Source organism: Actinomadura macra NBRC 14102 (assembly GCF_001552215.1).
Classification (GTDB): Bacteria; Actinomycetota; Actinomycetes; order Streptosporangiales; family Streptosporangiaceae; genus Spirillospora; species Spirillospora macra.
The window spans coordinates 1-56,080 of record NZ_BCQT01000025.1; the positions used below are offsets into that span (position 1 = coordinate 1).

Genomic DNA, 56,080 nt, shown 5'->3' on the forward strand with positions numbered 1-56,080 from the left:
CCACCGCCGTCGCGGTGGCCGCCGTCGTCGTGGCGGCGGCCCTGGCCGGGCGTTCCGGCGGGGCGCCGGAGCCCCGGCCCGCCGCACCGGCCGGGTACTTCGATCCGCAGCGGCGCGCCTTCACCGTGGGATCGGCGGGCGGGTTCGCACCGGAGTCCTACCGGCCCGGACGTGACGTCCAGCGCATCATGCTGCGGGTGGAACACCCCGGCGGGGCGCTGCGCGCGGATGGGGTCGTGGAGATGTATCCGGCCGGAGCGCTACCGCCTGGAAGCGGCGGGCGTACCCCGGCGGGACGGCCCGCGCCGGACGTCCACGGGCACCGCGCGTACGTGCTCGCCACGCCGGTGCTGCGGGCCGGGGCGGTGGAGCTGGCCTGGGAGTGGAGGCCCGGGGCATGGGGCTTTGTGTCCCTGAGGGGGCCAGGCGCCAACGAGACGCGGGCGCAGCGGGTCGCCCAGAGCGTGCTGCCGATGGGCGGTCAGGCGGGACCGTAGGAGTCCTCAGGACCCGGAGGTGCGACGGGGATACCGGACGCGGCCGCCGGCAGTCCGCCGAGGATGAGGTCGGCCAGGCCGTCCACCACGGCCGCCCTCGGGACCTCGCCGTCGTGGTCGAGCCACCAGTCGCCGGCGGTCTGCACCATGCCGACGATCGCGTGGCCCCACACATAGGCGCGGGTCCGGTCGGTCAGCTCACCCTCGGCGATCATCACCTCCGCCAGTTCTCGGCTCACCCCGCGGATCATCGTGCTCATCGCGCTGCGTGTGGCGGCGTCCTCCGCGCTGGCCCGATGCATGAGGAAGCGATAGAGGTGAGGGTTCGCCGAGATCGTCGCCAGGTAGGTGTCGATCGTGGAGCGGGTGCGCGAGCGGATCGGGACGTCCTGGGAGAACTCGGCCCTAATACCCTCGATCAGCTTGCGCGTGTGCCGTTCGGCCAACGCCTGGTACAGCCCGCTCTTGTCGCCGAAATGCCGGTACAGGATCGGCTTGCTGATCCCCGCCTCCGCGGCGATGGCGGCCATCGACGTACCTGGCCCCTCCCGCTGGATGACCCGGTCGGCGGCCTCCAGCAGGGCGCGGCGCCGGGCGGGATCGCGCCGCGATCCCGCCCCCGCCTCCGCGTCGGTCATCATGATCCAGAACCTATCTTGGGGGTGTTACCCGGTGACAAGACCGCAGCGGTGGCCTATCGGCCGTGTCCCCGCCCCGGCTAACGGACGGGCAATCCCATGACGGTGCGGCCGATGACCAGCCGCTGGGTCTCGCTCACAACAACCTCACCTTCTGCGCTCGTGGCGCACTTGAAAGGCAAGCTCAGCGCGGCTACCAGACGATGGGTCCGCTTTGGGGGAGCTTGGATCCGGCGACGACTACGTAGGGAACGGTGAGAGGGGTGTTGTACGGGCTGGCCATAGGCTTAGCCAAGCCGTTCTGACTGGGGCCGGCCTGCATGAAGTCCGGCTTGATGAAGCCGTTCTGCACGGGGTCGGCGACTTCCTTGGTCGCCGGGGAATGCCTGGCGGCCAGCATGAGCGCGGCGGCCAGCAGCACCCCCAGCAGCAGGAATAGAGGGAGAGACTGACGGACGAGAGATTTCCGCATGAGTACCCAACTTCGCATCGGATCGACTTCCTCGACAACCGGCATTCGTCGCCCAACGCCGAGCGGATGGGATGTTTCCTACAAGAGGTGGCATCCGATTGCTTCTGCAGCCCGACCCACCACGTCCGGCCACACACTGGGCACCGAGCCGACACGCGCCGCGCCCGAACCTCCTGGCCGGTTCCTGCCGGCGTCCGGCCCGCCTGGCCTGTTACGGACAACCGCCAGGCAAGGTCCTGGATGAACCCGACGAGCCGGGCGAGGCCGCGACACGGACGCCAACGCCACTGCGGGCAGCTCGTTGCCTCCTACTGGGCCAGCCCCGCCCCGGACGCCGCTCGGCATCGGTGGTGCCCGAACTCAAACGACTCGGCGCGGCTCACCTTCGCCCCGGATCTGTCGTGAACGCGGGTCCGCACGGGCCTCTCCCCGGTCGTCAGGCTCCGGGGCACGCCGTCGCGCCGTGCGACGGTCGCGGATCAGCGCGCGTCGTCGCCTTGCTCACAGCCGGCGGCGCAGCCGTTGTAGATGTTCCACACGAGTGCCATGAACGCCAGATAAGCCGCGATGGCGCCGAGCATGCACAACACCATGAGGGGCGGTATCCAGCCGAGCCAGACGCAGCCGGCCAAGCCGACGATGAACATGGCTGTGGCTGCTGCCATGAACGTGATGAGCAGGGCCAGGCAGATCGCCTGACAGGTCTGGGGCGATTCCTCTCCCGCGCCGGCAGATCCGGCGGACAATAGACGCTCCACCGCACTGATCAGCACGGGATCACGCTTGACAGCGTCGGTCAGCGTGTCGATCTGCGTTCGCTCGTTCATGGAACGCAGCTCAGGGAACGCGGTGACGAACTGTTGGGCCGCATCCCGCACGCGCAGCGTCAACGCCCGGGCCTCGGCCTGCGTGATTCCGGCCAGCGCGCCGAGATCTCCGAACTGCGCCTCGCGGTTCGCCTCGCTGTTCCTGCGAGCATCCGCGCGCAGCGCGTTGGCCTTGTCCACGTACCCACGGCGCCGCTCATCGTCCAGGTCCTTGACGACGGCCGCCTGGCCGGAGAACAGCTCCATCGCGGCCGCCACCACCTGCTGAAACGCCGGATTCTGCGCCATCCGATGTGCGATGTCCTCAGTCACGGCTCCTCCATCGATCGACCGAAGATCACGCCCTCCAGAAAGGCGGGGTCGTGACCTGTGACCTGCATTGTGGTTCGGATGCGAAGTCACGGAAATCCCCAACCCGAGCCGAGCCCATCAGCAGCACTGATCGCCACCCAGAAGCGGGGTTGATGCTGGACTGGAACGGAAATCGCCGTTAGCCACGGCCGTGTGAGCGTCGGCGTTAACGATCCGCCGCTTTCGTAGGATCACGACCGGGGCGTTGGCGAGGGCGCGTCGCTGTCCGGTGAGAGTCGTTGAGCAGCTGATTGTTCGTGCAGGTCCGCCACTACCGGACGGGCAACCCCGTGACGGTACGGCCGATGACCAGCCGCTGGATCTCGCTGGTCCCCTCGAAGATCGTGAAGATCTTGGAGTCACGGTGCATCCGCTCCACCGGATACTCGCGGGTATAGCCGTTACCGCCGAGGATCTGGATGGCCTCCTCGGTGACGTACACCGCCATCTCGCTGGCCATCAGCTTGGCCATCGAGCCCTCAGCATTGTCGAAGTCCTTGCCGGTGCGCGCCATCCACGCGGCCCGCCACACCATCAGCCGCGCGGCGTCCAGCCGGCACTTCATGTCGGCCAGCTTGAACGCGATGGCCTGGAAGTCGCCGATCTTCCTGCCGAACTGCTCGCGCTCCCGCGCGTATCCCAGGGCGTAGTCGTAGGCGGCGCGGCCGATGCCGAGGGCCATCGCGCCGACGGACGGCCGCGTCGTCTCGAACGTCTTCATCGCGGCCTGGCCCTTGGAGCTCTTGCCCTCGCGCGCCCGCGCGATGCGCTCGTCGAACCTCTCCTTGCCGCCGACGACCAGGCGGGACGGCACCCGCACGTCCTCCAGGATCACTTCGGCGGTGTGCGAGGCGCGGATGCCGTGCTTCTTGAACTTCTGGCCCTGCGTCAGCCCGGGGGTGTTCGGCGGCACGATGAAGCTGGCCTGGCCCCGGCTACCGAGGTCGGGGTGGACGGAGGCCACGACGACGTGCACGTCGGCGATGCCGCCGTTGGTCGCCCAGGTCTTGGTGCCGTTCAGCACCCACTCGTCCTTGGCCTCGTCGAAGACCGCGCGGGCCCGGATCGAGCCCACATCGCTGCCCGCGTCGGGCTCGGAGGCGCAGAACGCGCCGAGCTTGACGTCGTCGGCGGATCCGAACATCTGCGGCACCCACTCGCTGATCTGCTCGGGCGTGCCGACCGCGGCCACGGACGCGGCGGCGAGGCCGGTGCCCACGATCGACAGGGCGATGCCGGCGTCGCCCCAGAACAGTTCTTCGAAGGCGACCGGGATGCCGAGGCCGGTCGGCTCCAGCCACTGGGTGGCGAAGAAGTCGAGGGAGTAGAGGCCGACCTTGGACGCCTCCTGGATCAGCGGCCAGGGGGTCTCCTCCCGCTCGTCCCACTCCTGCGCCGCGGGACGGATGACGTCCCGGGCGAACTCGTGGACCCACTCCCGGACCTCGTGCACGTCCTCGCTGGGCTCCAGCGAGAACGGCGCCGGCTCCGCGCTCGTCATGACCAATTGACCCTCTTTCCAATACGACTGTTACCAACGGTAGCAGCGCGGGGTGCCGCCGCGCGTGACACCGTGGCCGGAGTCACAGCGGGCGCGGTGCTGGAGTCACTGCGGGCGAGGGGCGGCTGGTCAGCCGCGGCCGGACGTGAACGACCGCGCGGCGGCGTACCCGGGCACCTCGATCATCGGCGGGCGCTCGCCCACCGCGACGTCGCTGGTGCGCGCGTCGTGCCCGTCCGGGGCGCGGCGGAACTGGGTGAGGGCCGTGGCCGGCGCGCCGAGCGGGACCATCCGTCCGTGCCGCTCCAGCCGAGACCAGGCGGTGAGCATGATCTGGCCGGACATCTCCCCGAGCGCCTCGGTGGACTGGTGCGAGTGGACGCGGCGGCCGAGGTCGACCTGGGCGATGGCGTCGAGTCCGGAGTCCTGGAAGACGTCCAGCAGCAGGCCGAGCTCCACGCCGTAGCCGGTCACGAACGGCAGGCGCTCCAGCAGCGCGCGGCGCCCCGCGTACTCCCCTCCGAGCGGCTGCATCACGCCGGCGAGCAGCGGCCAGTGCAGGTTGATCAGCGGGCGCGCGACCAGCTCGGTCACCCGGCCACCGCCGCCCTCCACGCGCCGCCCGCCCTCGACCAGCGGACGGTCGTAGCATCCCTTCACGTAGCCGATGGAGGGATCGGCGAGCAGCGGCCCGAGCAACCCCGTGACATAGGACGAGGTGAACCCGCGCAGGTCCGCGTCCACGAACACCACGAGGTCACCGCACGTCGCGGCCAGCGACTTCCACAGCGCCTCGCCCTTGCCCGACATCCGCCCGTGCTCGGGCAGGACGGCGTCCTGGGCGACCACCTCCGCCCCGGCGGCCGCGGCCACGTCGGCGGTCCGGTCGGTGGAGCGGGAGTCGACCACGACGATCTCGTCCACCAGCGGGATCCGCTCGACGAGGTCGGTGCGGATGGACGCCACGATGGCGCCCACCGTCGCCTCCTCGTCGCGTGCGGGGAGCACGACGCTGATCCTCGCGGCCCCCTTCGCGGCCAGCAGGGCGCGCGGCGGCCAGTCGCCCGCCGCGCTCGTACGGCGACGCAACCACGAAGCGACCTCAGGCAGCACGCGCTCTCCTTCCCCTGCGGACCGTCCCCGACCGAGCGTCCTCTTACCAGGAAACGCCAGATCCCCCCAGATCATTCACCCTTGGCGCGATAAGGATCAGCCATCCCAGAGAGTTAACAGCGCCACAACATGCCGGTCATTCGGCGGCGTGCTTGTCCAGGAACTCGTAGACGTCGGCGTCGTCCACGCCGGGGAACGCCCCGGGTGGCAGGACGGACAGGACGTGCGAATGGGCGCGGGCGGACGGCCAGGCCATCCCCTCCCAGCGGTCGGACAGCGCCTTGGGCGGGCGCTGGCAGCAGTCGCCGTCCGGGCAGGCCGACTTGACCCGCCGAGTCGTCTCCCGGCCGCGGAACCAGCGCGAGTCCTCGAACCGGACCCCGAGCGTGATCGCGAAGTCGCGCTCGTGGCTCGGGTCGACGTGCGAGAGGCACCAGTACGTGCCGTTCGGGGTGTCGGTGTACTGGTAGTAGACGGAAAAGCGGTCCTCGGCGGTGAAGACGTGCCGCCCGGCCCACGCGCGGCACATCCGCTGGCCCTCGATCGCGCCGTCCTCGTCCTGCGGGAAGGCGAGCCCGTCGTTGGCGTACGCCTTGTAGATCGTGCCGTTCTCGTCGTTCTTGGTGAAGTGCAGCTGAAGGTCGAGGTGGTGGGTCGCGACGTTGGTGAACCGGTGCGCGGCCATCTCGTAGGAGACCGAGAAGACGTCGGCGAGGTCCTCCACCGACAGGTCCCGCGCGGTCTTGGCCTCCTGCAGGAACGGGACGACGCTGCGCTCGGGCATCAGGATCGCGGCGCCGAAGTAGTTCGCCTCGACGCGCTGGCGCAGGAAGTCGGCGAAGTCGCGGGGCTGGTCGTGGTCCAGCGCGATGTGGCCGAGGGTCTGCAGCAGGATCGTCCGGGGCGTGTGCATCCCGAGCTGCTCGCGCTCCAGGTAGATCCGCCGGTTGCGCAGGTCGGTGACGGACCGGACGGAGCGCGGCAGGTCCTGTACGTACTGCAGGCTGAAACCGAAGTGGCCGACCAGCGTCATCAGGAGCCCCTGCGACACCGCGCCGCGCCGGTAGCCGACCGCGTCGAGCGTCTGCGCCGCGATGCGCTCGATCCCGGCGAAGTGGTTGCCGCGTTCGTGCATCTGACGCCGCAGCTCGGCGTTGGCCTTGCGCGCCTCCTCCGGGCTCGCGGTGGGCTTGGTGCGGCTGCGCTTCAGCTCCCCGTACAGGGCGAGGATGTGCTCGATCACCTCGTTCGGCATCCGCTTGCCGACCTTGAGGTGCGACAGCCCGAGCGTGCGGTACAGCGGGTCGCGCTGCGCCTCCTCCAGCGCGATCTCCAGCTGCGCTCGGCGGCTCGGCGGCTGGCGGCGCAGCAGTTCCTCCACCGGGCACTCCAGCGCGGCGGCGAGGGCCTGCAGCAGCGACAGCTTGGGCTCGCGCCGGCCGTTCTCCAGAAGGGAGAGCTGCGACGGGGCACGGCCGACGCGCTCACCGAGGTCCGACAGCGTCATGCCGCGACCGCGCCGCAGATGGCGAAGCCGCTGCCCGAAGGTGACGAGATCTACATCACTCGTCAAGTTGAGGGGTTCTTCTGGCCGCAAGGTCGTCACCGCTTCATGATAGCGGAAATTTCGCAGTTCTTCTGCTACCGGTGCGTTCATCAGCGGCACGCGATCTGGGCATAGTCGACGCAAGCACCCAGGGGACGACACGGAAGGGCAGAAGATGAGCGACAGTCGCCTCAAGGGCGCAGCCGATGAGCTGCAGCGTCAGTGGGACACCGATCCTCGGTGGAAGGGCATCGAGCGGACCTTCACGGCCGAGGACGCCGTGCGGATCCGGGGCTCGGTCCAGGAGGAGCACACCCTCGCGCGCCTCGGCGCGGAGCGCCTGTGGACGCTGCTGCACGAGGAGGACTACGTCCACTCGCTCGGCGCGCTGACCGGACTTCAGGCCGTCCAGCAGGTGAAGGCCGGGCTCAAGGCCATCTACCTGTCCGGCTGGCAGGTCGCGGCGGACGCCAACCTGGCGGGCCAGACCTACCCCGACCAGAGCATCTACCCGGCGAACTCGGTCCCGGCGGTCGTGCGGCGCATCAACAACGCGCTGCTGCGCGCCGACCAGGTCCAGTGGGCCGAGGGCGAGGGCGGCACGCACTTCCTCGCGCCGATCGTGGCCGACGCCGAGGCGGGCTTCGGCGGCGTGCTGAACGCCTTCGAGCTGATGAAGGGCATGATCGCCGCCGGCGCCGCGGGCGTGCACTGGGAGGACCAGCTCGCCTCGGAGAAGAAGTGCGGCCACCTCGGCGGCAAGGTGCTGATCCCGACCTCGCAGCACATCAAGACGCTGAACACCGCCCGCCTCGCCGCGGACGTCTCCAACGTGCCGTCACTGATCATCGCGCGGACCGACGCCGAGGCCGCGACACTGATCACGACGGACGTGGACGAGCGCGACCGCGAGTTCCTCACCGGCGAGCGCACCGCCGAGGGCTTCTACCGCGTCCGCAACGGCATCGAGCCCTGCATCGCCCGCGCCAAGGCGTACGCGCCCTACTCCGACCTCATCTGGATGGAGACCGGCACCCCGGACCTGGAGCAGGCCCGCAGGTTCGCGGAAGCCGTCAAGGCCGTCTACCCGGATCAGATGCTCGCCTACAACTGCTCGCCGTCGTTCAACTGGAAGGCGCACCTGGACGACGCGACCATCGCCAAGTTCCAGCGCGAGCTGGGTCACATGGGCTTCAAGTTCCAGTTCATCACCCTGGCCGGCTTCCACGCGCTCAACTACGGCATGTTCGACCTGGCCCACGGCTATGCCCGCGAGGGCATGACCGCCTACGTCGAGTTGCAGGAGCGCGAGTTCGCGGCGGCCCAGAAGGGCTTCACCGCGGTCAAGCACCAGCGCGAGGCCGGCACCGGCTACTTCGACCTGGTGAGCACCGCGATCTCCCCTGAATCCTCCACGACGGCGCTGAAGGGCTCCACCGAGGAGGGCCAGTTCCACTGATCCAAGGGCAGGTCCCCTGATCAAGCAGCGCTGATCCACCGAGCCGGCCCCTCCCCCAAGACCGAAGGCCCCCGCGTCCCTACACCCGCGGGGGCCTTCTGGCTCGTTCCCACCTGCGGCCACTTTCGGCTGCCCCCTCGACTTCTGTTAACAACCCGGGCAAATTAGGCACGCTAGTGATCACTCAAGGGAGAGGATCCTCCGATGGCGCTGCGCCACCCCCGGTTCATGAGACCCCGGGCGACCCCCGGGCGAATGTTGCCGCTCGCCGTCGCCGCCGTGAGCGTCGTCACGCTCGCGCCGGCCACCGCCGCCTCCGCCGACGTCCGGTTCACTCCGGGCGCCCCCGGCGTCGGCGACGCGTATTTCCCCCTGGAGGGCAACGGCGGGTACGACGCCCGTCACTACTCGCTGAACCTGCAGTACGACCCCGACTACGACCAGCTCGACGGCACCGTGACCCTCACCGCCACGGCCACGCAGAACCTGTCGAGCTTCGACCTGGACCTGTCCGGCATGGACGTCGAGCGGGTCAAGGTCGACGGGAAGAACGCCACCTACAAGCGGCGCGGCCAGGAGCTGGTCATCACGCCGGGCAAGGGACTGCGCAAGGGCAAGTCCTTCACGGCGGTCATCACCTACGGCGGCGTGCCGCAGACGATCGTGGGCTCCCCGATCGTGTTCGGCTCCCCGTACGGGTTCCTGCACACGCCCGACGGCGCGTTCGTCGGCGGCGAGCCCAACGGCGCCTCCACCTGGTTCCCGGTCAACGACCATCCGAGCGACAAGGCCACCTACGACTACACGATCGCGGTGCCGAAGGGGCTGCGAGCGGTCGCGAACGGCCTGCTGACCGACACGCAGAACACCCTCACCTCCTTCAGCCGCCGCCGCGCGGCGACCAACGCCAGCGTCTTCAAGTGGCGCGAGGACAGCCCGATGGCGAGCTACCTCACGACCATCGACATCGGCAAGTGGGAGATCAGGGAGGGCCGGACGCCCGGCGGGCTGCGCAACTACACCGCCGTCGACCCCGAGCTGGTCGCCACCCAGCCGGACGCGGTGAACTTCTTCTTCAGCAACACCAGCGAGGCGACGGACCTGTGGGCCAAGACCTTCGGCCCCTACCCGTTCAACACCACGGGCGCCATCGCCGATGACGCCCGGTTCAACGGCGAGCCGCTCGGCTTCTCTCTGGAGACCCAGGGCAAGCCGGTGTACTCGGCCGTCCGCAACACCGGGACCATCGCGCACGAGCTGGCGCACCAGTGGTTCGGTGACAGCGTCTCTCCGCAGCGCTGGAAGGACATCTGGCTGAACGAGAGCTTCGCCACCTGGGCCGCGTGGTACTGGGCCGAGAAGCACGGCGGTGCCACCGTCCACGACGCGGCCATCGCCACCTACAACTCGCGTCCCTTCCCCGACCCGGCGGGACGCCCGTTCTGGTCGGTCGTGACCGCCGACCCGCAGCGCGACACCATGTTCAACGCGCGGGTCTACAGCGGCGGCGGCATAGCCCTGCAGCTCCTCCGGGAGAAGATCGGTGACGAGAAGTTCTTCACCCTCCTGCGGACGTGGGTCGCCCAGCACCGCCACGGCAACGCCACCACCGAGCAGTTCACCGCCCTGGCCGAGAAGGTGTCCGGGCAGGACCTGACCCCGTTCTTCAAGGAGTGGATCTACTCGCCGACCAAGCCCGCCCTTCCCCAGGGCTAACCGTTTCCGTTAGCACAGACCGCCGTGCAGGCACGGCGGTCTGTGCGAAATTACATGGTCCCGGCGTGCCGCTCGATCTAGGGTCTCGGCAAGTGGGGGTTCTACCGTGGGTCTGGTATTACGGGTTCCGCCGGCACACCGCATACCCGGTCGGCTCGCTCGCCGAGGCGCTGACCAACACAGCTTTCGGCTTCATGCGCGCGTATGTGCTGATCGCCCTCTGGCATGAGCGACCCTCCCTCGGGGGGTATGACGTGACCGATGCGGTCACGTACTGCTTCGTGACGCAGGCCCTGATCGGACCGATCCAGATCTTCGGCGGGATGGACCTCGCGCAGCGGATCCGCACCGGCGACGTCGCCATCGACCTGCACCGCCCGGTCGGTCTGCAGGGCTGGTGGCTGGCGGACGACCTCGGCCGCACGACGGGGTCGCTGGTGCTGCGCGGTGGTCCGCCGCTGCTGGCGGGGGCGCTGGCGTTCCCGTTCCACTGGCCGGGTCCGGCCGGGCTCGCGGCGTTCGCGGTGGCCATGCTGCTCGCCGCGCTGGTGAGCTTCGGGATGCGCTATCTGGTGGCGCTCGGCATGTTCTGGCTGCACGACGACCGCGGGCTCAACGCCATCACGCTGGTGATGTCGCTGTTCTTCTCCGGGATGATCCTGCCGCTGGTCGTCTTCCCCGGGCGGCTGGGGGAGGTCGCGCGGGCGCTGCCGTGGGCCGCGCAACTCCAGGTGCCCGCCGACGTGTTCCTCGGCCAGTACAGCGGGACTGACCTGCTCGGAGCCCTGACGTTCCAGGCCGCGTGGGCGGTGGCGCTGCTCGCCGCGGGACACCTGCTGACCCGGGCGGCGCGGCGGAAGCTGGTGATCCACGGTGGCTGAGCCGGTGGGTGCGGCCGCGGCGAGCGCCCTGCGCTCCTACGGGCTGCTGGCCTGGACGTGGACCCGCGCCGCCGCGCAGTACCCGGTGTCGATGATCCTGCTCGGTCTCGCGACGGCCGTCGTCAGCGGGCTGGACGCGGCCGCGATCGCGCTGCTGTTCACGCGCGCCCCGCGCATCGCCGGGTTCGACGCGTACGAGGTCCTGTTCCTGTACGGCACGTCCGCGCTGTCGTTCGCGATCTCCGACATCCTGTTCAGCACCACCGAACGGCTCGGCCAGCACGTACGGGAGGGGACGATCGACGCCATGCTGGTCCGGCCGGTGAGCCCGCTGATCCAGGTCGCCACCGAGGAGTTCTCGCCGCGCCGCTTCGGCAGGCTCGTCCCGGCGGTGGCCATCCTGGTGCTCGCGCTGGCGCGGCTGGAGGTGCCGTGGACGCCGGGCCGGGCGGCGCTCGTCCCGCTGATGGTGCTGTCCGGGACGGCGATCTTCGCGGGGCTGTGGGTGCTCGGGGGCGCGGTGCAGTTCGTGCTCGTCGAGAGCCACGGCGCCACCAAGTCGCTCACCTACGGAGGCGGGTTCCTCACCCAGTATCCGATGACCATGTTCGCCCGCGACTTCGTCCGGGGCGTGACGTTCGTCGTGCCGCTGGCGTTCGTCAACTGGCAGCCCGCGCTGTACGTCCTGGACCGCCCCGACCCGCTCGGGCTGCCCGAGGCGGTGCGTTTCGCGTCCCCGGCGGTCGCCGTCGCCGTGTGCGCGGTGGCGGCGGTCGCCTGGCGGGCGGGGCTGCGGCACTACCGATCGACAGGAAGCTGAGGGCCGTGCCGATGATCGAGGTCGAGGACGCCGTCAAGTCGTTCACCGTCCGGACGCGGACCAGGGGCCTGCGGCGGCGGGCGCGGACGACGCTCCGCGCGGTCGACGGGGTGTCGTTCGCGGTCGAGCCCGGCGAGTTCGTCGGCTACCTCGGCCCGAACGGCGCGGGCAAGTCCACGACGATCAAGATGCTGACCGGCATTCTCACGGCGTCGTCGGGAACGCTGCGGGTGTGCGGGCTGGACCCGTCGCGGCGGCGCACCTCGCTCGCGCGCCGGCTCGGTGTCGTGTTCGGCCAGCGCACGACCCTCTGGTGGGACCTGCCGCTGCGCGACAGCCTCTCTCTCGTCCGGCGGCTCTACCGGGTGGAGGGGTCCGCGCATCGGGCGCGGCTCGCCGAGCTCACAGCGCTGCTGGAGTTGGAGCCGTTCCTGGACACGCCGGTACGGCAGCTCAGCCTGGGGCAGCGGATGCGCGGGGACCTGGCCGCCGCGCTGTTGCACGACCCGGAACTGCTCGTCCTGGACGAGCCGACGATCGGGTTGGACGTGGTGAGCAAGGCGACCGTGCGCGATTTCCTGGAACGTATCAACTCCGAGCGGGGAACCACGATCCTGCTGACCACGCACGATCTCGGCGACATCGAGCGGCTCTGCCGTCGCGTCATGATCATTGATCATGGCCGGCTGGCCTATGACGGCGGGCTGGACGAGCTGCGCCGGACCGTGGACGCCGACCGGGTGCTGGTCGTCGAGCTGGCCCGGCCCGGCCCGCCGATCAGTCTGGACACCGCCGGAGCCGGCCGGATCGAGGCCGAGCGGGTCGAGGGACCGCGGCAGTGGCTGCGGCTGCCGCGCCCGGCGAACGCCGCGGAGGTCGTCGCGGCGCTGGCGCGGCGGCACGAGGTCCGCGACATCGCGCTGCGGGAGGCCGGGATCGAGGAGGTGCTCGCCGGGCTCTACCGGGGCGACCACGCGTACTCGTGCTCGGGTCGTCCGGTGGCGCCGTAGCGCAGCGTCACCTCCACCCGTCCCGCCTGCGCCAGCCCCGCGAGGTAGCGCTGCGCCGTGGCGCGGGAGATCCCGACCTGGTCGGCGATCTCGGCGGCCGAGCGCGGCGCCCCGGCCTCGCGCAGCGCGTCGGCGATCAGCCGCGTCGTCACCGGGGACCGTCCCTTGGGCGCGGGCGGCTCGGTGTGCAGCGGCGCGTACAGCGCGCGGAGCGCATCGTCCAGGTCGGCCTGGGAGAGGTCTCCGCCGGCGTCCAGGGCCCCGCGGCAGCGGGCGTAGGCGGCGAGGCGCTCCCCCAGCGCGGCGGCGGTGAACGGTTTGATCAGGTAGTGCAGCGCGCCGTGCCGCAGCGCCTTCCGGACGACGGTGGCGTCCGCCGCGGCCGTCGCCATGATGACGTCGGCGTCCAATTCGGGCAGCAGGCTCAGGCCGGAGGCGTCCGGGAGGTAGACGTCCAGCAGGACGAGGTCGGGACCGAGCTCCGCGGCCATGGACCGGGCCTGCTCGGCGCTGTGCGCGAGCCCGGCGACGCGGAAGCCGGGTAGTGCGTCCACGAATCCGGCGTGGACCTGCGCCACCCGGAAGTCGTCGTCCACCACGAGCACGCCGATCATTGCACCGCCTCCGCTCCGAGCACCCCGGGCAGCCTGGCGATCGCCACCGCCCCCCATCCGTCCTGCGCGTCCCGCCCGTCGGGGTCCGCGAAGCTCACCTCGCCGTGCCGGGCGCGGGCGGTGCGCCGGGCGAGCCCGAGACCGAGCCCGCGCGGCCGTCCGGCCACCGCCTCGCGGGTGGAGACGCCGTCGTCGAAGACGGCTTCGAGAAGTCCGGGAGGCAGCCCGTCGCCCGAGTCGCTGACGGTCACGTGCAGGTCCCGGCCGTCGCCGAGCAGCTCGACCTCGACGCGCGCGGGGCGACGCTCGCCGAGCCGCGCGGCCTCGACGGCGTTGTCGACGAGGTTGCCGACGACGGTGGTCACATCCAGCGCGTCGGCGACGCGGCCTGGCACGTAGCTGCCCGCTCCGATCTCCAGCCGGACGCCCTTCTCGGCCGCGACGGCGGCCTTGGCCGACAGGAATGCCTGCAGGTAGGGGTCGGGCAGCGGATCGGGCAGGTTCTCGGGCGCGGGGGCGAGCCCGCCCGAGTCGGCCATCAGGGTCCCGATGTAGTCGGCGGCCTCCTCGCAGTGCCCGAGGTGCAGCAGCCCGGACAGGGTGTGCAGCCGGTTGGCGTACTCGTGCCGCTGCGCCCGCAGCGCGTCGAACAGCGTCCGGACGGAGTCCAGTTCCCGGGCGAGGGTCTCCAGATCGGTGCGGTCGCGCAGCGTGATGACCGCACCGAGGTCACGGCCGTCGCGCCGCACCTCCCGCCGGTTGACCACAAGGACCCGCTCCCCCGCCGTGACGAACAGGTTGGCCGCCTCGTGCCGCCCGGTCAGCACCTCCCGGAGCGTTCCGCCGGCGGCGAGGCCCGCGGCGGGCGCGCCGTGCTCGGGGGTGGTGCCGAGCAGCCGGGACGCCTCCACGTTGCAGACGGCGACCCTGCCGTCCGGGTCGATCGCGACCACCCCCTCGCCGACGCCGTGCAGCACCGCCTCCCGCTCGTGCACCAGTTCGACCAGCTCGTACGGCTCAAGGCCAAGCGTCTGGCGTTTGAGCCGGCGGCCGATGGCGGCGGAGGCGAGCACGCCGAGCAGCACGGCCGCCGCGACGAACAGCGACATGTCGCGCAGCACGTGGCCGAGCTCACGGTCGATCGCGCGGGCGTCGAACCCGACGCTGACCTCGCCGAGAATCCTCCCGCCCGGCCCGTACAGCGGCACCTTGCCGCGCGCCGACAGGCCGAGCGTCCCGCGCTCGACCCGGACGACCTCGTGCCCGGCGAGCGCCTGCGACGGGTCGGTGCTCACCCGGCGGCCCACCTGCCCGGGCGTCGGGTGGGAGAAGCGGATGCCGCGGTTGTCGGTGACCACGACGAACAAAGCCCCGGTGCGGACGCGGACGCGCTCGGCCCGTGCCTGCACCAGGTGCCCGGGGTCGCCGGCGGCGACGGCGGCGGCGATCTCGGGGTCGACGGACACGCTGCGCGCCACCGTGAGCGCGCGCTGGCCGTACTGGTCGCGCAGTTCCCCGTCCAGCATCCAGCCGGTGAGCCCGTAGCCGACGCAGGCGACGATGACGACCACGGCGACTTGGAGGATCAGGACCTGCCTTGCGAAGGAGATGCGCGGGCGGACCGACATGGGGTGTCACCGTAATCGATGAACGCCCGGCCGCCCAGCCCTGTGTGAGCAGAACGAGCACAAGTGGCGGGAACGCGCTCAACGTGGGGATTCGCGGCTTGCGAGCACATCGCGGGCAAGGGTTCCGGTGCCCCGGCCGCGTTCGTACGGTCACGGCATGCCCAAGCGAGCAACCACCCTGGGCTCCGTCATCGAGCTGGACGGGGCCACCAAGCGTTTCAGGTCGGCGGGCGGGGGCGTGCACACCGCCGTCAGGGACCTGCACATGTCCGTGGGGGCCGGCGAGTTCGTGGCCGTGGTCGGCCCCACCGGCTGCGGGAAGTCGACCACGCTCTCGCTCGTGTCCGGCCTGGAGCCGGCGTCGGAGGGCCGTACCCTCGTCCACGGGCGACCGGTGGACGGCATCCCCGAGGGCGTCGGCTACATGTTCCAGAACGACGCCGTCCTGCCGTGGCGGACCGTCCTCGGCAATGTCGCGGCCGGCCCTCGCTATCGGGGCGCGTCCAGGCGCGAGGCCCGTGAACGCGCCCGCGACTGGGTGGAGCGGGTCGGCCTTGCCGGCTTCGAGGGCTACTACCCGCACCAGCTGTCCGGCGGCATGCGCAAACGCGCCGCCCTTGCGCAGACACTGGTGAACGAGCCGTCCATCCTGCTGATGGACGAGCCGTTCTCGGCCCTGGACGTCCAGACGCGCGGCCTCATGCAGGACGAGTTGCTGCGGCTGTGGTCGGGATCGGGGGCGGCGGTCGTGTTCGTCACCCACGACCTGGAGGAGGCCCTCGTCCTCGCGGACCGGGTCGTGGTCATGACGGCGGGCCCCGCCACCGTCAAGGGGATCTTCGAGGTCCCACTGGAGCGGCCCCGCGACGCCGAGGAGGTCCGCCTGACGGCGGAGTTCCTGGACATCTACCGGGAGGTCTGGGAGTCGCTGCGCGAAGAGGTCCAGATCACGCGGGAGAGGGGCAGCGGCCATGCGGCCTGACACCGAGGCGACCGAGGCGGGCGCGATGGTCCGGGAGATCGTGCCCTCCCCCGTGCCCTCCCCGGCGGCACCGGGGGACGGCGAGCGGGCGGCGGTCGCGCGGATGCGCGCCGCCGGGCTGCGCCGGGTACTCGGCATCAACGGCGTGCGGGTCCTGCTCGTCGCGGCGTGGCTTGGCTCGTGGGAGCTCGCGGCCCGACATTGGATCGATCCGTTCTACTACTCGATGCCGTCCAAGATCTGGGAGCGGCTCGTCGACTGGTTCACCGACGGCACCTCGCAGGGCTCGATCTGGGAGCAGATCTCCTACACGCTGCAGGAGGCGGCGGCGGGCTTCGCGCTCGGTGCGGCCGGCGGCGTCGTGCTCGGCATCCTGCTCGGCCGCAGCCGTTTCCTGTCGGACGTGTGCGCGCCGTTCATCAAGGCGGTCAACGCGATCCCCCGCATCATCCTGGCGTCGCTGTTCGTGATCTGGTTCGGCCTCGGCATGCAGTCCAAGATCGCGACCGCGTTCGTGCTGGTGTTCTTCGCGGTGTTCTTCAACGCCTTCCAGGGCGCCCGCGAGGTGGACCGGAACCTGGTCAACAACGCCCGGATCCTCGGCGCGGGACGGCTCCAGGTGCTCTGGACGATCGTGGTGCCGAGTGCCACCTCGTGGATCCTCGCGTCCCTGCACTCGGCGTTCGGCTTCGCCATCATCGGCGCGATCGTCGGCGAGTACAGCGGCGCCGACAAGGGTCTCGGGCTGCTCATCAACCACTCCCAGGGCACCTTCGACTCGGCCGGCATCTACGCCGGCATGATCATCATCACCGTGCTGGCCCTGCTCGCCGAGTGGCTGCTGACCCTGCTGGAGGGCCGGCTGCTGCGCTGGCGTCCCCCGGCGTCCGGCCACGACGTCCAGATCTGACCGTCCCGGAGGAGAACCATGCGCACCACCTCGCGCACCAGCGCCCGCACCGGCCGGCGCGCCGGCCGCACACGCGCCACCACCGCGGCGGGCCTCGCCGTCGCCGCCGCGTTGTCCCTGGCGTCCTGCCGCGACTCCCGTGGCGGGGGCGCGGGCGACGCGTCCGGCGGCACCGTCAAGATCATGGTCGGGGGCATCGACAAGGTCATCTACCTGCCCGCCAAGCTCACCGAGCGGCTCGGCTACTTCAAGGAGCAGGGGCTCGACGTCCAACTCCTCACCGAGCCCGCCGGGGCACAGGCCGAGAACGTCCTGATCTCGGGGGACGTGCAGGGCGTCGTCGGGTTCTACGACCACACGATCGACCTGCAGACCAAGGGCAAGTGCGTGCAGAGCGTCGTGCAGATGGCCGACGTGCCCGGTGAGGCCGAGATGGTGTCGGCGTCCAAGGCGGGCCCGCTGTCCTCCCCGGCGGCGTTCAAGGGCAGGAAGCTCGGCGTGACCAGCCCCGGCTCGTCCACCGACTTCCTCACCCGGGCACTGGCCGTGCGCAACGGCGTGAAGACGTCCGACTACACCACGGTCAAGGCGGGCGCGGGAGCCACGTTCATCGCCACCCTGACCAACGGCGGTATCGACGCGGGCATGACCACCGACCCGACCATCGCCAAGCTCGTCAGCACCGGGAAGGCCAAGGTCATGGTCGAGATGCGCACCGAGGCGGGCACGCGCAAGGCGCTCGGCGGGCTGTACCCCTCGAGTTCGCTCTACATGGACTGCTCGTACGTGGGGTCGCACACCGAGACGGTGCAGAAGCTCGCGAACGCGTTCGTCAAGACGCTGGGCTGGATCGACCAGCACACGCCGGCCGAGATCGCCGCGAAGATGCCGGCCGACTACGCGGGCGGCGATCCCAAGCTCTACGAGAAGGCCGTCGGCGACTCGATCAGCATGTTCAACGGCGACGGTGTCATGCCGCCGGAGGGCGCGAAGAACGTCCTGGAGGTGCTGGCGCAGTTCTCGCCGAACGTCCAGGGCAAGAAGGACACCGTCGACCTGTCCAAGACCTACACCACCCGGTTCGTCACGCAGGCCAAGCAGTAGCGGACGGGGTGGTGGGCGGACCGGTCCTGGCGGGCCGGTCCGTCACCGCTCGACGGCGGAGTAGTACTCCGCTTCGGCCGGGTCGTCGTCGTGGTCCGGACCCCAGCGGCGCGGCGCCCAGGCGGGCATCAGCAGGGCGAAGCCCATCATCCCGTAGACGCCGGAACCGAGCAGCATGCGCAGGCCGGAGTCCATGTCCCCCGCGGGCGGTACCTTGGCTGGCAGGTCCAGGACGCGGCCAGGGTCGACGAGGAAGTAGGCCGACGCCGCGAGCAGCGCGAGCGCGGGGACGAGCGAGACCATCGGCGACGCCCACCGCGCGACGATGACCACGCCCATGACCAGTCCCACGGCGGCGAGCAGGGCGAAGGCCCCGTAGATGCGGGTGCGGTCGGTGATCTCCTGCCCGGTCCCGTCGAAGGACTGGCCCGCCTGCACGTAACCCCAGGCGGCGCCGTAGACGAGCGCGGGGGTCAGCAGGACACCGAGGACGAAGCCGAACGCGTGGCGCACCGCGCATCACATCCCATCGGACGCGCCCGCCCCCGGGCGCACCTGGTTCCCGTACCGGGCCGTCAGTATCGGCTCCATCAGAACATGTTGATCCGAAAAATCGCAGTAAATCGTGAACATGCGGTATCGGGGAGTGATCTTTGGGTACGGGCCCCGGGAGAGCATCGTCACTTTGCCGAGGTCCGTAAACTCCCCCGCCGCGCCGGACGTCGAACCTTTCAAGATCAATAAATATTCGGCGGCGCGCCTGTGTGAACATCCTCGGCCCTTTCGGCAGACATGAGAGGGAGAGGGCCGGGATCGCACACGCGCACACGGGGGACCAGTGATCGAGTTGATGGAACGGGCCATCGGCACATCCGACGGCGGCCGGACGAGAGCGCCGCGAACGGCGACACGGGTCGTGGACGGGATCACCGACGGCCTCGTGGTGCTGTTCGCTGTGTGGACCGTCATCTACCATCTCGGGCTCCTCCTGGAGCCGCCCACCTCGGCCCTGCTGGCGTTCTGGCCGGTTTCGGCCATCGCGGTCGCGCTGCTCTACGCGCGCCGGAGCCGCTGGTGGGCCGCCGGCCTCGGCTGGCACGAACCTCTCAGGCGGAGCAAAGGGGAACCGCCGCGCGCGCTGGCCATGGTCGCCATCGCGGCGGGCCTGGTGGCGGGGACGTGCGCGGGACTGCACCCGGTCGGCGCGCCCTGGTGGTGTGTCTGGGCGGCGGGACTCGTCAGTGTCGCCGCCTCCGGCGCCTGGCTGCTGCTCCGCCTCGGACGGGCGTCGGACCCGGACGACGCCGGTGACCGGGACGGGGCCGGCGCAGACACCGGGGAAGGGCCCGACATCCGGTGGGGGACACCGCTCGCGCTCCTCACCGGCGTCGGCTTCGCGGTGGCCTCGCTGTTCCTCGTCAACACCGACGGGGACGACGCCTACTTCGTCTCCCGGTCGGTGGCCACGGCCGCGTCCGGCCGTATCCCGCTCAAGGACGTCATCTTCAGTGCCGGGACGACGGGCCCGATCGCCGGTGAGCCGCCCGTCTCGTCAATCGAGGTGCTGGTCGGGGCTTTGGCGCGGGTACTGCACGTCCCCGCGGCCTCGTTCCTGTGGTACGCGGTGCTGCCCGTGGTCACGTTCCTCGCGGTCTGGTCACTGTGGCGGCTGGTGCGGGCGTGGGCGCCGCGCAGGGCGGCGGCCTGCTTCGCCGTGGCGGCCATCTACCTGCTGTGGGCGGGCGAGGGACGGGCGTCGTTCGGTTCGTTCCACCTGCTGCGGATGTGGCAGGGCAAGGCCGTGTTGGTGTCGGCGCTGATCCCGCTCCTGTACGTCTACCTCACGCGGTGGGCCGAGCGGCGCAGGCGCGGGGACCTCGCGCTGCTGGCCGCCGCCGGTATCGCCGCGGTCGGCCTGACGTCGTCGGCGGCGTTCGTCTTCCCGCTGGCGGCCTGCGCCGCCGTCGTGCCGCTGCTGGCGGCCGGACGGTGGCGCACCGGCCTGGCGGCGTGCGCGACGATGGCCTACCCCATCGCCGCCGGGATGACGGTCATGCTGCTGCACTCCGACACCAGCGTGCGCGGCGCCGTCCACAACGGACCGGTCACGTATCAGTGGGTCCTGCTCCAGTCGACGCTGGGGGTGCTCGCGGGGTGCGCGCTGTGGCTCTCGCCCTGGACGGCCCGCCGCGGCGTCCCGGCGCTGATCGGCGTGGGCATCGCCGTGCTGGTGACGATCACCGTTCTGCCGGGCGTGCTGAGGGTGGCGGCGGACCTCTCGGGCGCCGGGCAGGTGCTCTGGCGGACGATGTGGATCGTCCCCGCGCCCGCCCTGATCGGGCTGTTCGCCGCCGTACCGGTCCCGGACGCCTGGCGGACGGCTCCCGCACGCCTCGCCGCCGCCGCGGTGCCCGCCGCCGCGCTCGCCGCCGCCCTGATCATCGGCGGCATGCCGGTGTGGTCGGCGTCGAGCGGCTCGTTCGTCGCCGATCGCCCTTCCTGGAAGTTGCCCGCCGACCAGGTCGGAACGGCGCGCGAGGTGGTGCGGGCCGCGAGGCCGGGCGGCGTGGTGCTGATGCCGACGTCCTTCATGCGAGCGGTTCCCATGCTGACGGCGGACGTGCACGCGGTGAACCCCAACCCGCACTACCTGGCGATGCTTCCGGCGCCGTCGCGGTTCATCGAGGACCGGCTGCTGCTGAGCACCGCCGTGCGCTCGCCCTACAGCCCCAAACCCGAACCGCGCCGTCTTCGCGAGGCACTGCGGCGTGTCGGTGTCGAGGTGGCCTGCACGTGGCCCCGCGACAGGCGCACCCAGAACCTGCTGGCCCGCGCGGGATACCGCGACCATCGCCGCATCGGGAAGCTTGTTTGCTCGTTCCCGTCCAGAAACTAACCGTTTCGACCGCGTCTGTCCGGGCATCGGCGTTCCATTCGATCCGACGCACGTTGGAGGACAGACATGTCGACCGCCATCCTGGTCGTCATCGCCGTCGTCGTCATCGCCGCCCTCGTGGCCGCCGCGCTCCTCGCCCGGACCGCCGCGCGGACCCGGCGGCTCAGACGGCGCTTCGGCCCCGAGTACGACCGGGCCCTGGAGACCCACGGCGGCCGAGCCGCCGCCGAGCGGGAACTGGAGTCCCGCGAGGAGCGCCACCAAGGCCTCGAACTGCACGACCTCGACCCCCGGCAGCGCGAGCAGTACCGCGAGCAGTGGATCCGCGTCCAGGAGCGGTTCGTCGACGCCCCCGAGGCAGCCGTCGAACAGGCGGACGGGCTCGTCACCGTCGTGATGGGCGAGCGCGGCTACCCCACACGGGGTTTCGAGGAGAAGGTCGCCCACCTGTCGGTGGAGCACGGCCGGACCCTGGACCACTACCGGCGCGGGCACGACATCAGTGACCGCGCGAAGGGCAAGCAGGCGTCCACCGAAGATCTGCGACAGGCGATGGTGCACTACCGCGCCCTGTTCGAGGACCTCTTGTCCGTCCCCCCGCACGACCGGGCCGCCGAAGAGCCAGCCGCCGAGTCCGCGGCGGGCGAGCAGACCCCGAGGAGCTGACCCGATGGCAAGCGAGAGACCCGATACCGCGGCGCCCGCCGCCGGACCCTCCACCGGACCCGCCGCCAGGCAGGCCGCCGGCCGACGAAGCGGCGGCGTCCCGGCGCCGACCGCGGACGAGCGCGCCAAGGCCGCGGGGACGGCCGAGCCGGGCGCCGCCGGTGACACCCATGTCGCCGGTCCCCCACCGCCGGCCGGGGACGCGCCCGAGCCCGTCCCGGACACCGCCCCCGACCCGCTACCGACGGCGGGTGCCCGCCGCGGCGGAGCGCCGGCCCGCGGCAAGCCACCGGCCTCCGACGACCCCCCGTCTTCCGCGAGGCCACCCACGCACGGCGAGGCTCACACGCCGGGCGAGCGGCCTGGGCAGTTGCTGGATGCCGCCGAGGCCGACCGGTTCCGGGAGCGCTGGCACGTGGTCCAGGCCGGGTTCGTCGACGACCCGGCCGCGTCGGTCCGCGCGGCGGACGAACTCGCCGCCGAGGCCGCCGAGGCCATCGGGCACGCGCTCACGGCACGGCGACGGGCGCTGTCGGCACGGCGGAAGGACGACGGCGGGAGGGACCGGTCCGACGACACCGAACGGCTGCGGCTGGCGCTCCGCGACTACCGGACCCTCCTCGACCGCATCGTCAGCTGTTGAGGAACGTGTAGACGGCTTCGCGCCCCTGCGTGCCACGCTCGCGGTTCTGGATGGAATGGGCGGCGCCCTTCACCACCACGAGCGTGCCGCGCGGGGCGCGGCGGAGCTCCTCATAGGCCCATTCGAGGGGCGTGGACAGGTCACGGTCCCCGTTCAGCAGCAGGATGGGCACCGGCGGTAGTTGCGGTCTCCGGGGCTCGGCGGTGTGCCGGGACGCTGGCCAGGGGAGGCAGCTTTGGACGAAGCCGCCGCCCACCGCGGAGTCGGCCGTGAAAGGCCAGGTGGCACGGGTGGGCAGACGCTCGCGGGTTCGTTCCAGGATCGCCTTTCGGCCGGCGAGCGGCGCCTCGGAGGTGCCCCAGGGGAAGTGCCCGTCACCGCACAGGGTGGCGACGTGCAGGCCCTGGCTGTAGTCGGCGGGCCTGCCCCCTCCCGAGTCCAGCATCCCCAGAAGGCGGTCGAGCCGCGCCGGCTCCCCGTGCCGTGCCTCATGGAACGCTGAGACGACGTCTCCGGTCCCGGCGGGCAGGCCGCTGCCGGGGTTCGGATTCCGGTAGGTGGGGTCGACGAACTCGTAGGTGACGAGCATGTCCCAGATGCGCACGTGGTCCGCGCGACGCCGTGCCAGCCAGGCCAGGTCCTTCGCCGGGTCGAAGCCACAGGCGGGGGCCGCCCGGCACGCGTCCCGCAGGACACGCGCGGTCGCGCGCAGGCCGGTGAGGTAGAGCATGTCGTCCCGCTGCGGGTCCACGTGCGGGAGCACCGAGTCGAGGACGAGCCGGTTCACGTTGTGCGGGTAGAAGGCGGCGTATGTCGCGGCGGTCATGGTGCCATAGGAGACACCGTCCAGGGTCATCTTGCGGACGCCGAGCGCGCGGCGCAGCAGATCGAGGTCACCGACGGTCTGGTCCGTCGTGTAGTAGTGGCGGCGGTCTCCGAGGATCCCGGCGCATTCCCGCACCGCCGCACGGGTCGGCGCCTCGATGTCGGTGCCGCCGACCTCGGCCTGGAGTCTCGGGCAGTCGAGCGCGCCGGCCTCACCGGTGCCCCGCTGGTCGATCGTGACGAAGCGATAGTTCCTGGTCAGTTCGGGCATCCGCCGCTGGGAGATGCCGCTGATGAACGGGACGCCGGGTTGTCCCGGGCCTCCGGTCAGGAACAGCAGCACACCTCTCGGCGCCGTGACGTTACCGCCCGTCGCCACCTGGAGCCTCAACGTGCCCTTGGACGGGTCCCTGTGATCGAGGGGCACGGTCAGGGTCGAACAGGTGAAGCCGGGCTGTCCGGCGCAGGGATGCGGGTCCTCCAGTCCTGGTCCGGGAGTGGCCGGGGGCGCGTGGGGTGCCGCGGCCGCCGTCGCCCCGCCGGACGCGGCGAGAGCGAGGGTGAGGGCGAGCACCGCAGGGAGACGCGATCGCATACGGAGATCATCTCTCTGACGGGGCCGGGCACGGGCGTCCCTCGCCGGAAGCGGTCAGCGACCGGGCCGCTCGTCATGGCATGCGGCGAGGTGAATACTGAACCGTCGTTCGGTACGGCTCTGAGCGGAGGATCCACGGTGTCCGACAAGTACGCGATGACCATCGACGGCGCGGCGGTGCGGGCGCCGGACACGTTCGGTGTGGTCGACCCGGCGACGGGCGAGGTGGCCGAGCGGGCGCCCGAGGCGTCCCGGGCGCAGCTCGACGCGGCGATGGCCGCCGGCCAGGCGGCCTATCCGGCGTGGCGGAGCGACGAGGCGGCGCGGCGCAAGGCGCTGCTCGCGGCGGCCGACGTCATGTTCGCGCGGGCGGAGGAGATCGGCCACATCATCACGCTGGAGCAGGGCAAGCCGCTGTCCGACGCCACCATGGAGGTCGTCGGCGCCGGTGTGTGGCTGAAGTACTACGCCGAACTGGAGGTGCCCGTCGAGGTCATCCAGGACGACGACAGCGCGCGAGTCGAGATCGTCCGCCGGCCGATGGGCGTCGTCGCGGCGATCACGCCGTGGAACTACCCGCTGCTGCTCGGGGTCTGGAAGCTCGCGCCGGCGCTGTTGGCGGGCAACACGATGGTGCTCAAGCCGTCCCCGTTCACCCCGCTGTCCAGCCTGAAGTTGGGCGAGGTGCTGCGCGACGTCCTCCCGCCGGGCGTGCTGAACGTGGTCAGCGGCGGAGACCGGCTCGGTGCCTGGATGACCGCGCACGAGGTCCCGCGCAAGATCAGCTTTACCGGTAGCGTCGCCACCGGCAAGCGGGTCGCCGCGGCCGCCGCGGACGACCTCAAACGGGTCACGCTGGAACTCGGGGGCAACGACCCGGCGATCCTGCTCGACGACGTGGACCCGGAAGCCGTCGCGGCCCGGGTGTTCGGCGGGGCGTTCCAGAACAACGGGCAGGTCTGCTCGGCGATCAAGCGGGTGTACGTCCCGGCGGCCCTCTACGGCGACGTCGTCGACGCCCTCGCCGAGCAGGCGCTGGCCGCCAGGGTCGGCAACGGCAGGGACGAGGGCGTGCAGTACGGGCCGGTCAACAACAGGCCGCAGTACGAGCGGGTCGGCGAGTTGGTCGCCGACGCACTGGCCGGCGGCGCCCGGGCGGCGGCGGGCGGCGCGCCGATCCGGGGCCCCGGCTACTTCTTCGAGCCGACGATCATCGCCGACGTCGCCGACGGCGCCCGCATCGTGGACGAGGAGCAGTTCGGCCCCGCACTGCCCGTCATCAAGTACACCGACCTGGACGAGGCCATCGACCGCGCCAACGGCACCCACTTCGGCCTGTCCGGTTCGGTGTGGGGTACCGACGCCGACCGCGCGGCCGACGTCGCCGCGCGGCTGGAGTGCGGGACGGCCTGGGTCAACACCCATCTCGCGCTCGGCCCGAACCAGCCCTTCGGCGGGTTCAAATGGAGCGGTGTCGGCGTCGAGAACGGCCCTTGGGGCCTGTACGGATTCACCGAAATGCAGGTCGTCCACCGGTCCAAGCAGTGAGCGCGTCGTAAGGCGGCGGAGCACGATACGGGCCCGGGTGGCAAGTGCCCGGGCCCGTACCCATGTGTGGGGCGTTTCAGCACGCGCGCAAGGCCAGGACTTCGAGTCCGGAAAGTGATATGCCCACTACTGGCGGTTCGCCAGCGAAATGGGACACTTTCGTGGCGGGAGCGTTCAATGACCGCTTTGCCGACCGGGGAGGGGCCGGATGCACACGTGGAACGTCATGCGGCAGGACGAGATCGGCAACGAGTTCCACGTCACGGCGCACGACTCGCGGATCTCGGCTCTGGCGCACGTCCTGGTGCTGGAGAGCGGCGTCCCGCACAAGCAGGCGTACTGAGTGCAGGGACCGGCGGGGCCGTCCGTCCGGACCAACCGCGACCTGTACCTCCACTTCCTGCACCTCGGCCAGGAGGCCAGGGCGGCGTCCTGGTCGCTGTCGGCGTTCCTGCGGGCGCTGTGGAGGGTCAGCGCGCCGCTGAGCGGCCGGGCGGAGCTGGAACCCGACGACGTCGCCGCGATGTTCAGCGCCGCCGCCACCACACCGCCCGCCGAGTTCGACCCGGCGTGGCGGGCCAAGGACCTCTCGCTGCCCGGCGACGAGCCGGAGGGGTACGCCGACTGGGAGCGGGTCGTCCTGTCGCAGCTCGCCGACCTGGAGGACTTCCTCACCGCTCCCCCGGGCCCGCAGGCGCGTTTCGGCGCCGACGCGCCCCGCCCGCACGGCACGGGCCCCCGCGCCACCCCGCCCCGCTGGTACAACTTCGATCCGGCGACGTACCTGGAGTGCGCCGTCGCGGGCAGCCTCGGCGGCTGGGACGCCGCCGACGGCGCCCGGGTCCCGCTGCCGACCGCGCCCGGTGAGGCGCCCGCCCGCTCCTACGTCCGCACCATCACCACGATGACCTGGGGTGACCTCGCACGCATCGCGGTTTGCGGGCAGATGTACGAATAGCCGCCCTGTCGGCCCCGGATGGTAGTACTGGGAGCATGGACGACAGGCCGGTCGAGATCGCCGACCAGGGCGACTGGTGGCTGGCGAAGAGCCGGCCGCACCCCGCGCTGCGCCCGTTCCTGCGCTCCTACGACGGCTACTGGGAGGAGGGGGTCGGTCCCGCCCGGATGCGCACCCTCCCGACCCGCTCCACCGTGGTGATCATCAATCTGGGCCCGCCGCTGCACCTGGCAGTCCCCGACCCGGGCGTTCTCGACCGCGACTACGGGTCGTTCGCGGCGGGCATGCACGACGGGCACGGCAGCTACACCCATCCCGGAGGGCAGCGCGGTGTCCAGCTCGACCTCACCCCGCTCGGCGCCTACACGCTGCTCGGCGTCCCGATGGCCCGCCTCACCAACGCCGCGGTCGAGCTGCCCGACCTTCTCGGCCCGGACGCCGTCCGACTCGTCGGGCGGCTCGCCGAGACGCCCCGCTGGGCCGACCGGTTCGACCTGCTCGACGCGTTCCTGCTGCGTCGGCTGGACACCGGGCCCGTTCCCGATCCGGAGGTCTCGCGCGCCTGGAACCTGCTCACCGGAACGTGCGGCCTGGTCTCGGTCGCCCGGCTCGCCGACGACGTCGGCTGGAGCCGCAAGCACCTGACCCACCGATTCCGCGAACAGGCCGGGCTGACGCCCAAGGTGATGGGCCGGGTGCTGCGGTTCGAGCGCGCCGTGGGGCTGCTGCGCGACGGCGGCGATCTCGCGGAAACCGCCTTCACCTGCGGTTACTACGATCAGGCACATCTCAACCGGGAGTTTCGCGCGCTGTCCGGCTGCACCCCCACCGAGCTGCTGTCCGGGCAGTTGGAGCAGCAGCGCCTCACCACGCTCGCCGAAGCGTGACCACCCCTAACTCCCGTTCGGCGAGTGGGGCGCCGAGGGCATGACCTACCGGATGTGAGCCTCATAAGCCGGGCACCGGGAGGGCGGCAGGGCGCACCCGGCGGTCAGCCGTGGCTGACTCCCCCGCCGAGGTTCATCACGATGACGCCCAGCACGATGATCACGGCCCCGGCGATCGCGACCGGCCGCACCGGCTCGTCGAACAGCAGCACGCCGCCGACGAACGCGCCGATCGTGCCGAGCGCGGACCAGATCGCGTAGACGGGCCCGACGTTCAGCGAGGTCAGCGCCTTGGCCATGAACACGAACGAGATCAGGTAACCCGCCACCACCAGCGCCGACGGCCCCACCCTGGTGAACCCGTCCGAGGCGCGCATCGCGAGCGTCGCGGTGACCTCGAAGGCGATGGCGAAGGCGAGCAGGACGAAGGGCATCGGTCTCTCCTATCGCCGTCCGGCCGCTGGGCACGACCGGGGTAGTGCGGGGGCGCCGCGGGGACGCCGCCGCGGGCGGGGGCGGGACGGTCATCACCCGCCGACCGCCGCGTGATCGGCGGCGATCGCCTCGAAGACCTTCATGTCGGCCTCCCAGGGCGTGCCGGGGCGGGGCCAGTGCAGCACGACCTCGGTGATGCCGAGGTCGGTGTAGCGGCCCGCGAGGTCGGCGAAGGACTCCGCCGACTCCAGCCAGGGTTCGCCCGTGAACCCGGTCAGCAGGACGCGGTCGGCGACCGCGCGGCCCTCGGCCTCGCACGCCGCGTCGAGCGCGGCCAGCCGGGATCGCACGACGTCCATGGGCGCTCGGTCCGGCGCGTGGCCGCTGGTGACCCAGCCGGTGCCGTGCCGTGCCGCGACCCGCATGCCACGCGGGCCGTTGCCCGCGATCACGAAGGGGACGCGGGGGCGCTGGAGGCAGCCTGGCTCCCCGACCACCTCGCGGGCGGAGTAGAACGTTCCCTCGTAGGTGGTCTCCGGCGTGCTGAGCAGCCGGCCGAGCAGGTCCGTCCACTCCGCGAAGCGGTCCGCGCGCTCGGCGGGCGTCCACTCCTGTCCGCCGAGGACGCCCGCGTCGGACGCCCGGCGCGTCCCGCCCGATCCGATCCCGACGGTGAGGCGCCCGCCGCTCACGTGGTCGATCGTCTTGATCGCGTGGGCGGTCGGCACCGGGTGCCGGAAGTTCGGGGAGGTCACCAGCGTCCCGATCCGCACCCGCGAGGTGACCGCCGCCGCGGCGGCCAGCGTCGCGTAGGCGTCGTACCAGGGTGTCGTCCCGCGCCAGGCGATGTGGTCGTACACCCACGCGTGGTGGAAACCGAACTCCTCCGCGCGCCGCCACAGCTCTCCGGCCTCCGGCCAGGACTGCGTGGGCCACAGCACCGTGCTGATCCGGGGTGCGGTCACCGGCTCCTCCGTCCTCGTCCCCGACGTCCCGCTGCGGGGCGTCATTTGCATCCCATCATCCCGCTGGACCACTTGGGTCACGTCCTTGTCGCCGCCAGCCAGTGCTGGAGTGCCCACCACCAGTTCGCCGCGCGTGTCACGGCCGCCCCACCCGCGGGGTCCAGGAGGCGGCGGCCGGTCAGCTCCTGAAGGCGCCGCACCCGGTACTTGACGGTGTTCACGTGGACGTGCAGCGCCGCGGCCGTCGGCTCGATCCGGCCGCCGTGGTCGAGGTAGGCCAGCGCGGTGCCGGCGAGTTCGCGGTGGAACGGGTCATCGGGGTCGAGGCCCTCCAGCAACCCGTCGGCCAGCAGACGTCCGAGCACGGGTTCGGCGCCGGTGGCGGTCAGCAGAGCGAGGTCGGCGAGGTGCCGCATCCCGTCCAGCCCGGCGGCCGCCCCCGCCCGCAACGCCCGGCGACCGAGCTCGTACACCGGCGCGACGTCATGGGGCCGTGCGGGCGGCGCGGCCACCAGCAACGGCCCGCCCGGCGCCGGGACGGGCAGCCGGTTGACCAGCGCGGCGAGCCTCCCGTCGACCAGCCCGCACAGGCCGGGGCCGGCGGCGATGAGGTCCGCCTCCAGCCGCGCCGCCACCGTGGGGTCGCTGACGTCCGACACCACGCAGTGGTAGGCGCCGGACGGCTCCAACGGCGCCAGTACCGGGACGGCCTCCCCGTGCAGGAGCTGCCGGAGCATCTGCACGTGACCCTCACGGGTCGTCCGGGCCATCTCCAGCTCGGCGACCCGGTGCGCATGGACCATCCGGTGGACGAGCGCGGTGGTGATCTCGTCGACGCGGGTGACGCCGTCCAACAGCACGTTCTCCGGCACGCCCCTCCGCCGGCCCTCCGCGACGAGCGTCCGGACGAGGTGGGCGCGGCCCGCCTGGAAGCCGTCCAGGAACGCCGCGACCGGCACACCCTGCCGGGCCCGGTCGGAACCGAGGCGCCCGGCGGCGGCGAGGACCTCCTCGCCTGGCCCGCCGGCCTCCAGCGCGGCCAGCACGCCCCGGACGAGCGCGCGGGTGTGCCGCCGGGTCTCCTCCTCCGGCAGCGCCGCCACCAGTTCCGACCGCCTCCGCGCGGCGCGGACGGTCGTCTCCAGCAGCACCGGGTCGCCGCTGTGCTCGATCAGCAACCGCAGGAACCGGTCACCCTCGCTGGGCTCCATTCCTCTATTCTGCGGCCATATTGTCCATTCCGGACAATCGGGTGGGGCGCCTTTGGGCCGCGGCCCCCTTGTCCCCGCCGCGCCGCCCGGTGTTCGGTGGTGGGGTACGCGCGCAAGGAGTCCGTACGTGGAGGCCGGCGATGCCCGATGACGAGCAGTTCCTCAACAAACTCCCCACCGATCTGATCTTCCGGCTGCCCCCGTCGTTCGACGCTGTCGAGGACGAGCGACGACACCGCAAGGAGCGGCTGACGGCGGCGTTGCGGATCTTCGGCAAATTCGGCTTCGAGGAGGGCGTCGCGGGGCACATCACCGCACGCGACCCCGAGCGCACCGACCACTTCTGGGTCAACCCCTTCGGGATGTCCTTCAAGCACGTCCGGATCAGCGACCTCATCCTGGTGAACCACCAGGGCCAGGTCGTCGAGGGCCGCTACCCCGTCAACGAGGCCGCGTTCGCGATCCACTCCCAGGTCCACCAGGCCAGGCCCGGCGTCGTCGCCGCCGCGCACAGCCACTCCACCTACGGCCGGGCGATCTCCGCGCTCGGCCAGAGGCTGGAGCCGATCACCCAGGACGTCTGCGCGTTCTACCAGGACCACGGGCTCTTCGACGACTACACCGGCGTCGTCACCGACCTGGAGGAGGGCAAGCGCATCGCCGCCGCCCTCGGTGACCACAAGGCCGTCATCCTGCGCAACCACGGCCTGCTCACCGTCGGCGACACCGTCGACGCAGCCGCCTGGTGGTTCATCACGATGGAACGCTCTTGCCAGGTGCAACTGCTCGCCAAGTCCGCAGGGCAGGTCGTCCCGATCGAGCACGACAACGCCGTCCTCACCCACGAGCAGATCGGCAACGACCTGGTCGGCTGGATCAACTACCAACCCCTCTACGATCAGATCGTCCGCGAGCAGCCCGACCTGTTCGGGTGACGTCACGAATTCGCCGACTGAAAGGAGTGCGGCTTGGACGCGCTCTACCCGCGCCTACTGGTGGACGACTTCGAGACCTGCGCCCGCTTCTACACGGTCGTGCTTGAGGAACTGCTCGGCATCCGCCCGGTCAGACTGCTGCCCGAGGCCCAGTAGGCCAACGGCCCCGGGTTGCGCACCGCTCACCTGCGGGACCCCGACGGCAACCTGCTGGAGCTGCAATCGTCCTGACCCAGCCGCCGGGTCCGGCTACTCCTCCGTGCCCGAGGACTCGGTGAGCGGGAGGAGCACCTGGAAGCGGGTATCGCCCGGCAGGGACTCCACCCGAATGTCGCCGCCGTGCCGGTCGGCGACGATGCGCCAGGAGATGTCAAGACCGAGGCCCGTCCCCTGCCCGACCGGCTTGGTGGTGAAGAACGGCGTGAAGATCCGGGTGAGGTTCTCCTCGGGGATGCCCACACCGGTGTCGCCGATCTCCACCAGCGCCTGGTCGTTCTCCCGAGCCGTCCGGACCGTGAGGGTGCCCGAACCCTGCATCGCGTACAGGGCGTTCACGATGAGGTTCGTCCATACCTGGTTGAGCTCCGCCGCGTAGACGGGCACCGGCGGCAGTCCCGCGTCATAGTCGGTCTTCACCGTCACATCGGGGCCGATCTTGCGCCTGAGCATGGTGAGCGTGCTGTCGAGCAACTCGCGCAGGTCGGCCCGCAGGTAGGCGGCACGGTCGAGCTGGGAGTACTGCCGCGCCGAGTCCAGCAGCGCGGTGATCCGGCCCATCGCCTCGGCGATCTCCTCCTGCAGCTGCGCGACCTCCAGCACCTCCGCGAGCCACCGCACGGCGGCGGGCAGGTGCTCGCCCGCAGCGGACGCGACCTGCCCGGCCTGCTCGACGCCGACACCGGCCGCCACCAGGCCGGGCGCCAGGTCCCAGGCGTCCGGCACGCCGTGCTCCTCCAGCCATCCGCCGAGCTCGTCCTCGGCGTCACTGACCTCCAGCGGGCTCCTCCGCGAGGCCGGCGCGGGCAGCTTCGGCCGCAGCGACACAAGGGCGCTCAGATGCGTGCAGTCCACGCCCCGCGCCGCGAGATCCGCCAGGCTCTTCTGCGCACCGAGCAGCCGGTCGCCGAGCTCGGCGCTCGCCCGCGCGGCGGCCGCCGCCGGGTTGTTCAGCTCGTGGGTGAGCCCGGCGGTGATCGTGCCCAGCGCGGACAGTCGCTCGCGCTGGTCCACGGTCCGCCGCATGTTGCTCATCCCGAAGAAGGTCCCCGCCAGCAGGTGCGTGGCCATCGGGAACCACTTGCGGACCGCCTTGGCGAACTTGCGCGCGGGCAGCACGAAGATCCGTGCGGGCTGCGTCGCGCGCAGCGTGTGCTGGTACCTCTGCTCGATCTGGTCGTCCAGATACGCCTGGACGGCACCACCGTAGGTCCCGGGACGCGCGGTGCGGCTGATCTCGACGATGTGCCCCCGGACGTTCTGGGTCATCACCATCTCGCCGTCAAGAAGCACGTAGAAGAACTCGGCGGGATCGCCCTGCGCGCAGATCACGCCGTCGGCGGGATACTCCTCGACCGTCCCGTGAAGCGAGAGCCAGCGCAGCTTCTCCTCGTCAAGATCCTCGAAGAGGAACAGCCCTCGCAGTTCCTCCGGCGACACCGTGCTCATGCCCGCCTCCTGCCTGGCGGCCGCCTCCGGCGACCCCGGTCCACTCCACTCATGCCCGCCCCCATATCGCCCCGCTCATGCTTGTTCCAGATACCGATGAACAAGCGCGACGGCCATCGCGCCATCACCGACGGCGGAGGCCACGCGTTTCATCGACTCCGAGCGGACATCGCCGGCCGCGAACACGCCGGGGACGCTGGTCTCCAGGTGATAGGGCTGGCGGCCGAGCGACCAGCGGGCGGGCCGCCGTCCGCCCGCGACGAGGTCGGGGCCCGTCACCAGGTAGCCGCGCGCGTCCCGTTCGACGTAGCCCTCCAGCCAGTCCGTGCCGGGCTCGGCGCCGATGAACACGAACAGCCAGTGCGCGTCGATCGTCCGCAGCCCGCCCGGCCACTGGACGGTGAGCCGCTCCAGCCGGTCGCCGCCCTCCGCGCCACAGACGGTCTTGCCCGTGTGCACCTCGATGTTGGACGTCGCAGCGATCTCCTCGATCAGATAGTGCGACATCGATCTCTCCAGGCCGTCGGCCCGGACGATGATGTGAACCTTCTTGGCGTACTTGGCCAGGTGCACCGCCGCCTGCCCGGCGGAGTTGGCACCGCCGACGATGGCGACCTCCTCGTCCACACAGGACGGGGCCTCGGTGAGCGCGGCACCGTAGTAGACGCCTCGTCCGACGAAATCGTCGACGCCGGGCGCCGACAGCCGCCGATACGACACGCCGGTCGCGAGGATGACGGCGTGCGCGGCGATCTCCGCGCCGTCCGAGAGGCGCGCGACCCGGGCGGTGCCGCGGGACTCCAGCGCGGTGACCTCGCCGGCCTGCAGGAGCTCGGCCCCGAACCGGTCGGCCTGGCGGCGGGCCCGGTCGGCGAGCTGGGCGCCGGACACGCCGTCGGGGAAACCGAGGTAGTTCTCGATGCGGGAGCTCTGCCCGGCCTGCCCGCCGAGCGCGCGGCGCTCGACGACGACCGTCTTCAGCCCCTCGGACGCGCCGTACACCGCGGCGCCGAGACCGGACGGGCCGCCGCCGACCACGATCAGGTCGTAGAAGCCGGTGGACGGCGTGGTCGGCAGCCCGATCGCGGCGGCCAGCTCCGCATCGGACGGGGCCGACAGCGCCGTGCCCTCGGCGGTGACCACGAGCGGCAGTTCCGGCGCGCCGGCCGCCGCGACCAGCTCCGCACCCTCGGGATCACCGTCCAGCAGCCACGTGTAGGGCACCTGGTGGCGGGCGAGGAAGTCGCGCACCTCATAGGAGCGGGCGGACCAGCGGTGCCCCACCACCCGCAGCTCACCGGGTCCCTGCCGGTCGGCGCGCTCCCAGGCGTCCAGCTGCGCGTCGATCACCGGATAGAACTTCTCCTCCGGCGGGTTCCAGGGCTTGAGCAGGTAGTGGTCGAGGTCCACCACGTTGATCGCGCGGATCGCGGCCTCGGTGTCGGCATAGGCGGTCAGCAGGACGCGGCGGGCGAAGGGGAACAGGTCCATGGCCCGTTCCAGGAACTCCACGCCGGTCATCTCCGGCATGCGGTGGTCGGCCAGAAGCATGGCGGTGTCGTCGCCGCGCAGCCGCAGCTCGCCCAGCGCGTCCAACGCCTGACGGCCGGACTCCGCACGGACGATCCGGTACGACCCGGCGTACCTGCGGCGCAGGTCACGGGCCACGGCCCGGGACACGCCCGGGTCGTCGTCGACCGTCAGCAGGACTGGTTTGGACACCGCGTCTCCTCGATCGGGTACTTCCCCGGGGCAAAAGCCTACGTGGAGCGCACCGTCCCGACCCCGGCGGCGTGGCGACCCGGCCGGATCGGTCATGATGCGGGCATGGACCTGCGTGTTGCGCTGATCGGGTACGGCACCGGCGGCTCGGTGTTCCACGCCCCGCTGATCTCCTCGGTGCCCGGGATGCGGCTGGCCGCGGTCGTCACCGGGGACGTCGGGCGGCAGCGGGCCGTCCGGGAGCGGTACCCGGGCGCGCGGGTCCTCGCCACCGCCGACCGGCTCTGGGAGGTGTCGGACGCCTACGATCTGGTCGTGGTCGCCGCGCCGAACCGGCTGCACGTCCCGCTGGCCCGGACGGCTCTGACCTCCGGAGTCGCGGTCGTCGTGGACAAGCCGGTCGCGGCCACGGCGGCCGACGCCCGGTCGCTGGCCGCGCTCGGGGCCGTCCGGGGGCTGCCGGTCATCCCGTTCCACAACCGGCGCTGGGACGGCGACTACCGCACCGCCTACCGGCTCGCCGCCTCGGGCGCGCTCGGCGACGTGCACCGGTTCGAGTCGCGGTTCGAGCGGTGGCGGCCCAAGGTCGGGACGGGCTGGAAGGAGAGCGGCGACCCCCGCGAGGGGGGCGGCATCCTGCACGACCTCGGCTCCCACCTGATCGACCAGGCGATCACGCTGTTCGGCCGTCCCGAACGGGTCTACGCCGAGGTCGACACCCGCCGCCGGGGCGCCGCGGCGCCCGACGACGCCTTCGTGGCCCTCACGCATCGCGGCGGGATCCGCTCCCATCTGTGGATGAGCGCGGCCGCCGCGCAGCTCGGCCCACGGTTCCGGGTGCTGGGCAACCGCGGGTCGTACACGGTCTCCGGGATGGACGTGCAGGAGGAGGCCCTCCGCGCCGGGAGCACGCCGCGAGACCCCGGCTATGGCGCCGCCCCCGCGCCCTCGTACGGGTTGCTCGGCACGCCGGGGGAGGAACGAGTCGAACCCACCGAACCAGGCGCATACCAGGACTTCTATGCCGCGGTGGCGCACACCCTGCGCACCGGGGCGACGCCGCCGGTCACGCTGGCGGACGCGATCACCGGCCTGGAGGTCATCGAGGCGGCCCTCCGCTCCGCCCGCGACAGGACGGTCGTCGAGCTCTAGCGCCGTCCCGTCCCAATCTCAGCCTCCACGCGAGTGCGCTGCCTGACCTGGAGCGAAGCCGGAGGCGGGCATCCTTGGGCCGGATCGCAGTGAACACAGGCGGGATCGCAGAGACACGCCTGGTCAGAGCACGGATACGTGGACGTGGTCGTAGTGGTTGGCGGTGATGCTGCCGCGGTCCTCCATCTGGCGCCAGCCGCCGCTGCCGCGCATGTCGTAGATGCGCCGCCGCCAGATGACGTACTTGATGCCGAGCCGGGACGCGTTGCTGATCACGTACTGGGCGACCTGGTCGCCGTGAGCCCTGGCCGAGGCGCTCGGGGACTTGCCGCCGGTGCTCTCCATGAAGTCGCAGGCCCGGCCCGAGCCGTGGTCCTGCGGGTCGCCGGGGCGGGCGCAGCCGATGGTGGGGAACGGACCGAACCTTCCGTCGATTGCGAGGAGGGCGGTGCGCATCCGGGCGGTCATGGAGTTGCCGACGATCGGGGACTTGGTGCCGTTGACGCCGTCGGGGCGCCCGCCGCCGCTGGGGGCGCGGGTCTTGGTCTCCTCGGGCTTGTACTTGGCGAGCAGTTTGCGGACGCGCGCCCGCTGCCCCTCCAGGTCCTCGATCTCGCGGCGGACCTCCTCCAGTTTGGTCTCGGCCGTCCGCCGGGACTGTGTCGCCTGGTCGTTGAGGGTCCGCAGGCCCTGGACGCGACGGCCGCTGTTGCGGCTCAGGTGCTCGATCATGGTGGCGTCCCGGATGGCGCCGCTCGGTTCGCCCTCGGTGACGATCGCGGTCATGTCGAGCCGCCCGGTCATGTACGTGGTGGAGGCGAGCCGGGCGATGTAGGCGCGGGCGTCGTCATATTCGCGGTTCGCCCGCTCGGCGTCCGCACCGGCGCGCTGGGCGGCCTTCTTCGCCTGTTCCAGGGAGATGAGCTCGCCCCGGTACTCCTTCGAGAGGGCTTCGGCGCGCTTCTGAAGCTTCGCGTATTCCTTCTTGAGGTCCTTCTTCGGCGCCTCCGGGGCGTGCGCGGCGCTCCCAGCCGCCGGCGGCAGCGCCGATGACACCCCGACCACGAGAACGAGTGCGGCGAGGCGGCGTGCCGCCGTACGCCGGCCGGACGCGCGCTCTGTCCTTCCGCGCCGGGTGCTGCCGGGGGGATCGAGGGCCGCCACAGATCACTCCTAGATAACAAACCTCAAGATTTGCGGCACGCTACCACAATCACCCTTTTCACCTCAGACACTTCGACGAATACACAGAGTCACATGGAGGCTACGGCGAACGTTTCCGGGGCCGGACCGCCCGCGGCGGTCCGGCCCCTCCCCCGTCCCGCCCGGGCGGATCCCAGCCCTTCCCGGGTCACGGCCCTTCCCGTGGCACGGCGCTCTCCGGATCACCGCCCGACGAGTTCCTCCCACCGCGGCACCCTCGGCTCCCACCGCAGCCGGAGACCCGCCTCGGCGAGCGTCCGGTCGCCCTTGCGGTTGTTGCATCGGCCGCAGGCGAGCACGGTGTTCTCCCAGGTGTCCCCACCACCGCGCGACTGCGGGTGGACGTGGTCGATGGTGTTGCCGCGCTTTCCGCAGTAGCCGCAGCGCCCGAGGTCGCGCAGGTACACCCCGCGCTTGCTCCACGGCGGGCGCCTGCCGTGCCGCCAGCGCATGGCGACGTACCTGACCAGCCGGAGCACCCGCGGCACAGGGAAGCTGCCGATGGTCCGGCCTTCCTCGGCCTCCTCGACGACGGCTACCTCGCGCACCAGCATGCGGATGGCGTGCCGCAGGTCCACTTTCTGCAACGGCTCGTAGGACGCGTTCAACACGAGCACGTTCACCGGGTCACCTCCCTAGCCCGCATGCCGCTCCCCCGCCAGGATTCGAACCTGGATATCCGCATTAACAGTGCGACGTTCTACCGTTGAACTACGAAGGAATGGTCCGGCAATTCTCCGCCTTCCGGGCATTTCCCGGAAGCCTCCATCAGAGTGCCGATACAAGGGCCGAAGCGGCAACGTATTTTCCGATCATCCACCCGGGTCGGGATCGGCGCGGACCATCGCCGGCATCAACTCCCCAGCGCGACCGCCCCACCAGCCCGGCCCGTCGCCGGGTGACAGGACCTCGCCCCGTCCTTGCCGCCCCGGCGCCGCCCGCGCTTCGGAGCACGAACCTGTGGGTCACCGCTCCGGGGCGTCCTGGAGAGCCCGGGGTCGGGAGGCCTGCCGGCGGCAGGTCAGCCGGGTGCGGGGAGGGCGCTCACGGCGGCCTGGTACTCCAGGGATTCGCGTTCGACGCGGAAGCCGAGTTCCTCGTTGACGGCGAGCATGTGGGTGTTGTCGCCGACGTTGTCGGTCTCGATCTCGCGGACCTCGGGGCGTTCGCCGGCGAGCCACTGGAGCATCGCGGCCTTGACCCAGATACCGAGGCGCCGGCCCCGATGCTCGGGGGCGACGGCGGTGTCGTACTGCGCGGCGCGTCCGACGCAGCCGAGGGGGACGACGACCTCGGTGAATCCGGCGATGGCGGTGCCGTCGAAGGCCGCCACGGTGTAGAGGTCGTCTCCGCGTTTGGCGACGACCTCGGCCATCTCGCGGACGCGGTGGGCGTCCCACGGGGTCCCCTCGTACTCGGCGAGGTCGGCCATGGCGGTCTTGACCTGGGCCAGGGCGGAGGCGTGCTCGTCGGGGACGACGCCCTGCCAGCGGATCAGGCGGTACCCGGGGGGCGCCTCGGCGAGGAGGCGAGCGACGCGGCCGGGGGGCATCTCCTCAAGACGCAGCACCATGCCCCGCAGAGTCAGGACACAGTCGAAGCCGTGCGACTCCAAGAACGGGACGGCCGGGGTACCGGCGAGCACCTGCGCGATCACGCTGGAGCGGCCGTCGGCCCGCAACCCCTCGGCGGCCTCGGTCAGCAGACGCCGGCCGAGCCCGCACCGCCGGTGCTCCGGGCGCACCCGGATGTCGATCTCGGCGGGACGGGCCGCGCCGGGCTCGCCCGGCAGCCGCAGCGCGGCCACCGCGGCCAGCCCGTCGGCGCCGGCGACGGCCCACAACCGCAGCCGGGACCCGCCGCCGAGCAGGCGCTCCGCCGTCTGCTCCGGCTCGGGTGCCGGCTCTCCCGCCGGGTCCGCCGCGTGGACGGCGGCGACCACGTCGTGCCACTGCCGGACCTGCCCGGCGGTCGGATCATCGAGCGCGATGACGTCCATCCGACTTTTGTACCGGATACCGGCCCGTCGCGACCGGGACCCCGCACAACCGGGCCCCCGCTTGCGCGGAACGCGGGCTCAGCGATCCCGCGAGAACGCCTCCAGGATGCGTTCGGCGGCCAGCGCCGGCGGCAGGTCGCCGTCCGCCACACGCCGTTCCAGTTCAGGCGCCAGCTCCCGGACCGACGGGTGGGAGCGCAGCTCGCCGAGGAGCCGCTCGCGGACCATCGCCCACGTCCAGCCGACCTGCTGGCGGCGGCGCCGCTCTTCCAGCTCGCCCGAGGCGCGCAGCCGCTCCTGATGCTCGACGATCCGCGCCCACACCTCGTCCAGGCCCCGGTTCTCCCTGGCGCTGCACGTCAGGACGGGGGTGGCACGGGAGCGCCCGTCGTCGCGCAGCAGCCGCAGCGCGCCCGCCAGCTCGCGGGCGGCGCGCTCGGCCTCCTTCGCGTGCTCGCCGTCGGCCTTGTTCACCGCGATGACGTCCGCGAGCTCCAGCACACCCTTCTTGATGCCCTGGAGCTGGTCACCGGTGCGGGCGAGGGTGAGGAACAGGAAGGAGTCGACCATCTCCGAGACGGTGGTCTCCGACTGGCCGACGCCGACCGTCTCGACGAGGACGATGTCGTATCCGGCGGCCTCCATGACGACCATGGCCTCACGGGTGGCCTTGGCGACGCCGCCGAGCGTCCCGGCCGTGGGCGAGGGCCGGATGAACGCGTTGGGGTCGGCGGCGAGGCGCTGCATGCGGGTCTTGTCGCCGAGGATGCTCCCGCCGGTGCGGGTCGAGGACGGGTCGACGGCCAGCACCGCGACGCGGTGGCCCTGGCCGGTGAGGTCGGTGCCGAGCGCGTCGATGAACGTGGACTTGCCGACGCCGGGCACGCCGGTGATGCCGACGCGGCGGGCCCCACCGGCGTGCGGAGTCAGCGCGGTCAGCAGTTCCTGTGCCAGGTTCCGGTGGTCGGTACGGGTGGACTCCACGAGCGTGATCGCCCGCGCGATCCACGCCCGCGACCCGTCCCGCACACCCGCGATGTAGTCGTCGAGCCCGTGCCTCACCGGGGGGCGTGCCCGAGCTTGGCGGTCAGCTCCTCCAGCAGGCCGATCGCGGCGTCGGCGAGGACGGTGCCGGGCGGGAAGATCGCCGAGGCGCCGGCGGCACGCAGCTCGTCGAAGTCCTGCGGGGGGATGACCCCGCCGACGACGATCACGATGTCCTCGCGGCCGAGGGCCGCGAGTTCCTCGCGCAGCGCCGGGACGAGCGTGAGGTGGCCGGCGGCGAGGGAGTTGACGCCGACGATGTGCACGTCGGCCTCGACGGCCTGCCGGGCGACCTCGCCGGGGGTCTGGAACAGCGGGCCCACGTCGACGTCGAAGCCGAGGTCGGCGAAGCCGGTCGCGATCACCTTCTGACCGCGGTCGTGGCCGTCCTGTCCCATCTTGGCGACGAGGATGCGGGGGCGCCGCCCCTCCGCCTCCTCGAACGCGGCCGTCGCGGCGCGCGCCCGCTCGATGCCTTCGGCCGGCCCCGCCTCGTCCCGGTACACACCGGAGATCGTACGGATCTGCGCGGCGTGCCGCCCGTACGCCCGCTCCAGCGCGTCCGATATCTCACCGACGGTGACCTTGGCGCGGGCGGCGTCGATGGCGAGGGCGAGCAGGTTCTGCTCCAAACCGGGCGCGCGGGTGCCGTTCTCGGCGGCCTCGGCGGCGCGGGTCAGCGCGGACAGCGCGTCCCGTGCGGCCGTCTCGTCACGCTCCTCCCGGAGGCGGCGCAGCTTGCCGATCTGCTGCGCGCGGACGGCGGCGTTGTCGACCTTGAGGACCTCGATGTGCTGCTCGGTGTCCGGGCGGTACTTGTTGACGCCGATGACAGGCTGGCGGCCGGAGTCGATGCGCGCCTGGGTGCGGGCGGCGGCCTCCTCGATGCGCAGCTTCGGCAGGCCCTCGTCGATCGCGCGGGCCATGCCGCCGGCCCGCTCGACCTCGGTGATGTGGCCCCAGGCGCGGCGGGCGAGATCGTAGGTGAGGCGTTCGACGTAGGCGCTGCCGCCCCACGGGTCGATGGTGCGGGTCGTCCCGGACTCCTGCTGGAGGAGCAGCTGGGTGTTGCGGGCGATCCGGGCCGAGAAGTCGGTGGGCAGCGCGAGCGCCTCGTCCAGCGCGTTGGTGTGCAGCGACTGCGTGTGGCCCTGCGTCGCGGCCATCGCCTCGACGCATGTGCGGGCGACGTTGTTGAAGACGTCCTGCGCGGTCAGCGACCAGCCGGACGTCTGCGAGTGCGTCCGCAGCGACAGCGATTTCGGATTCTTCGGGTCGAACGTCTTCACCAGCCGAGCCCACAGCAGCCGGGCGGCGCGGAGCTTGGCGACCTCCATGAAGAAGTTCATCCCGATCGCCCAGAAGAACGACAGGCGGGGCGCGAAGGCGTCGATGTCCAGCCCTGCCTGGCGCCCGGCGCGGATGTACTCGACGCCGTCGGCGAGGGTGTAGGCCAACTCCAGGTCGGCGGTGGCTCCGGCCTCCTGGATGTGGTAGCCGGAGATCGAGATGGAGTTGTACTTGGGCATCCGCCGGGAAGTGAACGCGAAGATGTCGGAGATGATCCGCATGGACGGCGCGGGCGGGTAGATGTAGGTGTTGCGGACCATGAACTCCTTAAGGATGTCGTTCTGGATGGTCCCGGCGAGGGCCTCGGGCGCGACGCCCTGCTCCTGCGCGGCGGCGATGTAGAGCGCCAGGACGGGCAGGACGGCCCCGTTCATGGTCATCGACACGCTCATCCTGTCGAGCGGGATCCCGTCGAAGAGCTGCCGCATGTCGTAGATCGAGTCGATCGCGACTCCCGCCATGCCGACGTCGCCGGCAACGCGCGGGTGGTCGGAGTCGTAGCCGCGGTGGGTGGCGAGGTCGAACGCGACCGACAGTCCCTTCTGCCCGGCGGCGAGGTTGCGGCGGTAGAAGGCGTTGGACTCCTCGGCCGTCGAGAACCCGGCGTACTGGCGGATCGTCCAGGGCTGGGTCGCGTACATGGCCGGGTACGGGCCGCGCAGGTACGGCGCGATGCCCGGATAGGTGTCGAGGAAGTCGACGCCGGCCAGGTCGTCGGCGGTGTAGAGGGGACGGACGCCGATGCCCTCGGGGGTGTCCCACGTCTGCGCGTCGGGGTCCAGGCCGGTGGCCTCGGTGACGGCCCCGCGCCACCGTTTGGCGGCCTCGTCGGCCGATGGGGCGGCGCCGAGCTCGATCTCGGCGAAATCGGGGATCATCGTTTCACTCCCAGGTCGTGGAGGGTGGTCTCCAGCACCTCGATCGCGTCGCAGCCCGCGCTCAGGGTCGCGTCGACCCCCTCGTAGGTTCCCCTACCCGCGAGCCAGACCTTCATCGCGCCGGCGTCCCGCAGCGTCCGGGCGGCCTCGACGGCCCGCTCGGTGTACAGCGCGTCACTGGAGCACAGGCAGGCCACGGACGTCCCAGCCGTCCCGAACTCCTCGGGCGCACCGGTGACGGTCTCGATCCCGCCCGCCTGGAAGAGGTTGGCGGCGAAGGACGCGCGGGCGGTGTGCACGGCGACCGGCCCGAGCGTGGCGAGGAAGACCCGGGGGCGGGCCCCGGTGGACTCGGCGTGGGCGTCGGAGCGGTCGCGCAGAGCCTCGAAGTCCTGCGCGTAGGTGACGACGGGCAACCCGCCGCCGGGACGGGTCGGCGCGGGCTCTCGTTCCGGCAGCGTCTCGTCCAGGTTCGGGAACTCGCTGACCCCGGTCAGCGGGGCCTTGCGCCGCGCGATGTCCCGGCGGCGCCGCGCCCAGGTCCGCGCGAGCCGGTCGGCGATCAGGCCCGAGTCGAGGGCGGCGCCGTACCCCCCGGCCTTCTCGATCTCGGTGAACCATGCCCAGGCCGCCCGGGCCAGGTCCTCGGTGAGCCGTTCGGCGTACCAGGAGCCACCGGCGGGATCGACGACGCGGGCGAGGCTCGACTCCTCCATCAGGAGGGTTTGGGTGTTGCGGGCGATACGGCGGGCGAAGCCGTCGGGAAGGCCGAGCCGTGCGTCGAACGGCTGCACGGTGACGGCGTCCGCGCCGCCGACCCCGGCGGCGAAGGCCGCGACGGTGGTGCGGAGCATGTTCACCCACGGGTCCCGCCGCGTCATCATCGCCGAGGACGTCACCGCGTGGACGCGGGCGGCGGTGCCGTCCGGCGCCCCGCTGACCTCGGCCACCCGCGACCACAGCCGGCGGAGCGCGCGGAGCTTGGCGATCGAGGAGAACTGGCCGGCGTTCACCGCGAGCCGGAACTCGATCTGTCCGAACGCCTCGGCGACCGAGAGCCCGGCACCCGTGAGGGCGCGCAGGTAGGCGACGCCGGAGGCGATGGCGGCGCCCAGTTCGTCGGCGTCACCGCCGCCCGCGTCATGGTGGACGGTGCCGTCCACGACGATCGCCCGCAGCCCGGGGAACTCGCGGACGCAGCGGACGGCAAGCGCCGCGGACTCGTCCAGTGACCCGGCGGTGCCGGTGCGCGCCTTGAGCCCGAGCGGGTCGGCGCCGAGGTTCCCCGCCGCGCCCGCCGCGTCGCCGCGCTCGGCGACCAGAGCGAGGAACGCCTCGGCGGCCTCGCCGGCCTGCTCCCCCGCGTCCAGCACGACGGGCGCGAGAGCGAGCAGAACGCCGCGCAGCGCCTCCGGGAGCGCGGCCACGGGCAGTCCCGCGCCGCCGACCTCCAGCCACACCGAGGTGGCGCCGTTCTCGAGGTCGGCGAGAATCGCGTCGCGGACGACCACCGGGTCGGCGCCGGCATGCCGCTGCCGCACGTCCCAGCCCGCCAGGCCCTCCCCCTCGGGGCGAACCTCACGGACGTACGGGGCGAGACCGGGGCGCCCGGGCGGAGCGTCGTCCCGGGTGTAGAGCGCCGCGACCGGCACGCCGTCGTACGACTCGCGGGTCAGCAGACCCTCGATCTCCGCAAGGGAGGTGTCGTCGGTCGCCGCGCCGGACTTGCGCAGCACCCCCTTCACCATCTCCCGCCACCGGTCGCGCTCAGCCGGGGGGAAAGCGGCGGCCAGTTCGAGTTCCTCAGGCGGCACCGTCATGCCTGGATCGTAAGCGAGCGTCTTAAGCCCGTCTTAGAGCGGGTCCCGCTGACCAGAACCCCGGCGTACGAGCGGACCGAGAACGGGCGGCGGGATCGTGCCGGACACCCCGGAACGGCCTGTGGGGAAGGCGTTGCTAGAGTTCGGCCTAGCACGCCCCACCGGACCTTTGAAGAGGGAAGACGAACGCATGTCGACTGGCAGCCACGCAGGGCGCCCCAAGTCCTGGATCGCCGTGGCCATCATCTTCATCGGTTTCGCCATCGGCGGCGTCGGCCTCGTCATGGGGCCGGACTGGATCGTCTTCGGCGCGGGCGCCGCGGTGACGGTGATCGGTGGAATCATCGCGCTGGCCGTCGACATCATGACCGACGTCGTCGTCGACGAGCCGCGGCAGTAGCGGTGTTCGGCCGCCCGCCCATCGAGGAGCGCATCGCCGCGCGGCAGCGGGAGCGGGGGCCGCTCAAGCCCGGCACCGTCTTTCCCCACGGCCCCGCCAAGATGCTGTTCTTCTTCGGGTTCGGCGTGGTGGTCGTCACCCACCTCATCGCGCTGTCGATGTACTTCTTCGTCCCGGGCCCCTGAACCCCACCTCCTGAAACGCCACCTCCGGCGCGGCCCCAGACCCGGCAGCCGAGGCTCTGCCCTGTCAGGTGCGAACGGGACGAGGAGCACGTACGGTCGAGGGGAGGTGGCCGCCCGCGTCGCTTTCGGCCCCGATCCCGAGGTGGTGGGATGACCCTGCGATTCGGCATCGAGGAAGAGTATTTCGTCGTCGATCCCGCCTCACGCGTGGTCGTTCCCCGCGCCGCGGCCGTCGTCCGCGCGGCGGGCCCGGCGCTCGGCGAGCGGGCCTCCACGGAGCTGGTCGACTTCCTCGCCGAGGCCAAGACCGCGCCGTGCGATGATCTGGACAAGCTGGAGGAGCAGATCCGGTCGATGCGTGCGGCGATGGCGGCGTCCGCGGCGGCCGAGGGCGTGCGCCTCGCCGCGACCGGGACGCCCGTGCTGGGCGATCTCGTCCCCGCGCCCATCAGCCGCGGTGCCCGGTACGCCGAGAGCCTCGCGAAGTACCGGGGCCTGGACGACGAGCAGAGCATCTGTTCATGCCACGTCCACGTCGAGATGCCCGACCGGGAGCGCGCCGTCCAGGTCAGCAACCATCTGCGGCCCTGGCTGCCGACGCTGCTGGCCCTCGCCGCCAACTCGCCATACTGGGCGGGCCGCGACACCGGCCACGCCTGCTGGCGGATGATGACGTGGGCGCGCTGGCCGGTGGCCGGCCCACCGCCGTTCTTCGAGTCCTACGCCCACTACGAGGAACTGATCGGGACGCTCCTCGGCTGCGGGGCGCTGATGGACACCGGCACGATCTTCTGGGACGTCCGGCCGTCCGCGCGGCTGCCGACCGTCGAGGTCCGGCTGGCCGACGTCTCTCCGACCGCCGCCGACGCGACGGTGTTCGCCGCGCTCATCCGGGCGCTGGTGCAGGTCTCGGCCACCGCCGCGGAGGCGGGCGAGCGGGCGCCCGACCCGTCCCAGGAGCTGCTGCGCGCCGGGTACTGGCTGGCGGCGCGCGACGGCCTGTCCGGGATGGGCATGGACGTGTGCACCGGCCGGCCCGCACCGTTCCGCGAGCAGGCCGGCGACCTGCTCGCCCACGTCACGCCCGCGCTGCGCGACAGCGGCGACCTGGATCGCGTCACCGACGGCATGCGGCGGCTGATGACCGGCGGGACGGGCGCGGAGCGGCAGCGCGCCGCCTACCGCAGGCGGGGCCGGCTCACCGACGTCGTGGACGCCTGCATCCTCCGCGACACCGCCGCCTCGAACTGACACCCGGATCCGGACGTCTCGCCCCACCCCCGGCCTGCGCGTTTCCATCGACGCGACCGGGGTACCCGACCAGCGAGAACGGCGTTCACCCGACCCGCCGGGGACATGGCGCGGGGGCGGTATCGCGCCGACCGCCAGCGGCGCGTACGCTCGATCAGATGCACGTCAAGGCTGTCCGAACGGAGTGACGGCGCGATGAAAGTCCAGCCCGGCCCCCCGGGCCCGCCGCTCGCCGGCCCGTTCGCCCACCCCGCGCTGCTGTACCAGGGCGAGGAGGAGTACCTCGCCGGCACCCTCCCCTTCATCCACGAGGGTCGCGATGCCGGTGAGCCGATCGCCGTGGCCGTTCCCCGTCCCCGTCTGGGGGCGCTGCGCGACGCGCTCGGCGACGCGGCCAGGGACGTCTCCTGGCTGGACATGTCCGAGGCCGGGCGCAACCCCGGCAGGATCATCCCCGGTGTGCTGCGCGCGTTCGCCGACCGGCACTCCGCCGGCCGCGTCCGGATCATCGGCGAGCCGATCTGGCCGGGCCGGTCGGCGGCCGAGTACCCGGCCTGCGCCCAGCACGAGGCACTGATCAACCTTGCGTTCGAGGGCCGCGGGGTGTCGATCCTGTGCCCCTATGACGTGGCCGGGCTCGACCCGGTCGCCATCGCCGACGCCCATGCCACCCACCCCGTCGTCATCGACCGGGACGGCGAGCGGGCGAGCGGCGACTACGCGCCTCACCGGGTCATCAGCGACTACAACCGGCCCTTGCCCGAGCCCGCGGAGGCGTTTCGGCTGGGCTTCGACCTGAACCGGCTCCCCCGGGTACGCGACTTCGCCTGCCAGTGGGCGGGGCGCCTCGGCCTGAGGCCGAACCGGGTGGGCGACCTGGAGATCGCCGTGAACGAGCTGGCCGCGAACTCGTGCCTGCACGGCGGCGGGTCCGGCACGGTGCGGATCTGGGCCGAGGACGGGCAGGTCGTCTGCGAGGTCCGGGACGCCGGGACGATCACCGACCCGCTCGCCGGACGCCGCCCGGTGGCGATGAGCCCGCACGGCGGGCGCGGCATCCTGCTGGTCAATCATCTCGCCGACCTCGTCCGGGTGCACACCGGCGATGGCGGTACCGTCATCCGGATCTACATGCGGCTCTGATCAGCGTGCGATTCCGCGCACTCTCAGGGATCCAGCGCGCGGCCGATCCCCGCGAGGGCCTCGGTGAGCAGCCCGTCCCGCCCGGTGGCGGCGGCGTACTCGGCGAGCGTCGCGCTGAGGAACACCGCCAGAGTGCGCGCGACGCGCTCGCTCCGGGCCGGTACCGGCCCGTATTCCGCCAGGAACACCGCCCGGGCGTCGCCGGTGAAACCGGCGTAGGCGAGCGACAGGTCCACGCCCGGGTCGGCGAGGCACACGTCACCCCAGTCGATCACGCCGGCGGCCCGGCCGTCCGGGCGGAGCAGCAGGTGCCGGACATGCAGGTCCCCGTGGCACACCACGGGCACGCCGCCGGCCGCATCCCCCCTCCCTGCCTCGGCCAGGAGTCCGGTGACTGCGGCATCGGTTCGCCAAAGGCCCTGGGCAGCCAGGTTCCGGAGCCGTTCGAGCGCCATCGAGGCCCGCTTCGCCACATCGGCCCGGCCCAGCGGGTCGTTCGGAAGATGGGGGCCGGCCTCCTCCGCGAGCGCCGGGTCGTGCAGGGCACGGAGGAACGCGCCGGTCTCGGCGGCGACGCGCACGCGCCGCGCGTCCGGTGGTCTCACCTCCGCGAGCTCTCGGCCCGCGATCATCCGCCCGCCCCAGAACGGCCAGGGGAACACGGCCGAGGGCCGGCCGACATAGTGCGGCACGGGGACCGGCAACGGCAGCCGCGGTGCCAGGACGGGCAGAGCGGCGATCTCCCGTTCGACCCCCGGGACGGCGATCTCCCGGCGCGGGAACCGGAAGGCCCATGCGCCGTCCACGAGGAACACCGTGTTGTCCCAGCCGGCGGCGAGGCGCTCCACGGGCGCACCCCGCAGGTCCGGGAACGCCTCGTCCAGCAGTCGCGCCACCGTCTCCGGCGTGATCTCACGTTCGGGGGCCCACTCCGGTGTCCCGTCCGGCCGTGGCGTCATGATGGCCAACGCTACCCGCGCCCCGGAACCGGCACAGGTGAGCGCCCCGCCGCCGCGCCCGCGCCACCCCATCCATTAGCAAAAGCAACTGCTTTTCCGCAAAATTCGGTAGTATCACTACTGTGACGATGAACGTGGAGCGACTCCGCGCCCTGCATTCGGTCTCGGTGCACGGGTCGGTCGCGGCCGCTGCCGAGGCCCTGCACGTGACTCCGTCCGGGGTATCGCAGCAGCTCACCAAGCTTGAGCGGGAGACCGGCCACCGCCTGCTCGAACCCCACGGCCGGGGCGTGCGGCTGACCCGGGCGGGGCACGTCCTCGCCGAGCACGCGGCACGGATCCTTGCGCAGCTGTCGGCCGCCAAGGCGGCCCTCGACGGGCTGCGCGAGGACGTCGTCGGCCCCGTCCGGCTGGGCTCGTTCGCGACCGCCGGGCGCTCCCTCCTGCCCGCGGCGCTGGCCGTGCTGCACGAGCGGCACCCGGGTCTGTCCCCGACGCTGCGCGAGGGAGAGGTGGACGTCCTGCTGCCCGCGGTCGTCCAGGGTGACCTGGATGTCGCGGTGATCGAGAGCTGGGACACCCTGCCGACTCCGTTGCCCGCCTCCGTGTCGCACCTCCCGCTCTCGTCCGACGCCGTGGACGTGGCGCTGCCGGCCGGGCATCCGCTCGCCCGGCGGCGCTCGGTCGACCTGGCCGGGCTGGGCGGGATGCGGTGGGCGGCGTGGACGGCGGGCGGCACCTGCGAGCGGCAGCTCGTCCAGACGCTGCGCGGGCACGATGTGGACCCGGTCATCGCCTGCAACACCGCCGACTACCCCACCCAGCTGGCGTTCGTGGCCGCCGGCCTCACCGCCGCGCTGATTCCCCGCCTCGGCCGCGACCCCGTCCCGGACGGCGTGCGGCTCGTCGCGACCCGGCCGGTCATCCGGCAGACGGTCCACGCGGTGTGGCATGACGGCGCGTCCCGCCCCGCCGTGGAGGCGTGTGTGGAGGTGTTGCGGTCGGTCGCCGAGCGGCTGTCGGACGAGGCGCCCACGTCCTGACCGCCGGCCGGTCCGGATGCGGTCGCGAGGCCCGAACGCCGACGGCGCCGTGGCGGTGATCAGGACGGGGCTGAGTGGGATGCCCTGGTAGGCGGCGGACATGCCGAGTCTTGACCCGTGCAACACGTGTAAGGGACACGGCGCGGGAATGATCCGGGTCGCCCGGTCTCTCCCGATCGATGTGGGGAACGATGCGAATCTCAGCTCGCGCGCACCAGCTGCCCGTCCGGCTCACCGTGGGCGCGTTCGTCCTGAACTCGGGGCTGTCGAAGCTCAGGAGCGAGGAGGAGGGGGCCGAGGGTACGCACGGCATGGCCACGACCGCCTACCCGTTCCTGGGGTCACTGGACCCGCAGGAGTTCACCCGCAAGCTCGGTATGGCCGAGGTGGCGCTCGGTGCCGCGCTGCTCGTCCCGATCGTCCCGTCGCTGCTGGCGGGCGCGGCCCTCACGGCCTTCGCGGGCGGCCTGACGGGCCTGTACCTGCGGACGCCGGGGATGCGGGAGGAGGGCGGGCTGCGCCCCACGCAGCAGGGCATCCCGCTCGCCAAGGACTCTTGGCTCGTCGGGATCGGCGCGTCACTCGTCCTTGAGGAGCTCGGGCGGGCCCGCGCGGAGCGGCACGCGTTCCACGCGCGGCTGATCCCGGACTGACGGCCGCCACCGGTCCTTGACGGGCGGGCCGCCGCTCGGTGAGGATCAGCGCGTCCCTCAGGAGGCCGCGCCATGACGTCGTCCGAGTCTCAGCCTTCCCCCGTGATCCGCGTCGCGGCCGACGCCGACGTGGCGGCCATGGCGGCCGTCCTCGGGCGGGCGTTCGACGACGACCCGGTGTGGCGGTGGATACTTCCGGGCGGCCCGTCCCGCTCGCGGCGGCTGGCGAACCTGTTCGGCCTCGCGATGCGGCGCGTCCACATGCCGCTCGGCGCCAGCGAGGCGACCGGACGGGACACCGCGGTCGAGGCGGCCGCGCTCTGGGACCCGCCCGGTCACTGGCACGTCTCGACGGGGCGCCAGATGAGGCTGCTGGTGCCGCTGCTGGGCGTCCTCGGGACGAGGGTGCCCGCCGCGCTGCGCGCGCTCGGCGCGATCGAGAAGCACCACCCCCACGAGCCGCACTGGTACCTGTCAATGCTCGGGACGGACCCACCCGCGCAGGGGAACGGGCTCGGCGGGGCGCTGCTGCGGTCACGGCTGGACCGCTGTGACGCCGAGGGGGTGCCCGCCTACTTGGAATCGTCCAAGGAGAGGAACGTTCCGTACTACGAACGTTTCGGATTCCGGGTGACGCGCGAGCTCACGCTGCCCGGCAGGGGAGGCCCGCCGGTGTGGCTCATGTGGCGCGAGCCCGGAAAGGACGGATGATTCCGACAAGCGCGGGGCATCCCGGTTAAGTCGCTGTCACGTCCGGAAGCGGTCAGTTCGCGGAATCGCCTGCGCGGCGGCGTAGCTGCTCCGCGGTGACGGCGCTCCCGCTGCGTGCCTGCTGTCCGTCACGCTCACTCCCGCAGCCGGTCGATCACCATCAAACGCCGATGACCTGATACGGCCAGAGGGGCGCCCACTTTCGGATGGGCCGCCGGTCGGCCCCTCCAAGACCCCATTTCCGCCGCCTACCGTCGGAGACGAGCCACCGCCCCGCTCCCGTTTGGTGAAGGCGACAGGTGAAGTGTCATGACGGCGACCCGGCCCCCCGCGAGGCGCGGATGCGCGTACCGGCCCTGAGCGTCCCGCCGGAGGCGGAGCTGGCCGGGCGGGAACCGCTGCTCTTGCACCGGCCGGGTCCAGCACGCGTGCACGACTATTTCCTCGGTGGCAAGGACAACTACGCCGCCGACCGCCGGCTCGCGCAACGCGTCCTGCGGGTACTGCCACAGTCGGCGGCGGCGGCCCGCGACGGCCGCGCCTTCCTCGCCCGCACCGTCCGGCTGCTGGCCGGGCGCGGTATCCGGCAGTTCGTCGACCTGGGTTGCGGGCTGCCCACCGCCGACAACCTGCATCAGATGGCCGCCCGGCACGCCTCGGGCACCCGCGTCATCTATGTCGACAACGACCCGCTGGTCATGGCGCATGCCCGCGCACTGCTGATCGACGACGGCAACATCGCCGCCCTGCGCGGGGACCTTCGCGACCCGACCGCGATCATCGAGAGCCCTGAGTGGCGCCGGCTGATCGACCCCCGGGAGCCGGTGGGGTTGGTGTTCTCGTCCGTCCTGCACTTCCTCCACGACCCGTACGGCCCTGTCGCGGCGCTGGGTGCGGTCGCCCCGCCCGGCAGCGCGTTGGTCGTCTCACACGCCACCGCCGACTTCGATCCGGGGATCGGCGAGGCGGCGCGGCTCTACGGCGAGGCGAGCCTCGTGCCCCTGCTCCCCCGCCGCGCCGCCGACGTCGAGCGTCTCTTCGGCCCGTTCACGCCGCTCAGCCCCGGCATCGCCCCGGTCGCCCGGTGGCGTCCGGACGCTCCATCCCCGCCTTCCGGCCCTCCCTTGACCTACGGCGGCGTAGGCATCCGCGGGAATCCCCTCGGTTAAGGCCCTGGCAGGGGCGGGCGCTGGGCGGCTTCAGCCGTCGTGCGAGCTCGCCACCGGACCGGTGATCGTCTCTCGGCGCCTGCGGTGTGCGGCGACACGCTCGCGGGACGCGCAGGTGGCCGAGCAGAAGCGGCGCGGCGCGCCGGTGCCCGTTCCGAGGAACAGCCGCGTGCAGCCGGACGCGGCGCATTCGCCCCACGCGGGCCGTCCGGACTCGCTGAACACCTGGGCGAGGGCCAGCGCGCTGGACGCGGTGAACCACTCCGCCCAGGACGCGTCGTCGCCGCGGTCGACGTGCAAGTGCCAGGAGTGGCCGTCGTGACGGGACAGTCGAGGGCGGGCGCCGCACTCGGCCAGCAGGTCGTTGACCGCCAGCGCGGCGCGGTCGGGGTCGGTCTCGGTGAGGACGCCGGTGAGCCGGACGACGGCGCCGCGCAACGCCTCGGCGTCGTCCTCCGTCAGGGCCTCACCGGTCACGTCCGCCGGGGTCTCGCCGTGCCGGACGAGCATCCCCGCGAGCGCCGCCCTCGGCAGTTCCGGATCGTCACGGACGGCGTTGGCCAACTCGACCAGCCGCAGCGCCGGCCGGAATCCCTCTCCGGTCTCTCCCATGCCACCTCCCTTTCCTCGTACTGTAACGTCTTTTTGATAAAACCCGTTACTTGGGGGAGGTCGGTTGCTCCGGGTCTATCTCGCCACCGCGTTCCTCGCCCGGTTGGCCGAAGAGGGCATGGCGGTGGCTGTGGTGCTCCTGGCGGTCGAGCGCACGGGCTCGCCCGCGCAGGGCGCCTTCGCGTTGACCGCGTGGATGGCGCCGCACGTTGTGTCCGCGCCGCTGGTGGGCGGGTTCGCGGCGCGGGTGCGCCGGCCCCGGATCTTCTACATGGTGGCTCTCTGCGGTTATGCCGTGTCGATGGCGGTCGTGGCCCTGCTGCTCGGCCGGGCCCCCGCGCTGCTCGTCCTGCTCGCCGCCGCGATCGGGGGCGCCTGCGGGCCGGTCGTCTCAGGTGGGCTGTCGAGCCTGGTCGCCGGCCTGGTCCCGGAGGGCCCCGGCCGCGCCCGCGCGTACGCCCTGGACGCGACGTCCTACAGCGCCGCCTCCGTCGCGGGCCCGGCCGTGGTCAGCGTGCTCGCCGGGACCGTCTCCGCCGCCGCGTCCGCGCTCGTCCTCGCCGCAGCCCCGGCCGCCGCCGCGTGCCTGGCCGCCGCGCTGCCCCTCGTGCGGACGTCCACTGTGCGGACGCCGGCGAACCTGCGCGGCGGCCTGTCCGCGGGGCTCGCCGCGGTGCGGCGCACCCGCGAGCTGCGCGCCATCACGGCCGCCACCTGCCTGGCGTTCGTGGGCGTCGGCGGGCTCACCACGACCGCCGCCCTGCTCGCCGAGACGCGGGGGCACCACGACGGCGGCGGCGTCCTGATGACCGCGTTCGCGCTCGGGGCCCTGGCCGGGTCGCTCGCCGTCGCCCGGCTCGGGCCGCGGATGCCCGCGGAGCGGATGGCCGGCCTCAGCCTGCCCGCGACCGGGGCGGCCCTGGCGGTGGCGGCGCTCGTCCCCTCCTTCACCCTCTGCACTATGGCGTTCGTCACAGTGGGCCTGCTGGATGCTCCCCTCCTCACCGCCACGCTCCGCCTCCGCGCCGACCACGCGCCGCCCGGGACGCGGCCGCAGGTCTTCACCATCGGCGCCGGTCTGAAGATCACCGCCGCGGCGGCCGGGGCGGCGCTCGCGGGCGCCATGGCGGGGCTCGCGGCACCCGTCCTGCTCCTTGCCATCGCCGCGCTGCACGGCGCCGCGGGGATCCTGTACCCGGTGCTGCGGCGCCCGTCGCCGCGGAGGCGCGGCTCCTCGCAGCCCCCCGTGCCTCCTTCGCAGGCCACCCGCCGGCCCGGTCGCGTTCAGTGAGTGTTCAGGTCGTGAACTGTGAACCTGGAGCCCGGGCCCCTAGGGTGTCCCGGATGCCGACGAACACCCTGACCCCGTCCAGAACCGAGATCGGCGCTCCTCCGGCGAAGGCTCCCCGGATGGGGTGGCTCGACGCCCTCCGCGGCCTCGCCGCGCTGGTGGTGGTCTTCGAGCATTCCTTGGACGTGCTGCTGCCCGAGGTCCGCAGGACGGCGAGCCCCTGGTTCGACTTCGGGCGGTACGGGGTGTTCGTGTTCTTCCTCGTCAGCGGCTACGTGGTGCCGTTCTCGCTGGAGCGCCGCGGGAACGTGCGGGAGTTCTGGATCGGCCGGTTCTTCCGCCTGTACCCGGCGTGGATCGTCTCCGTCGGCCTCGCCCTGCTGCTCGGCGCCACCGGGATCTCGTGGGGTCTGCCGGCCGCGCTCGGCGAACGGCCCTGGGCGTCCGCGCTGGCGCACCTGACGATGCTGCAGGACCTGCTCGGTGTTCCCAACGTGGTGAGCGTGCTCTGGACCCTGTCCTACGAGATGGTGTTCTACCTGCTCGTGACGGCGATGTTCCTCGCCGGTGTCCATCGCGCCAGCGCTCGTGTCGCGCTCGGCTTCGGCGTGGCGGCCGCGATGCTCGGGGTGGCGTTGCCGAGCGGGCTGCTCGCCTCCCGCTGGCCCGGCGGCACGACGTTCGTCGCCGCGCTCGTCCTCGCCGCCGGACTCGCGGCCCTGGTCAGCCGGCGGAGGTCGGTCCGCCGCGCCGGGATCGCCGTCGCGCTGGTCCTGGCGTTGACCCTCCTGATCCTCGACAGCCGCATCGGCGGCGTCGAAAGCCTGTGCATCATCGCCACGATGTTCGCCGGGACGGCCATCCGCGGTATCCAGGACGGGCGGCTGCGCGCCTGGCCGGCCGCCGCGATGGTCGCGCTCGTCCCCGTGCTGTCCCTGCTGGCCGGCCTGCGCCCGCCCGCCACCTGGGCAGCGCAGGCCAACGTGCAGTCCCTCGGTCTGGACTGGTCGATCGCCGTCGCCGCCGCGTGGCTGACCTTCCTCGCCGGCCTGGCCCTGCGGCACCGCGCCATGCCCCGCGCCCTGGTGTGGCTCGGGTTGGTCAGCTACTCCGTCTACCTGCTGCATCCGCTGGTCGTCCAGGCCATCTGGCGCGCGGCCGGGGACCCGAGCGGCCAGCCCGCCATCGAACGCCTCGCCTGGGGCGGCGTCCTCGTCTCGGGCGTGCTGGTCGCGGCGGGCCTGGCCCACCACTACGTGGAGATGCCCGCGCAGCGCCTGGGCCGCCGCCTGTCCCGCGTCAGGTGAGCCGCCCGAGGGCGCCGCGGAGCCGGCGCAGGTCCCGCATGCGCTGCTCGTAGGTGGCGCCGGCCAGCAGGGTGAGCAGGCCGAGACAGGCGATGGGGATCCAGCCGGGGATGCTGCCGAGGGCGTCAGCCGCGTATGGGGCGAGCCAGCGGGCGGCGTCCAGGACGAGGACGGCGCCGCCGAGGACGAGCGGGGCCTGCAGGCGGGTGCGGGCACCGGCGAGGGTGATCGCGAGCGCGGCCACGGCGAGGATCAACGGGCGCGGCCCGGAGACGTCCGCCCAGGCGGCGAGGAGGCTCGGGACGAGCGTGGACGCGATTGCCGGGCCCAACGCCGTCCAGGAGGAGCGGGCGGCCCCCCGGGCCCGCCGGACCAGGCCGAGTGCGAGCAGCGCCGCCGAGACCGGCGCCGTGTAGACCTCCGGCACGGTGACCTCGGACGCGCCGAGCCGGACCCACCATGCGGCGAGCAGCAGTGCGGACGCCGCCCAGCCGGCCGGACGGCGGTCCGGACGCACCGCCACCGCGGCGGCCAGCACCCCGGTCACGGCGAGGGCGACGCTGAGCGGCGCGGCATGCCCCGCCGTCATCGCGATGCCCGCGGCGGCGACCGGCCACGGGGCGGTCTCGGCCGCCGGGGCGACGCTTGCCTTCAGCACCGGCGACACGGCGAGGACGCCGCAGCCGGCGGCGGCGAGGACGGCGAACGCGGCATGGTGGGCGGGCTGCCCGGCCGCGAGCGGGAGCGCGGCGGCGAGGCCACCGAAAGCGAGCACCGCGACTGCGGCCGCGCTGTCGCGCAGGACGGGGAAGGCCGCCGCGCAGACGATGGCGACGAGCGTCAGGGCGCCGAGGGCGGCGATCGTGGTGTCCTCGGTCGCGAGCGAGGAGGCGGCGGCCCACAGGGCCGCGGCGACCGCCGAGGCGCCGGCGACGATGCGGGCGGGCGGGTCGAGCGCGGCCCAGACGGCGAGCGCGGCGGCGGACGCGACGGCCGCCGCGAGCGCCACCGGGTGGGGCAGGTCCGCGGTGGCCGCCGTGGTGAGGACGACAAGGAGGGCGGCGGGCGGCGCCGCCGCGCGAAGACCGGTCACGGCGAGGGCGGCCGCCACGAGGGCGAGCACGGCCGGCGTGGCGGGCAACACCCAGTCCATGAGGTCGGGCGAGCCCACTCCGGTCCAGGGGGCGTCCACGTAGCGCCCGGGGAACAGCGCGACCACGACGGTACCCGGCAGAATCCACGCGGCGGACGCCGCCAGGGTGATCGCCGCGCCTGCCCGGGTGCCGTGCCGCAGCCTCGCCGGCAGCAACCACGCGGCGGAGGCGACGCTCACGGCGGACAGCGCGCAGCCCGCCGCCGTCCAACGCAGGGGCAGGGGCAGGAGGCTGGCGAACGCCGCCGAGGCGGCCAGCCCGGCGGCCACGGCGAGGACGCGGTGCACCCGGAACGCCCAGGCGAGCGCGACCGCGGCGGCCGCGAGCAGGAGGGCTCCTCCGGCGGGCGCGACCGGGGCGGACTCGACGGCCAGCCCGAACGCCAGCGCCGTCCCGGCCGTGCCTGCGAGCAGGCCCGTCACGGTCGCGGCCTTCGGGTCCAGCCGCCGGGCGCCCAGGTCGGCGAGGCTCAGCAGGAGGAGGGTCAGCGCCATCGCCTCAGGCGTGGCGCCCGCCGCGATGGCGCCGAGGGGCAGCGGCAGTTGGGCCAGCACGACCGCCGTCGGGCGGGTCAGGCGCAACGAGGAGATCCGGTCGTAGACGGCCCAGACCATGGTGACCGCCAAGGACGCCACCGCCGCGTACCAGCGTCCGTCGACCTCGTCCAAGCCGAACAGGCCGTTGACGTACGCGGCGTAGGACTGCAGGCCGATCAGCAGGAGCCCGATGAACGCGA

Annotated in this window: 53 protein-coding genes and 1 tRNA gene (1 of these 54 cut by a window edge); 29 read left to right on the forward strand and 25 right to left on the reverse strand. The window is 72.4% G+C overall.

The window, feature by feature from the left end:
• Positions 1-497: hypothetical protein (locus AMA02S_RS43105; protein WP_218005224.1), on the forward strand; the 497-nt coding region annotated here is incomplete at its 5' end.
• Here the strand turns inward: AMA02S_RS43105 and AMA02S_RS34620 are convergent.
• The 6 genes from AMA02S_RS34620 to AMA02S_RS34645 all read right to left on the reverse strand — a co-directional run bounded on the left by AMA02S_RS34620 (position 482) and on the right by AMA02S_RS34645 (position 6,972).
• Positions 482-1,138: a TetR family transcriptional regulator gene (locus AMA02S_RS34620; RefSeq protein ID WP_067467463.1), complete on the reverse strand. Its 657-nt coding sequence runs from the start codon at positions 1,136-1,138 to the stop codon at positions 482-484. The genes AMA02S_RS43105 and AMA02S_RS34620 overlap by 16 nt on opposite strands.
• 190 nt (positions 1,139-1,328) lie before the next feature.
• On the reverse strand, positions 1,329-1,652 hold the full coding sequence (locus AMA02S_RS34625) for a hypothetical protein (RefSeq protein WP_157431030.1): 324 nt from the start codon (positions 1,650-1,652) through the stop codon (positions 1,329-1,331).
• Positions 1,653-2,086: 434 nt separating this feature from the next.
• Positions 2,087-2,746: a hypothetical protein gene (locus AMA02S_RS34630; protein WP_157431031.1), complete on the reverse strand. Its 660-nt coding sequence runs from the start codon at positions 2,744-2,746 to the stop codon at positions 2,087-2,089.
• 310 nt (positions 2,747-3,056) lie between these two features.
• Positions 3,057-4,286 carry an acyl-CoA dehydrogenase family protein gene (locus AMA02S_RS34635; RefSeq protein ID WP_067467472.1) on the reverse strand — a complete coding sequence of 410 codons (1,230 nt, stop codon included), beginning with the start codon at positions 4,284-4,286 and terminating at the stop codon, positions 3,057-3,059.
• A 129-nt stretch (positions 4,287-4,415) separates the two neighbouring features.
• Positions 4,416-5,399, reverse strand: a complete 984-nt coding sequence (locus AMA02S_RS34640) for a glucosyl-3-phosphoglycerate synthase (protein ID WP_067467475.1) — start codon at positions 5,397-5,399, stop codon at positions 4,416-4,418.
• A gap of 136 nt (positions 5,400-5,535) precedes the next feature.
• Positions 5,536-6,972 carry a helix-turn-helix domain-containing protein gene (locus AMA02S_RS34645; RefSeq protein WP_067467666.1) on the reverse strand — a complete coding sequence of 479 codons (1,437 nt, stop codon included), beginning with the start codon at positions 6,970-6,972 and terminating at the stop codon, positions 5,536-5,538.
• A 148-nt stretch (positions 6,973-7,120) separates the two neighbouring features.
• Between AMA02S_RS34645 and aceA the strand changes: the two genes are divergently transcribed.
• The 5 genes from aceA (at position 7,121) to AMA02S_RS34670 (ending at position 12,831) form a co-directional block, all read left to right on the forward strand.
• The gene (aceA, locus tag AMA02S_RS34650) at positions 7,121-8,404 is read left to right on the forward strand and encodes an isocitrate lyase (RefSeq protein ID WP_067467478.1); all 1,284 of its coding nucleotides are present in this window, start codon (positions 7,121-7,123) and stop codon (positions 8,402-8,404) included.
• A gap of 255 nt (positions 8,405-8,659) precedes the next feature.
• On the forward strand, positions 8,660-10,120 hold the full coding sequence (locus AMA02S_RS34655) for a M1 family metallopeptidase (protein WP_218005225.1): 1,461 nt from the start codon (positions 8,660-8,662) through the stop codon (positions 10,118-10,120).
• A gap of 92 nt (positions 10,121-10,212) precedes the next feature.
• Positions 10,213-11,001 carry an ABC transporter permease gene (locus AMA02S_RS34660; RefSeq protein ID WP_067467481.1) on the forward strand — a complete coding sequence of 263 codons (789 nt, stop codon included), beginning with the start codon at positions 10,213-10,215 and terminating at the stop codon, positions 10,999-11,001.
• Positions 10,994-11,821 carry an ABC transporter permease gene (locus AMA02S_RS34665; protein ID WP_067467483.1) on the forward strand — a complete coding sequence of 276 codons (828 nt, stop codon included), beginning with the start codon at positions 10,994-10,996 and terminating at the stop codon, positions 11,819-11,821. The genes AMA02S_RS34660 and AMA02S_RS34665 overlap by 8 nt, the downstream gene beginning before the upstream one ends.
• Positions 11,822-11,832: 11 nt before the next feature.
• A complete protein-coding gene (locus tag AMA02S_RS34670) occupies positions 11,833-12,831 on the forward strand; it encodes an ABC transporter ATP-binding protein (RefSeq protein WP_067467675.1) in 999 nt (332 codons plus the stop codon).
• Here the strand turns inward: AMA02S_RS34670 and AMA02S_RS34675 are convergent.
• Together AMA02S_RS34675 and AMA02S_RS34680 are read right to left on the reverse strand one after the other, a co-directional pair.
• Positions 12,780-13,445: a response regulator gene (locus tag AMA02S_RS34675; RefSeq protein WP_067467486.1), complete on the reverse strand. Its 666-nt coding sequence runs from the start codon at positions 13,443-13,445 to the stop codon at positions 12,780-12,782. The genes AMA02S_RS34670 and AMA02S_RS34675 overlap by 52 nt on opposite strands.
• Positions 13,442-15,073 (reverse strand): sensor histidine kinase, encoded by a 1,632-nt coding sequence (locus AMA02S_RS34680; protein ID WP_157431032.1) that lies wholly within the window; start codon positions 15,071-15,073, stop codon positions 13,442-13,444. Before AMA02S_RS34680 ends, AMA02S_RS34675 begins: the two co-directional genes overlap by 4 nt.
• Positions 15,074-15,230: 157 nt before the next feature.
• Here AMA02S_RS34680 and AMA02S_RS34685 point away from each other — a divergent pair, with 157 nt between their 5' ends.
• Genes AMA02S_RS34685 through AMA02S_RS34695 form a run of 3 tightly spaced genes read left to right on the forward strand, consistent with a single transcriptional unit; the run spans position 15,231 to position 18,069 of the window.
• Positions 15,231-16,055, forward strand: coding sequence for an ABC transporter ATP-binding protein (locus AMA02S_RS34685; RefSeq protein ID WP_067467489.1), 825 nt, complete (start codon positions 15,231-15,233; stop codon positions 16,053-16,055).
• The gene (locus AMA02S_RS34690; RefSeq protein WP_218005226.1) at positions 16,045-16,965 is read left to right on the forward strand and encodes an ABC transporter permease; all 921 of its coding nucleotides are present in this window, start codon (positions 16,045-16,047) and stop codon (positions 16,963-16,965) included. Before AMA02S_RS34685 ends, AMA02S_RS34690 begins: the two co-directional genes overlap by 11 nt.
• An 18-nt stretch (positions 16,966-16,983) precedes the next feature.
• Positions 16,984-18,069 carry an ABC transporter substrate-binding protein gene (locus tag AMA02S_RS34695; protein WP_084265923.1) on the forward strand — a complete coding sequence of 362 codons (1,086 nt, stop codon included), beginning with the start codon at positions 16,984-16,986 and terminating at the stop codon, positions 18,067-18,069.
• A 42-nt stretch (positions 18,070-18,111) separates the two neighbouring features.
• Here AMA02S_RS34695 and AMA02S_RS34700 read toward each other — a convergent pair whose 3' ends face one another.
• Positions 18,112-18,582, reverse strand: a complete 471-nt coding sequence (locus AMA02S_RS34700; protein ID WP_067467492.1) for a hypothetical protein — start codon at positions 18,580-18,582, stop codon at positions 18,112-18,114.
• A 325-nt stretch (positions 18,583-18,907) separates the two neighbouring features.
• Between AMA02S_RS34700 and AMA02S_RS34710 the strand changes: the two genes are divergently transcribed.
• The 3 genes from AMA02S_RS34710 to AMA02S_RS34720 all read left to right on the forward strand — a co-directional run bounded on the left by AMA02S_RS34710 (position 18,908) and on the right by AMA02S_RS34720 (position 22,274).
• Entirely contained in the window at positions 18,908-20,965 is a 2,058-nt protein-coding gene (locus AMA02S_RS34710; protein ID WP_067467499.1) for a DUF6077 domain-containing protein, read from the forward strand.
• Between the two features lie 66 nt (positions 20,966-21,031).
• The gene (locus tag AMA02S_RS34715) at positions 21,032-21,631 is read left to right on the forward strand and encodes a hypothetical protein (protein ID WP_067467502.1); all 600 of its coding nucleotides are present in this window, start codon (positions 21,032-21,034) and stop codon (positions 21,629-21,631) included.
• A gap of 4 nt (positions 21,632-21,635) precedes the next feature.
• Positions 21,636-22,274: a hypothetical protein gene (locus tag AMA02S_RS34720; protein ID WP_067467505.1), complete on the forward strand. Its 639-nt coding sequence runs from the start codon at positions 21,636-21,638 to the stop codon at positions 22,272-22,274.
• Here the strand turns inward: AMA02S_RS34720 and AMA02S_RS34725 are convergent.
• Complete coding sequence (locus AMA02S_RS34725) at positions 22,264-23,694, reverse strand: alpha/beta fold hydrolase (protein ID WP_067467508.1); 1,431 nt, start codon at positions 23,692-23,694, stop codon at positions 22,264-22,266. The two genes, AMA02S_RS34720 and AMA02S_RS34725, sit on opposite strands and share 11 nt — an antisense overlap.
• A 138-nt stretch (positions 23,695-23,832) precedes the next feature.
• Here AMA02S_RS34725 and AMA02S_RS34730 point away from each other — a divergent pair, with 138 nt between their 5' ends.
• From AMA02S_RS34730 to AMA02S_RS34740, 4 genes are all read left to right on the forward strand, one after another.
• On the forward strand, positions 23,833-25,242 hold the full coding sequence (locus tag AMA02S_RS34730; protein WP_245667962.1) for an aldehyde dehydrogenase family protein: 1,410 nt from the start codon (positions 23,833-23,835) through the stop codon (positions 25,240-25,242).
• A 208-nt stretch (positions 25,243-25,450) separates the two neighbouring features.
• Positions 25,451-25,585 carry a hypothetical protein gene (locus AMA02S_RS44790; protein ID WP_281181949.1) on the forward strand — a complete coding sequence of 45 codons (135 nt, stop codon included), beginning with the start codon at positions 25,451-25,453 and terminating at the stop codon, positions 25,583-25,585.
• Complete coding sequence (locus tag AMA02S_RS34735; protein WP_245667963.1) at positions 25,586-26,200, forward strand: hypothetical protein; 615 nt, start codon at positions 25,586-25,588, stop codon at positions 26,198-26,200. It begins immediately after the preceding gene.
• 35 nt (positions 26,201-26,235) lie between these two features.
• The gene (locus AMA02S_RS34740) at positions 26,236-27,087 is read left to right on the forward strand and encodes a helix-turn-helix domain-containing protein (protein WP_067467510.1); all 852 of its coding nucleotides are present in this window, start codon (positions 26,236-26,238) and stop codon (positions 27,085-27,087) included.
• Positions 27,088-27,191: 104 nt separating this feature from the next.
• On the opposite strand, the gene AMA02S_RS34745 is transcribed toward AMA02S_RS34740, so the two are convergent.
• The 3 genes from AMA02S_RS34745 to AMA02S_RS34755 form a co-directional block, all read right to left on the reverse strand.
• Entirely contained in the window at positions 27,192-27,521 is a 330-nt protein-coding gene (locus tag AMA02S_RS34745; protein ID WP_067467516.1) for a DMT family transporter, read from the reverse strand.
• A gap of 93 nt (positions 27,522-27,614) precedes the next feature.
• Positions 27,615-28,487 (reverse strand): LLM class flavin-dependent oxidoreductase, encoded by an 873-nt coding sequence (locus tag AMA02S_RS34750; RefSeq protein WP_218005227.1) that lies wholly within the window; start codon positions 28,485-28,487, stop codon positions 27,615-27,617.
• Positions 28,488-28,564: 77 nt separating this feature from the next.
• Positions 28,565-29,698, reverse strand: a complete 1,134-nt coding sequence (locus tag AMA02S_RS34755) for an RsbRD N-terminal domain-containing protein (RefSeq protein WP_067467522.1) — start codon at positions 29,696-29,698, stop codon at positions 28,565-28,567.
• Between the two features lie 140 nt (positions 29,699-29,838).
• Between AMA02S_RS34755 and AMA02S_RS34760 the strand changes: the two genes are divergently transcribed.
• Both AMA02S_RS34760 and AMA02S_RS44795 read left to right on the forward strand, forming a co-directional pair.
• A complete protein-coding gene (locus tag AMA02S_RS34760) occupies positions 29,839-30,633 on the forward strand; it encodes a class II aldolase/adducin family protein (protein ID WP_067467524.1) in 795 nt (264 codons plus the stop codon).
• Positions 30,634-30,666: 33 nt separating this feature from the next.
• Positions 30,667-30,789, forward strand: a complete 123-nt coding sequence (locus AMA02S_RS44795) for a hypothetical protein (protein WP_281181950.1) — start codon at positions 30,667-30,669, stop codon at positions 30,787-30,789.
• A gap of 93 nt (positions 30,790-30,882) precedes the next feature.
• Here AMA02S_RS44795 and AMA02S_RS34765 read toward each other — a convergent pair whose 3' ends face one another.
• Positions 30,883-32,298: an ATP-binding protein gene (locus tag AMA02S_RS34765; protein ID WP_067467527.1), complete on the reverse strand. Its 1,416-nt coding sequence runs from the start codon at positions 32,296-32,298 to the stop codon at positions 30,883-30,885.
• 75 nt (positions 32,299-32,373) lie between these two features.
• Positions 32,374-34,020: an NAD(P)/FAD-dependent oxidoreductase gene (locus tag AMA02S_RS34770; protein WP_067467530.1), complete on the reverse strand. Its 1,647-nt coding sequence runs from the start codon at positions 34,018-34,020 to the stop codon at positions 32,374-32,376.
• Positions 34,021-34,125: 105 nt separating this feature from the next.
• Between AMA02S_RS34770 and AMA02S_RS34775 the strand changes: the two genes are divergently transcribed.
• Positions 34,126-35,172: a Gfo/Idh/MocA family oxidoreductase gene (locus AMA02S_RS34775; protein WP_067467532.1), complete on the forward strand. Its 1,047-nt coding sequence runs from the start codon at positions 34,126-34,128 to the stop codon at positions 35,170-35,172.
• Between the two features lie 123 nt (positions 35,173-35,295).
• Here the strand turns inward: AMA02S_RS34775 and AMA02S_RS34780 are convergent, their stop codons facing one another.
• From AMA02S_RS34780 to AMA02S_RS34810, 7 genes are all read right to left on the reverse strand, one after another.
• Positions 35,296-36,336, reverse strand: a complete 1,041-nt coding sequence (locus AMA02S_RS34780) for a VldE C-terminal domain-containing protein (RefSeq protein ID WP_067467535.1) — start codon at positions 36,334-36,336, stop codon at positions 35,296-35,298.
• Between the two features lie 221 nt (positions 36,337-36,557).
• Positions 36,558-36,998, reverse strand: a complete 441-nt coding sequence (locus AMA02S_RS34785; protein ID WP_067467539.1) for an HNH endonuclease — start codon at positions 36,996-36,998, stop codon at positions 36,558-36,560.
• A gap of 27 nt (positions 36,999-37,025) precedes the next feature.
• A tRNA-Asn gene (locus tag AMA02S_RS34790) sits at positions 37,026-37,096 on the reverse strand.
• A 300-nt stretch (positions 37,097-37,396) separates the two neighbouring features.
• A complete protein-coding gene (locus AMA02S_RS34795) occupies positions 37,397-38,374 on the reverse strand; it encodes a GNAT family N-acetyltransferase (protein ID WP_067467541.1) in 978 nt (325 codons plus the stop codon).
• Positions 38,375-38,452: 78 nt separating this feature from the next.
• Positions 38,453-39,436 (reverse strand): methylmalonyl Co-A mutase-associated GTPase MeaB, encoded by a 984-nt coding sequence (meaB, locus tag AMA02S_RS34800; RefSeq protein WP_067467543.1) that lies wholly within the window; start codon positions 39,434-39,436, stop codon positions 38,453-38,455.
• A complete protein-coding gene (gene scpA, locus AMA02S_RS34805; RefSeq protein WP_067467546.1) occupies positions 39,433-41,646 on the reverse strand; it encodes a methylmalonyl-CoA mutase in 2,214 nt (737 codons plus the stop codon). Before scpA ends, meaB begins: the two co-directional genes overlap by 4 nt.
• Complete coding sequence (locus tag AMA02S_RS34810; protein WP_067467549.1) at positions 41,643-43,466, reverse strand: methylmalonyl-CoA mutase subunit beta; 1,824 nt, start codon at positions 43,464-43,466, stop codon at positions 41,643-41,645. The genes scpA and AMA02S_RS34810 overlap by 4 nt, the downstream gene beginning before the upstream one ends.
• A 190-nt stretch (positions 43,467-43,656) precedes the next feature.
• On the opposite strand from AMA02S_RS34810, the gene AMA02S_RS34815 reads away from it, so the two are divergent.
• From AMA02S_RS34815 to AMA02S_RS34830, 4 genes are all read left to right on the forward strand, one after another.
• Positions 43,657-43,866, forward strand: a complete 210-nt coding sequence (locus AMA02S_RS34815) for an HGxxPAAW family protein (RefSeq protein WP_067467552.1) — start codon at positions 43,657-43,659, stop codon at positions 43,864-43,866.
• 2 nt (positions 43,867-43,868) lie between these two features.
• The gene (locus AMA02S_RS34820) at positions 43,869-44,051 is read left to right on the forward strand and encodes a hypothetical protein (RefSeq protein ID WP_067467554.1); all 183 of its coding nucleotides are present in this window, start codon (positions 43,869-43,871) and stop codon (positions 44,049-44,051) included.
• A gap of 150 nt (positions 44,052-44,201) precedes the next feature.
• The gene (locus AMA02S_RS34825) at positions 44,202-45,302 is read left to right on the forward strand and encodes a carboxylate-amine ligase (RefSeq protein ID WP_067467557.1); all 1,101 of its coding nucleotides are present in this window, start codon (positions 44,202-44,204) and stop codon (positions 45,300-45,302) included.
• Positions 45,303-45,497: 195 nt separating this feature from the next.
• The gene (locus tag AMA02S_RS34830; protein WP_067467559.1) at positions 45,498-46,445 is read left to right on the forward strand and encodes a sensor histidine kinase; all 948 of its coding nucleotides are present in this window, start codon (positions 45,498-45,500) and stop codon (positions 46,443-46,445) included.
• Positions 46,446-46,468: 23 nt separating this feature from the next.
• On the opposite strand, the gene AMA02S_RS34835 is transcribed toward AMA02S_RS34830, so the two are convergent.
• Positions 46,469-47,404, reverse strand: a complete 936-nt coding sequence (locus tag AMA02S_RS34835) for a phosphotransferase (protein WP_067467687.1) — start codon at positions 47,402-47,404, stop codon at positions 46,469-46,471.
• 128 nt (positions 47,405-47,532) lie between these two features.
• Between AMA02S_RS34835 and AMA02S_RS34840 the strand changes: the two genes are divergently transcribed.
• The 4 genes from AMA02S_RS34840 to AMA02S_RS34855 all read left to right on the forward strand — a co-directional run bounded on the left by AMA02S_RS34840 (position 47,533) and on the right by AMA02S_RS34855 (position 50,980).
• Positions 47,533-48,447, forward strand: a complete 915-nt coding sequence (locus AMA02S_RS34840; RefSeq protein WP_067467562.1) for a LysR family transcriptional regulator — start codon at positions 47,533-47,535, stop codon at positions 48,445-48,447.
• A 191-nt stretch (positions 48,448-48,638) separates the two neighbouring features.
• Positions 48,639-49,100: a hypothetical protein gene (locus tag AMA02S_RS34845; RefSeq protein WP_067467690.1), complete on the forward strand. Its 462-nt coding sequence runs from the start codon at positions 48,639-48,641 to the stop codon at positions 49,098-49,100.
• Between the two features lie 102 nt (positions 49,101-49,202).
• On the forward strand, positions 49,203-49,811 hold the full coding sequence (locus AMA02S_RS34850; protein ID WP_218005228.1) for a GNAT family N-acetyltransferase: 609 nt from the start codon (positions 49,203-49,205) through the stop codon (positions 49,809-49,811).
• Between the two features lie 299 nt (positions 49,812-50,110).
• Positions 50,111-50,980: an SAM-dependent methyltransferase gene (locus AMA02S_RS34855; protein WP_157431033.1), complete on the forward strand. Its 870-nt coding sequence runs from the start codon at positions 50,111-50,113 to the stop codon at positions 50,978-50,980.
• A gap of 30 nt (positions 50,981-51,010) precedes the next feature.
• Here the strand turns inward: AMA02S_RS34855 and AMA02S_RS34860 are convergent, their stop codons facing one another.
• Positions 51,011-51,592: a CGNR zinc finger domain-containing protein gene (locus AMA02S_RS34860; RefSeq protein ID WP_067467569.1), complete on the reverse strand. Its 582-nt coding sequence runs from the start codon at positions 51,590-51,592 to the stop codon at positions 51,011-51,013.
• A gap of 64 nt (positions 51,593-51,656) precedes the next feature.
• Between AMA02S_RS34860 and AMA02S_RS34865 the strand changes: the two genes are divergently transcribed.
• Together AMA02S_RS34865 and AMA02S_RS34870 are read left to right on the forward strand one after the other, a co-directional pair.
• Positions 51,657-52,883, forward strand: a complete 1,227-nt coding sequence (locus AMA02S_RS34865) for an MFS transporter (RefSeq protein WP_067467573.1) — start codon at positions 51,657-51,659, stop codon at positions 52,881-52,883.
• 53 nt (positions 52,884-52,936) lie between these two features.
• Complete coding sequence (locus AMA02S_RS34870) at positions 52,937-54,190, forward strand: acyltransferase family protein (RefSeq protein WP_084265926.1); 1,254 nt, start codon at positions 52,937-52,939, stop codon at positions 54,188-54,190.
• On the opposite strand, the gene AMA02S_RS34875 is transcribed toward AMA02S_RS34870, so the two are convergent.
• A protein-coding gene (locus AMA02S_RS34875) for an SCO7613 C-terminal domain-containing membrane protein (RefSeq protein WP_157431034.1) crosses the window boundary here: on the reverse strand, positions 54,183-56,080 show its 3' portion. 472 nt of this gene lie beyond the right edge of the window; the window shows 1,898 of its 2,370 coding nt (coding positions 473-2,370); the start codon falls outside the window, past its right edge — the gene reads right to left on this strand; it ends in the stop codon at positions 54,183-54,185. The genes AMA02S_RS34870 and AMA02S_RS34875 overlap by 8 nt on opposite strands.

Excerpts from the sequence above, each read along its gene's own strand:
- AMA02S_RS34620 (WP_067467463.1), bottom strand. The coding sequence starts at position 1,138 with ATGATGACCGACGCGGAGGCGGGGGCGGGATCGCGGCGCGATCCCGCC.
- AMA02S_RS34625 (WP_157431030.1), bottom strand. The coding sequence starts at position 1,652 with ATGCCGGTTGTCGAGGAAGTCGATCCGATGCGAAGTTGGGTACTCATG.
- AMA02S_RS34635 (WP_067467472.1), bottom strand. The coding sequence starts at position 4,286 with ATGACGAGCGCGGAGCCGGCGCCGTTCTCGCTGGAGCCCAGCGAGGAC.
- aceA (WP_067467478.1), top strand. The coding sequence starts at position 7,121 with ATGAGCGACAGTCGCCTCAAGGGCGCAGCCGATGAGCTGCAGCGTCAG.
- AMA02S_RS34655 (WP_218005225.1), top strand. The coding sequence starts at position 8,660 with ATGTTGCCGCTCGCCGTCGCCGCCGTGAGCGTCGTCACGCTCGCGCCG.
- AMA02S_RS34670 (WP_067467675.1), top strand. The coding sequence starts at position 11,833 with ATGATCGAGGTCGAGGACGCCGTCAAGTCGTTCACCGTCCGGACGCGG.
- AMA02S_RS34675 (WP_067467486.1), bottom strand. The coding sequence starts at position 13,445 with ATGATCGGCGTGCTCGTGGTGGACGACGACTTCCGGGTGGCGCAGGTC.
- AMA02S_RS34680 (WP_157431032.1), bottom strand. The coding sequence starts at position 15,073 with ATGTCGGTCCGCCCGCGCATCTCCTTCGCAAGGCAGGTCCTGATCCTC.
- AMA02S_RS34685 (WP_067467489.1), top strand. The coding sequence starts at position 15,231 with ATGCCCAAGCGAGCAACCACCCTGGGCTCCGTCATCGAGCTGGACGGG.
- AMA02S_RS34690 (WP_218005226.1), top strand. The coding sequence starts at position 16,045 with ATGCGGCCTGACACCGAGGCGACCGAGGCGGGCGCGATGGTCCGGGAG.
- AMA02S_RS34695 (WP_084265923.1), top strand. The coding sequence starts at position 16,984 with ATGCGCACCACCTCGCGCACCAGCGCCCGCACCGGCCGGCGCGCCGGC.
- AMA02S_RS34715 (WP_067467502.1), top strand. The coding sequence starts at position 21,032 with ATGTCGACCGCCATCCTGGTCGTCATCGCCGTCGTCGTCATCGCCGCC.
- AMA02S_RS34720 (WP_067467505.1), top strand. The coding sequence starts at position 21,636 with ATGGCAAGCGAGAGACCCGATACCGCGGCGCCCGCCGCCGGACCCTCC.
- AMA02S_RS34725 (WP_067467508.1), bottom strand. The coding sequence starts at position 23,694 with ATGCGATCGCGTCTCCCTGCGGTGCTCGCCCTCACCCTCGCTCTCGCC.
- AMA02S_RS44790 (WP_281181949.1), top strand. The coding sequence starts at position 25,451 with ATGCACACGTGGAACGTCATGCGGCAGGACGAGATCGGCAACGAGTTC.
- AMA02S_RS34740 (WP_067467510.1), top strand. The coding sequence starts at position 26,236 with ATGGACGACAGGCCGGTCGAGATCGCCGACCAGGGCGACTGGTGGCTG.
- AMA02S_RS34745 (WP_067467516.1), bottom strand. The coding sequence starts at position 27,521 with ATGCCCTTCGTCCTGCTCGCCTTCGCCATCGCCTTCGAGGTCACCGCG.
- AMA02S_RS34755 (WP_067467522.1), bottom strand. The coding sequence starts at position 29,698 with ATGGAGCCCAGCGAGGGTGACCGGTTCCTGCGGTTGCTGATCGAGCAC.
- AMA02S_RS34760 (WP_067467524.1), top strand. The coding sequence starts at position 29,839 with ATGCCCGATGACGAGCAGTTCCTCAACAAACTCCCCACCGATCTGATC.
- AMA02S_RS34765 (WP_067467527.1), bottom strand. The coding sequence starts at position 32,298 with ATGAGCACGGTGTCGCCGGAGGAACTGCGAGGGCTGTTCCTCTTCGAG.
- AMA02S_RS34775 (WP_067467532.1), top strand. The coding sequence starts at position 34,126 with ATGGACCTGCGTGTTGCGCTGATCGGGTACGGCACCGGCGGCTCGGTG.
- AMA02S_RS34795 (WP_067467541.1), bottom strand. The coding sequence starts at position 38,374 with ATGGACGTCATCGCGCTCGATGATCCGACCGCCGGGCAGGTCCGGCAG.
- scpA (WP_067467546.1), bottom strand. The coding sequence starts at position 41,646 with ATGATCCCCGATTTCGCCGAGATCGAGCTCGGCGCCGCCCCATCGGCC.
- AMA02S_RS34810 (WP_067467549.1), bottom strand. The coding sequence starts at position 43,466 with ATGACGGTGCCGCCTGAGGAACTCGAACTGGCCGCCGCTTTCCCCCCG.
- AMA02S_RS34815 (WP_067467552.1), top strand. The coding sequence starts at position 43,657 with ATGTCGACTGGCAGCCACGCAGGGCGCCCCAAGTCCTGGATCGCCGTG.
- AMA02S_RS34825 (WP_067467557.1), top strand. The coding sequence starts at position 44,202 with ATGACCCTGCGATTCGGCATCGAGGAAGAGTATTTCGTCGTCGATCCC.
- AMA02S_RS34830 (WP_067467559.1), top strand. The coding sequence starts at position 45,498 with ATGAAAGTCCAGCCCGGCCCCCCGGGCCCGCCGCTCGCCGGCCCGTTC.
- AMA02S_RS34835 (WP_067467687.1), bottom strand. The coding sequence starts at position 47,404 with ATGACGCCACGGCCGGACGGGACACCGGAGTGGGCCCCCGAACGTGAG.
- AMA02S_RS34840 (WP_067467562.1), top strand. The coding sequence starts at position 47,533 with ATGAACGTGGAGCGACTCCGCGCCCTGCATTCGGTCTCGGTGCACGGG.
- AMA02S_RS34845 (WP_067467690.1), top strand. The coding sequence starts at position 48,639 with ATGCGAATCTCAGCTCGCGCGCACCAGCTGCCCGTCCGGCTCACCGTG.
- AMA02S_RS34860 (WP_067467569.1), bottom strand. The coding sequence starts at position 51,592 with ATGGGAGAGACCGGAGAGGGATTCCGGCCGGCGCTGCGGCTGGTCGAG.
- AMA02S_RS34870 (WP_084265926.1), top strand. The coding sequence starts at position 52,937 with ATGCCGACGAACACCCTGACCCCGTCCAGAACCGAGATCGGCGCTCCT.